The organism is Methylobacterium phyllosphaerae, from assembly GCF_001936175.1.
GTDB lineage: Bacteria > Pseudomonadota > Alphaproteobacteria > Rhizobiales > Beijerinckiaceae > Methylobacterium > Methylobacterium fujisawaense.
Map to the genome: position 1 here is coordinate 2,323,952 of NZ_CP015367.1, position 53,978 is coordinate 2,377,929.

Sequence of the window (53,978 nt, forward strand, 5' to 3'; positions counted from 1 at the left end):
ACTGCTTGGTGAAACGGCCGGTGGTGTTGTTGTCGGCGATGCCCATCTTGGCGCCGGCCAGGCCCTCGTCCTCGGGCGCCGCCTCGGCATCGTAGGAGGACGGCGCAGGCTGCGGCCGGTAGATCAGGCCGATATGGGTCTCGATCCCCTGCGGGGCCGCGTGCTGGGCCGGTTGCGCCGCCGCAGCCGGGGCTTGGTCCTCGGCCCATGCCGACGGCGGAGCCAGGGCCAGCGCGACGAGGGCAGCGCGCAGCCAAGCTGGGCGCGTCGGAGGCCGGAAGACGGTGTCGGGTGCAGGATGATGCATGTAGGCGGCCTCTATCAGCTTCCGCTCTGGCCGCTCAACCGCGGCGTGTCGTCCCGACGTTCACGTTGCCGTCGTGGGATAGGTGGACGCGGAAGTACATTGCCAAATTGTCCCTTCGCCCGACCTATGGCGGGAACGACGCCGCCGATACGGGCGGCCGAACGCCTCGAGAGGAAGCTCCCGCCGATGCGCCTGACGTCTCTCCGCGCCGCGATTGCCTGCAGTTTCGTGGCGCTCTCGGCCGCCCTGCCCGGCGCGGCCAGCGCCGCCGAGAAGGCGGCCGTGTTTCCGGTCGAACTCTTCGATCCCGGCGCCTCCTATGGAACCCGGACGCGGCCGGTCGATGCGCGGAAACTCACCCTCGTCACGGACGAATTGCGCAACGCCCTCCGTGACAGGGCCGGGCTGGAGATCGTCGATACCGCATCCAAGGCCGACGTCGTCGCCAAGGAGGGGCCGCTCTACAAATGCAACGGCTGCGCGGCGGACATCGCCAAGAGCCTGGGTGCGGACCTCGTCGTGACCGGTTATGTGGAGAAGGGGTCCGGTCAGATCTTCAACCTGAGCGTCACGATCGCCGAGGCCGATACCGGCAAGGCGGTGCGCGGCGGCCAGGTGACGATCCGCGCCGACACCGACGATACCTGGGCGCACGCGATGCGCTGGGTGGTGAAGAACCGCCTGCTCGCCGAGCCGCTGCCCGGGAAGTCCTGAGACGGTCCGTTCAAGTCCGAGTGTTTCGTGCCCACGTCTTCAACCCAGCAAGATCCTCTGCCCCGGCTCCTCGTCAGCGTCCGCGATCCGGCTGAGGCCGAGGCCGCTCGCCTTGCGGGTGCCGACCTGATCGATGCCAAGGATCCGGAGCGCGGGGCGCTCGGCGCCCTGGACGACGGGATCGTGCGGGAGATCGTCGCCCGCGTGTCCGGCGGCGCCGCGACGAGTGCGGTGGCCGATCCCGCGGTCCGATCCGTGGCCGCCCTGGCGCGGACCGGCGTCGACTGGGTGAAGGTGGGCCTCACGCCAGCCCTGCTCCGGGATCCGTCGGCCCTTGTTGACCTTGTCGCGGCGGCACCGCGGCGGCTCATCGCCGTGCTCTTCGCCGAGGACGGCACGACGGCCCCGCATGTGCCCGCACTCGCAGCCGCCGGCTTCGCGGGCGCCATGGTCGATACCGCAGGGAAGACCGGCGCCCGCCTGCCCGATCTCGCCGCTCCCGCGGATCTCTCGGCCTTCACCGCCGCCTGCCGGGGGCACGGCCTGATGAGTGGCCTCGCCGGGTCGCTTCGAGTGATCGACATCCCGGTTCTGTGCGCATACCGGCCGGATTATCTCGGCTTCCGCGGCGGCCTGTGCCGGGACTTCGACCGCCGCAACGGCATCGATCCCCTGCGCGTGGCCGAGGCGCTGCGCGCCCTCCGGCCGAGCCGGCAGGACGCGGCGTGACCACCGTCATCAAGATCGGCGGCAGCCTCGAAGCGGATCCGCATCGCCGCCGCGCCTTGCTGACGGCGATCGGCGACGGGGCGCACGGGCGCTGCATCGTGGTCCCGGGCGGCGGCGCCTTCGCCGACGCCGTCCGGGCCGCGCAGGCACGGGAGCGGTTCGGCGATGCCGAGGCCCATCGCCGGGCCCTCGATGCCATGAGCGACGCGGCCGGAATCTTCCGCGGGATCGAGCCGCGTCTGGCGCAGAGCCTGGAGCCCTGGGCGGAGACCGCGCCCGCCCGGATTCGGGTTTGGAATCCGCGCGGCCTGCGCGGCGGCCATCCGGACATTCCGGAAACCTGGGACGTGACCTCGGACAGCCTCGCCCTCTGGCTCGCGACGCGGATCCGGGCCGAGCGCTGCGTCCTGGTGAAATCCATCGATGTACCGCAGGGCCGGGATCCCGTCGCGCTGGCGCAGGAGGGGATCGTGGATGGCGCCTTCCCGGGCTTCGCAGCCAAGTTCGAGGGGGCGATCGAGATCTGGGGCCCGCAGTGCCGCGTTGCGGTCGAGACGAGGACCGCCGCGTGAGCACCCCCGAGCACATCGTCTTCGTCACCGGCCGTCTGGCCCGGGCGCGGCTCGAGAAGGTCGCGGCGGGGCTGCCGGAGAATCTGCACTGGAGCATCGCGGATGCCGGCGTGAAGGTCGCGGCGCTGATGACCGAGGAGATCATCCGCCGACGGATCGTCCTCCCCGAGGGCGCCACCCGGATCATCCTTCCGGGCCGGTGCCGGGCCAACCCGGAGCATCTCGCCGCCCATTTCGGTGTGCCCGTGGAGCGGGGACCCGACGAGGTGGTCGACCTGCCGGCCTGGCTCGGCCTGACCGCGCGCAAGGTCGATCTGTCCCGGCACGACCTCCGGATCTTCTCGGAGATCGTGGATGCGTCGAAGATGAGTGTCGCGCAGATCGTCGCCAAGGGCCTCGATCTCGCCCAGCGCGGCTCGGACGTCATCGATCTCGGCGGCTTGCCCGACACTCCGTTTCCGCATCTCGAGGAGTCCGTCCAGGCCCTCAAGGGCGCAGGCCTGAAGGTCAGCGTCGATTCCTTCTCCCGCGAGGAACTGGTCCGGGGCGCCGGGGCCGGCGCCGACTTCCTGCTGAGCCTGAACGAGGAGACTCTCGATCTCGCCTTCGAGACCGACGCGGTGCCGATCCTCGTGCCCCTGCGGCCGGACGACCTGCCCTCCCTGGATCGCGCGATCGAGCGCATGCTGAAGGCGGGACGCCCCTTCCTCGCCGATCCGATCCTGGAGCCGATCCATCACGGCTTCGTCGATTCGATCGCGCGCTACCGCGACACCCGCGCCCGCTGGCCCGAGATCGACATGATGATGGGCACCGGCAATCTCACCGAGCTGACCGAGGCCGATTCCCTTGGCGTCACCGCGCTGCTCGTCGGCATGTGCTCGGAACTGTCGATCGGCAATGTGCTGATCGTGCAGGTCTCCAACCACACCCGCCGCACCGTCGAGGAGCACGACGCCGCCCGACGGATCATGTACGCGGCCAAGGCCGATTCCGCGCTGCCCAAGGGATACGGTCGGGCGCTGCTTGCCCTCCACGACAAGCGCCCGTTCGTGCAGACGGCCGACGAGATCGCCCAGGCCGCCGCGGAGGTGCGCGACCCGAATTACCGGATCGTGACCGCCGCAGACGGGATCCACCTCTACAATCGCGACATCCACAGGGTCGGGACCGACGCGATGGCCTTCTTCCCCGAACTCGATGTGGCCAGCGACGGCGCCCACGCCTTCTATCTCGGCGCCGAACTGGCCAAGGCGGAGACGGCGTGGCGGCTTGGCAAGCGCTACGTCCAGGACGAGGCGCTCGACTGGGGCTGCGCCGCCGACGCCGACATCGAGGATGCCACCGCCTTCAAGAAGGCCGGCCATACCCGGCATTCGGGACCCGATGCGCCGCCACCTGGGACACGCGATGCCCGGCTGGCCGGGCCCGAGGCCGGCGCAACGCCGCCCGAGACCATTCCCGAAGCCCAGGTGCGGGCCGAGGCCGCGCCCGAGCGTCCGCAGGACCCGCCGACGAAGCTGGTCTGCGGGCGCCTCGTCCCCGCCGACAAGGCGTGAGGCCATGCCGCTGATCCTCGAGACCATCGTCACGACCCTGTCCCCGGCGGGCGAACTGCACCTCGTTCCGTTCGGACTGATCGGCGAGGATGACGGCTACGTCCTCGCGCCGTTCCGGCCGTCGCCGACCATCGCCAATCTGGAGGCCAACCCCTGCTTCGCAGCCTCGAGCCCCCGCGACATCCGGGTGATCGCCGGCGCGGTGACCGGCCGACGCGAATGGCCGACGCTGCCCTGCACGGCAATCGAGGGCCGCCGCCTCGCCGACAGTTTCGGCCACGCGGAGTTCGCCGTCGCCGCCGTCGAGGCCCACGAGACGCGGCCGCGCTTCCGCGGCCGCGTGGTCCACAGCGCCGCGCACGCGCCGTTCATCGGCTATAACCGCGCGCAGGCCGCCGTCCTCGAAGGCGCCATTCTTTCGACCCGGCTCCACATGCTGGAGCCCGATAAGGTGTTGACGGAGATGGCCTACCTCGCCATCGCCATCGGCAAGACCGCTGGGCCGCGCGAGCGCGAGGCCTGGGGTTGGATCGAGGACAAGGTCGCGGCGGCGCTCGGCCCCGAGGCGCGCGTTCTCGATCGCGACGACCGCTGAGGGCGGGAGGAGAAGGACAAGATGAAGAAAATCACCCTGGCCCTGGCGGCCACGGCCGCCCTAGTGGCGGCTACCGCGCAGGCCCACGGCCCAACCCGGCGCAAGATCACCGAGTCGATCGAGATCAACGCCCCCGCCGACAAGGTCTGGGCCGTGCTCGGCGATATGAAGAATTCCGACTGGATGCAGAACGTCACCAAGACGGAGCTCAACGGCGATCCGGCCGGCAAGTTCAAGCGTGTCCTGACCCTGAAGAACGGCGATCAGATCCAGGAGACCAGCAACAAGTACAAGCCCGATGACAAGCTGTTCTCCTATTACATCGACAAGGTCGACGTGAAGGATCTTCCGGCGAACGACTACTCGGCGACGATCACGGTCGAGCCCGAGGGCAACGACAAGTCGAAGGTCGAGTGGAAGGCGGCCTTCTATCGCGGCTACATGAACAACGATCCGCCGCCGGATCTGAACGACGAGGCTTCCGAGAAGGGCGTCGGCGACTGGATCAAGGCGAGCCTCGCCAACCTGAAGGCAAAGGTCGAGAAGGGCTCGTGAGCCTGTCTCGGGGCCGCGCGGCCCTCGCCGCCGGCCTCGTTCTCATCGCAACCGCCTCCCGAGCCGAACCGGCCCGGGAGGCCATCGTCACCGCGCAGCTCGGCGGCGCGGTCGAGATCGTCGATCTGGCCACCCGGACGGTGGTGCGCCGCATCCCCGTCGACGGGGCCCCGGCCGGGATCGCCCTGTCGCCCGATCGCCGGCGCGCCTACGTCACGCGTCCGGAGGGGCACGGTCTCGCGATCCTCGATCTCGATGCCGGCCGCGTCCTCGCCGAGGTGCCGCTGCCCGGCGGGCCGCTCGGCGTCGCGGCCGACCCGCGGGGCGGCACCGTCTACGTGGCCGACTGGTACGGGCACCGTCTGTTCGTGCTGACCGAGCGCGACGGTGCGCTGGTCCCGGACGGTGAGATCGCGGTCGGCGCCTCGCCCTCGGGGATCGCCGTCAGCCCCGATGGCGGGACGCTCTATGTCGCCAACCGCGAGGCCGACACGGTCTCGGTCGTGGATACGGCGACCCGGCGGGAGAGCTCCGTCATTCCCGTGGGGCAGCATCCGTTCGGCATCACCCTCGATGCCGCGGCCGGGCGCGCCTACACGGCCAATGTCACCGGGGACGACGTCTCGGTTCTGGACCTGAAGACCGGGCGCGAGATCGGCCGCGTGCCGACCGGCCGCCGGCCTTACGTGATCGCCCTCGCCGGCGGGCGCGGCTTCGTCACCGACCAATATGCCGGCAGCGTCACGGCGTTCGACCTCGCCACGCTGAAGCCGATCGCCGACGTCGATGTCGGCGATCATCCGGAAGGGATCGCCGCGGATTCGGACGGCCGCCTCTACGTGGCCAATTGGGGCGACAACACCCTGAGCGTCCTCGATTCCAAGACGCTCAAGGTGCTGGCGACCATCCCCACCGGCAACGGCCCGCGCTCGTTCGGTGCCTTCCTGCGCTGAGGCTCAGCCCGTGCGGCGGTGCGGCGCCCGGCGGTAGGCCGCCCGGGCCATCACCAGCGCGCCGCCGATTTGCAGGAGGCCGGTCTCGCCGAGATCCGAGGGCGCGAAATGCGCCTGGATCAGCAGCCGCGTCAGCGCATTCAGCGCGAGCAATGTCAGGCAGAAGGCTGCAGCGGCCAGCAGGCTGGCGACGAACTCGGGCATGATCGCGCTCCCGTGTCGAACGGGAGGAGATTAGCAAGCCCCGCGCCAGGGCCAAGCTGCCGGAACCGCCGATCTCAGCGCTTGCGGCCTGCGGGCGCGGATGCCGGCGTCCCCGCCTGCGCGGCCGGCGTGGGCCGGGGCGTCTCGACGGCGAGCCGCTTCACCGGCCAGCCGTCGCTCCAGCGCTCCATGTCGGCCAAGCGCGGATTGTTCTTCAGCGCCGTCGCATCCGACCCGGCGAAGGCCGCGGCGGCGGCGAGGTCGAAGGTCTTCCAGAAACCGAGATAGTCCAGGGCATCGACCCGGGCGAGATTGATCTGCGAGACCAGCGTCTGCTGCTCGCCGGTCAAGGCCATGTCGGCGGACCAGCGGAACGGCGGCGGCTTGGTCGACTCCTTCGGCGCATCCTTGGGCTCCGGCGCGGGCTTGATGTTGCCCCCGTCATAGGCGCTGTCGACGCCCGCAGGGGCGGCCAGCGTCGCCGTAAGGGCCGGGAAGCCATGATCGTCCGAAAGGACCCGCACGAACAACTTGCGGTCCAGCGGCACGCCGCTGGCCTCGCGCAGGAGACGCTTCGCCGCCAGATCGGCAGCCCGCGTGTCCTTGTCGCCGACCATGGCCACGAGGAGCGTGGATGGGTCGATCGCCGCCAGGTCGGTCAGCGCGATGCCTCTGGATTTCGGCCCGCTGGCGATACCGCCGGGCGTCGCCGCAAAGATCAGCTTCGGAACCGGCAGGCCCTGCGCCTTCGCGGCCGCTGCGAGATCCATGGCGAGCGGCGCGCCGGCGAGGTGGCCGATCATCGCGACACGGCCAAGATCGGGCTTGGCCTCGCTCTCCGTCGCAAGTTCCGCGAGCGCGGCCTTGACCAAGCCTTCCGCGATGGCCGGGGCATCGGCCGGTCGCGTCCGGTTGACCTCCTGAAACCGGGGGAACAGGACGAGCCAGCCCTGGCGGGCGAGATGGTCGATCCAGCCGCCATAGCTCTGCGGATTGACCGTCCCCCAGCCGTGCAGGACGATGGCGACGGGCCGTCCCGCCTCCGGCGCAGCGCCCGCTGCGTAGAACGCATAGGTGGAGGCCGTGCCGCGCCCGAGCAGCCGCTTGGTGATCGTGGCCTTGCGGTCACCCGCCCCCCCCGCCCCATCGGCAGGCTGGGCGGGCGGCGTCGCCGCTTGGACGGATACGAGGCCGGCCAAGGTCATGATCGCGGCGGCAGTCAGCGATCCGCGAAGAACTGTGAGACGCATCAGGGACTCGACTGAGAGACGCTTGGCGTCGGCAGGTCAGAATGCGCTGAATAGCAGATTCTCTCGCCTTGGCGACTCATCGCCTCAGTCTTCCGCCAAGCTTCGACGGTTGAGCCTCAGGACAGCATGCACCGCGTCATATCCGGACGGTCGAGCCGCCGCACGATCGCTGCCATCTCCGCCGGAATGTCGTGCTCCGCTGCGCCGTAGACGCTGAGCAGCCCCTCGCGAACCGTATCGAGAAGGACGGACTCGACCGTATCCCGGGCGCCGGGCCGGCGCAGGGAATCGGCGTGGTTGATTGCAACGATCTTCATGGCGGTGCCGCGGGTCAAGTGTACTGCGCACGTCCGGGGGCTGCTGCTCCGGAGTGGCGTACAACTGTGTGGCCGCCTCAGGTTTCCAGGCCGGTGGGGATTATTTTGCCGCCCGGTCCGATAACGGACGGTCCGGGCTCGGTGGACGGCCGGCCCGCGGCCTGTTCCACCCAGGCGAGGATGTCTTCGGCGCGCCAGGGCTTCGGGATGAACGTCGCCGAGACGCGCAGGTCGCTCGGCTGGTCGCCGGCATCGCCGGAGGTGAGGAGGACCCGCACGCGCGGCCAGGTCACGCCGATGATCCGCGCCAGTTCGAAACCGCCGATCGGCCCGGGGGTCCGGACGTCCGAGAAGACCACGCTGACCTCGTCCGCGCGATCATTGAGAATGGCCAGGGCGCGATCGGCGGTCTCGGCTTCGATGACCGTGAAGCCCGTATCCTCCAGCAGCGTGGCCGCGAGGAAGCGCTCGTCGGGCTGGTCTTCCACGACGAGGATCACGGGCTTCTGGCCAGGCTGTACCGATTCGCTCATGGGCCAGGACACTCTACAGGGGCTGAACGGCGGTCGCTTCGATCGGTTCAACGCCCGAACGCCGCGAAGGGCCACACCCGCGCGGGCACAGATCCTCCTTTGATCCTTGCACAATTGAGAAAGTGAGGCCGTGTCTTGGGCAACACAGCCAACGCAGAACGCGTTCGCTCGACCGTCGATGACGTCTTTTCAGCCGACACCGTGTGACTTCAGGAAAGCCAGAGCGCGTGTCCAGCCATCCTCGGCAGCCTCACGCCGGTAGCTCGGACGGTAATCCGCGTGGAAGCCGTGCGGCGCATCCGGATAAACCACGATCTCGACGCTCTTGCCCGCCGCCAGAGCACGATCGCGCGCCTCTTCCACGGCCTTTACCGGGATACCGGTATCGGCTCCCCCATACAGGCCGAGCAGCGGAGCGTGGATCTCGGCGGCCACGTCGCCGGCGGTGCGCGGCTGAATGTCGGTGCGTTCGCCGCCGACAGGCCCGTACCAAGCGACCGCCGCCTTCAGGTCGCGACGATGCGCCGCGTACAGCCACACGTCGCGTCCACCCCGGCACCAGCCCATGACGCCGAGCCGGTTCGGATCACCCTTCGCCGCCGAAGCCGCCCAGGCGGCCGCCGCATCGAGGTCGCCGATCCACTGCGCGTCCGGCGTCTTCGCGATGACGTCCCGGATGATCTGCTTGGGATCCGACATGGTCGAGAGATCGCCCAGGCGGGCGTAGAGTTCGGGCGCCACCGCGCAGTAGCCGGCCTTCGCGAGCCGGCGGCAGATGTCCTTGATATAATCGTGGACGCCGAAGATCTCCTCTATCACCAGAACGATCGGGAAGGGGCCGGTGCCCTCCGGAACCGCCCGATAGGCCGGCATCGGCCCGTCTGCGGCCGGGATCTTGACCTCGCCGGCCTCGATGCCGGTCGGGTCCGTGTGGATCACCTGAGCTTCCACGCGGGTGGTCGCGAGGGTCAAGCCACTCATCAGGCTCGTCATCACGAAGCCTCGCCGGGACAAGGGCGGCGTGATCAGCCCGTCGAGTCCAGCCCGGTCGTGATCCGCCATGATGCTCTCTCCCTTGCTTCAAGGATGAGGGCTATCCGCGTGCGGCGGCCCGGGTCAAATCTTCCGCCCGCCGCCGGACCGTCACGCCCCTGCAGCAACCAGGGCCCGCGCCGGCCGGCGCACGGTCACCCGGACCGGTTCGGGCGTCTCGCGTGGCGTCAGCATCTCACCCAGGCTGACGAAGGTGTCGGCGGCCGGTGCGACCACCGCGCGGATGCCGTAGCCCAGCGCGAAGGACCGGATCAGCTCGGCGTCGCGCGCAATACCGAAGCGGTCGAGGGCCGCCAGGAAGGCTTCCCGGAACAGGCTCGGCCGGCACCAGCGCTTCTCGGCCATCTGCAGCGGCCAGTCCCACAAGCCCTCGGCCCGGCGCATGGCCAGGGCGCCGCGCGCGATGAAATAGCCGGTCTCCCGGTGCTCGATCCCGTCCGTCTGGACCGACCAGTCGTCATTGCCGAACAGTTCGGCCGCGGCTGCGTTGCCCATCGGGTCCTCCGCCCTGAACCTGCCTTCCGGCGCACCGGAACATTGCCGGAACACTGGCGCGGAATTCGGCGGCGGTCAAGGCACTTGTTCCCGGTGCGTTCGCGGGCCGGGATGGACGTCAGCGGGCCTTGAACATGGCATGCTCGATCCGGTCGCCCGGCGCGATCCCGAGCTTCGCCGCGGTTCCCGCATTCAGTTCCAGAACCGCGAGGACGGGGCCGCCCGAAGCGATGATCGCGGTGGAGAGCGGCTCGGTATCGGCCGCGATCCGGCTGATCGTCCCGTCGGCGCGGATGAAGACCATGTCGAGGGGCAGATAGGTGTTCTTCATCCACATGGTGACGGGCTGGTCCTGCTCGAAATCGAACAGCATGCCGTGGTCCCCCGCCATGTGCCGACGGAACATCAGGCCCCGGGCGCGGGCGGCGTCGTCGCGCATCACCTCGACGTCGAAGCGCTTGGGCCCGGATTTCGTGATGATCGTCAGCGGCTCCGACTTGACCGCAGCGGCGCGCGCCGCAGCCTGTGCCCGGGCCGCCGGGGCCGGGCCGACCGCGCTCACGGCGAGACAGGCTAGTGCGGCCGCCGAGGCGGCGCGGAATATGGATCTCACAGGCTCAAGCCTCTCGAGGAATGGCGCGCGGGCCCGCGCGCCCGTCGCCGGTGTTAGACTAGGATGTGCGACAGGGGAATCCGGCGCCGGACTCCGCCGATTCGCCAAGCCTATGGCGCAGGCTTCGCGCCGCCGGGAGGGCGCAAACTAATGCGAGGCGGGCATCGCCCCGTCGATCAGCCGGACCTCGGCCGCCATGACGCCCTTCGAGCCGTCGCCATAGCGGACTAGGACGGACTCCCCGGGCTTCAGCTCGGCGATCCCGTAGCGCCGCAACGTCTCCATGTGCACGAAGATGTCAGGCGTTCCGTCGCCCCGCGTGAGGAAGCCGAACCCGCGCAGGCGGTTGAACCACTTCACGACGGCCGTTTCCAATCCGCTGGTCGGCGTCACGGTAACGTGGGTGCGCGGCATTGGCATCTCGGACGGATGCACCGCCGTGGCCTGATCGAGGGAGATCACCCGGAACGCCTGCCAGCCCCGTGGGCGCTCGACGGCTTCCACGACGATGCGTGCGCCCTCGCTCGCGGCCTGATAGCCGTCGCGACGCAGACAGGTCACGTGCAGCAGGATGTCCGGCGCGCCGTCGTCGGGCACGATGAAGCCGAAGCCCTTCGAGACGTCGAACCACTTGATGCGCCCCGCCACCTCGACGAGATCGAGAGCCTCGTCCTCGTACTGACCCTGTTCGCCGGTTCGGGCGACCGGCAACCGTTCGGGGTTCTCCGGCCCGGATCCGCGTTCGTCAGACATGGCCGAGCAACCTACACCGAATCACGCCGCGCGCTCTCCCGGCAAGATTAACGAAGTCCTGATGGCCGGGAAGCCCATTTGGCCGTCTGATGAGCCCCGCGAAGTTGCAATCTTGGCGCACGGAGGCGGGGCCGCAACAGTCGATCGGTCGCAGCTCCCGGGGAAAACGGGGTTTAAGGGCCGGGGCCGCCGAAGGGTTTTTCCGATCCCCCGCTGCGGACCGCCGCCGCGCATTCGTGTGCCCACCGCCTTCACGTTTCCGAGAGCCTTCGCGCCAGCGTCACGATGGGCCGAGGCGCCCCGAGCCGGTTCCGGTGGAAAGGGCGGCGCCGACATGGTTTGGGAGCACCATCATGTCCGTTGACGTCACCCTCGACCGCCCCGTCTCCGCATCACCGGCTGCGCAGCGCCGATGGCCGGTCATCGACGCCGCCCGGGCCGCAGCCCTGGCGGCGATGGCGAGCTACCACACGGTCTGGGATCTCGGCCATCTGCGGCTGACGGCGGAGAATTACGCGCTGACCCCGTTGGGCCGGCACGCCGCCGAGGCGATCGCCGGAAGCTTCCTGCTTCTGGTCGGCGTCGGGCTCGTGCTGATGAACGGCCGGGGCGTCCGGGTCCGGCCGACCCTGCTGCGGTTCGCGCGGATCGGCGGGGCGGCGCTGCTCGTGACCCTCGGCACCTGGGTCATGTTCCCGGACGCCTTCGTGTTCTTCGGCGTGCTCCACTGCATCGCCGTCTCGAGCCTGCTCGGGCTGCCGTTCCTGTTCCTGCCGGTGCCCGTCACGGCCGTTGCGGCCGCCGCTTTCCTCGCCGCACCGCATGTCGTGCACGCGCCCATCTTCGACGCCGCGGCCCTGTCCTTTCTCGGCCTGGGCTCGGTCGTGCCACGGACGAACGATTACGTGCCGCTCTTCCCCTGGTTCGGGCTGGTTCTGGCCGGGATCGTCCTGGGTCGTCTGGCGCTGCCGAAGCTTGCCCGTTCGCGCCTCGGGGCCTGGGCTCCACGCACGCGCCTGGCGCGCGCCGCCACCTTCGCGGGCCGCCACAGCCTCGCGATCTACCTCATCCACCAGCCCGTCCTGCTGGCCCTGCTGACCGGTGTCGTCACGGTGATCGGCGCCAATCCACGTGCCGGGCTGCAAGCGTTCCGCGCCGATTACGTGACGATCTGCACCCGCACGGGCGGCGAGCCGGCGCTCTGCCGCATCGCCGCGCGCTGCACGTCGGAGGCGCTGCTCCGCGAGGATCTGTTCCGGGAGGATGGACGCCCCTTCAGCGGGACGGAGCGCCTGCGCGCGCAGGGGCTCTCGCAGGCCTGCTACGCCACCCTGGACGCGGCCGCGCGGGCCGCGCATTGAGCCCGGCGCCGGACCGCCCGGGCCCGGCGACCGGCGAGGACCGGATCAGTCCTTGGCGCGCTCGACGTAGGAACCGTCGGCCGTCATGACGACGACGCGGGTGCCGGCCGCGATATGGGGCGGCACGGTCGTGCGCACGCCGTTCGACAGGGTCGCGGGCTTGTAGGACGAGGAGGCGGTCTGACCCTTGAGGACCGGCTCGGTCTCGGCGACTTCCAGGGTCACGCGCTGCGGCAGCTCGATCGTCAGCGGGACGCCGTTATGGACCGAGAGCATCACCGCCATGCCCTCCTGGAGATACGGGGCGGCATCGCCCACCACGTCCTCCGGCACGGCGATCTGCTCATAATTCTCGGGGTTCATGAAGTGGAACCCCTCTCCATCGCTGTACAGGAAGGTGTGCTCGCGATCCTCCACGAAGGCGCGCTCGACCTGCTCGGTCGTCCGGTAGCGCTCGGACACCTTCACGCCGTCCGTGATCCGGCGCATGTCGAGCTGGGTCACCGGCGTGCCCTTGCCGGGGTGGATGTTCTCGGCGAACAGGATCACGTAGAGCTTGCCATCCTTCTCGACGACATTGCCCTTACGGAGCGTTGAGGCGATCACCTTCACGGAATTGCGTCCTGCATTGACATGGGGGCCGGCACGCGCCAAGCGCGGGCGCTGCATCTCGGACCCCGCCACTATCGCATCTGCGCCGCGGTTGCCAGCGGGCGGGCGTGAACCGTCGATGGCACACAGCCTCGGCCGCGGCGCGTCTCCGCGGTCCGGAGCCAGTCAGGGCCGAGGATTGAGAGTGCTCCAGAACGCGACGCCGTACGGTCGGAGCCGGCCGGACTCGCTCCGTAGCGGACGCGGAGGCCGGTCGTGACGGGCGCGGCCTCCCCCTGGTGGTCAGCCGGCCGCCACGCCGACCGGCGCCCGGCGCTGCTCCTGCGCAACCGCATCCTCGCGGCGTTCCGCGCATGGTTCTCCGACCGCGACTTCATCGAGGCCGAGGCCGCCTGCCTCCAGGTCTCGCCCGGCAACGAAGCGCATCTGTCGGCCTTCGCCACGGAGGCGATCGGCGCCAGCGGTGCCCGCACGCCCCTCTACCTTCACACCTCACCGGAGTTTGCCTGCAAGAAGCTTCTGGCCGCGGGCGAGACGCGGCTGTTCAGCGTCGCCCGCGTGTTCCGCAACCGCGAGCGCGGGCCCCTGCACCATCCCGAGTTCACCATGCTCGAATGGTATCGGGCCGGCGCCTCGTACACGGCGCTGATGGCGGATTGCGCCGCGCTGCTCGCCTGCGCGGCCGAGACCTCGGGCGCCCGCCGTCTCGTCTTCCGCGGCCGGGAGACGGATCCCTTCGCGGAACCGGAGCGCCTGACCCTGGCGGAGGCCTTCGACCGCTTCGCCGGGATCGACCTCCTGGCCAGCGTCACGCCGAGCGGTGCGACCGATCGGGATGCCCTGGCCGCCGCCGTCGCCGGGGCCGGGCTCCGGGTCGTCCCGGACGACACCTGGGCCGACCTGTTCTCCCGCGTCCTCGTCGCGCGGATCGAGCCGCATCTCGGCCTCGGCCGCCCGACCATCCTGTGCGAATACCCCATCAGCGAGGCCGCCCTCGCCCGTCCGGCGCCGCACGATCCGCGCGTGGCCGAGCGCTTCGAGCTCTACGCCTGCGGCGTCGAACTCGCCAACGCCTTCGGCGAGCTGACCGACCCGGAGGAGCAGCGCCGCCGGTTCGAGGCGGAGATGGCCGAGAAGCAGCGCGTCTACGGCGAGCGCTACCCGATCGACGACGACTTCCTCGCGGCGCTCGCCGTCATGCCGGAGGCGTCCGGGATCGCCCTGGGCTTCGATCGCTTGGCGATGCTGGCCTGCGGGGCAACCCGGATCGAGGACGTGATCTGGACACCCGTGGCGGAGACGCGGCCATGAACCGGGCCCTGCGCAGCGCGGACGACCTTCTCTCCGCCGGCCTGATCTCCGGGGCGGAGGCCGAGGCCCTCGGCGCCGTCCTCGCGCGCTACGCCGTCTCGGTGACGCCCGACATGGCCGAACTGATCGACCCGCAGGATCCCGACGATCCGATCGGCCGCCAGTTCGTCCCCCGGGCCGAGGAGGCCGTGGCGACGCCGGAGGAGCGCGCCGACCCGATCGGCGACGCCGCCCACGCCCCCGTGACCGGGATCGTGCATCGCTATCCCGACCGCGTGCTGCTGAAGCCGCTCCATGTCTGCCCGGTCTATTGCCGCTTCTGCTTCCGCCGGGAGATGGTCGGACCCGATGGGCTCGGGACGCTCACCGACGCCGAGCTCGACACCGCCCTCGCCTACATCGCGCAGGATCCGCGGATCTGGGAGGTGGTGCTCACCGGCGGCGACCCGTTCGCGCTCTCGCCGCGCCGCCTCCGCGTCATCGCGGAGCGCCTCGCCGCCATCCCGCATGTCCGGGTGATGCGGGTCCATACCCGCGTGCCCGTGGTGAAACCCGATCTCGTCTCCGATGCGCTCGTCCAGGCGCTCCAGCGCTTCGGGCGGGCGGTCTTCGTCGCCATCCACGCCAACCATCCGCGGGAATTCACCGCCGCCGCCAGCGCCGCCTGCGCCCGGTTGGTCGATGCGGGCATCCCCCTGGTGAGCCAGTCGGTGCTCCTGCGCGGCGTCAACGACGAGGCCGCGACCCTCGAGGCGCTGATGCGAGTTCTCGTCGAGAACCGGATCAAGCCCTACTACCTCCATCATGGCGATCTGGCCCCCGGAACGGGCCATCTCCGCACGGGTGTACCCGAGGGGCAGGACCTGATGCGCGCCCTGCGCGGCCGCCTCTCGGGCCTCGCCCAGCCGACCTATGTGCTCGACATTCCCGGCGGGCACGGCAAGGTGCCGATCGGCCCCGGCTACCTTCGCGAGACCGGGGACGGGGTCCGCGTGACCGATCCGAACGGGCAGGATCATGCCTACCCGCCCAAGGTGTGACGGAGACTCTTCGACCATGCGCAGGCTTTGGGGCCGCCTCACCTCGGTTAACGTGCAGAAGGCCGTTTGGGGGCTCGACGAGGCCGGCCTGCCCTACGAGCGGGTCGCGGCCGGCGGCGCCCACGGGGTCGTCAACGATCCCGGCTACCGCACCTTGAACCCGAACGGTCTCGTCCCGACGCTGGAGGAGGACGGCTTTGTCCTCTGGGAATCCAACGCGATCCTGCGCTACCTCGCGGCGACCAGTCCGGCCCTGGCCTTGCCGGCGGATCCGCGGGCGCGCGCCCACGTGGAGCAATGGGTCGATTGGCAGGCCACGAGCTTCACGCCCGCCATGCGCGACGCGTTCTGGCAACTCTACCGGGCGGCCGCGCCCGACCGTGCCCTGATCGCCGCCTCGCTGGAGAAGAGCGAGGCCATGGCCGCGATCCTCGACCACCATCTCGCGGAGCGGACCTACATGGTCGGCGAGGGCTTCAGCATCGCCGACATCGCCCTCGGCTGCGCGGCGCATCGCTGGCTGAACCTGCCGGCCGAGCGGATCGAGCGCCCGGCGCTGCACCGCTGGTACGAGCGGGTGGCCGCCCGGCCCGGCGCCGCCCGCGCCCTGGGCGAGCCCATCGCCTGACGGCCCCCTCGGACTTGCCGGCGCGCCGGCGCGATCCACCTTTCCCGACCGCGCCGCCCGGACCGGGGCCGGCCTTTCACGGAGCCCCCGATGGCCATCGATCCGACCCTGCGCGATGCGCTCTCCGCCGTCACCCCGGCGAGCCTCGCCCGCGCCTTGACGCGGGCCGGCGTGAAGGCCTTCACCCCGCACGGCCTCTCGGCGCGCGGGAGCGGCGCCGTCGTCGGCCCCGCCTACACAATGCGGATGATTCCAGCCCGTGACGATGCCGCCGGCGACCTCGCCGCCGCCATCGACGCCGTGCCGGACGGCGCGGTCGTGGTGATCGATGCCGCCGCGTCCGGCGTCGCCCTGCCGTTCGGGGCGATATTGGCCGCGCGGCTCGCCCAGCGGGGCGCCGTCGGCCTCGTGACCGACGCGGCCCTGCCGGACGAGATCGGCATACCGGCCTGGAGCCGTCCGGCAGCCGCCGGGGGCACTCTCGCCCTGGTCGGCACGCAGGAGCGGGTGGCCTGCGGAGGGGCGGCGATCCATCCGGGCGACATTCTCGTGTGCGAATCCACCGGAATCGTCGCCGTGCCGGCCGCGATCGCCGAGCGCGTCGCCCTCGAAGCCGTGGAGCAGCAGCGTCTCGACCTCTGGATTCAGCGCGAGGTGGAGCGGGGTGCCACGCTCGCGAGCCTGCTTCCGCCGGATGCCGCCGCCCTGGCCCGGTTCGAATCCGAGACGAAGCCGGCTTGAGATCCGTGTTTTTCCCCGCCTCGAAGCTGATCTTCTTCCTGATCACGCCCTCCAATTTCTGCATCTTCGCCATCCTGGTCGGCCTCGGCCTGACGGCGATGACGCGGTGGCGCAGAACCGGGTTCGGATGCGCGCTCTTCGGCGCGCTGCTGCTCGCCGCAGGCGGCCTGTCGCCGGTGTCGGAAATGGTCCTGCTGCCCCTCGAGCAGCGGTTCCCGCCCTATCCGGCCGACGGTCCGGCGCCGGCGGGGATCATCGTGCTGGGAGGCGGGATCGAGGCCGGCCTCTCGGAAGCGCGGGATCAGATCGTCGTCAACGATGCCGGCGAGCGACCGATCTACCTCGCCGACCTCGCCCGCCGCTTTCCCGGGGCGCGGCTGGTCTTCTCCGGCGGCAGCGGCTTCATCGCCGGCGGCATCGCGGAGGCCGACATCGTCAGTCGGCAGGCGGATGTGATCGGCGTGCCGCGGACGCGCCTCATCCTGGAGAACCGCTCACGCAACACGCAGGAGAACGCCGCCTTCTCGGCCGCTCTGGTGCAGCCGAAGCCCGGCGAGCGCTGGCTGCTCGTCACCTCGGCCTGGCACATGCCGCGGGCGATCGGCTGCTTCCGCCAAGCGGGCTTCACGGTGGACGCCTTCCCGGTGGATTACCGGACCCGCGGCTGGGGTGACGTGACCCGTGTCCACGGCTTCGCCTCGGACGGGCTCCTCCAGTTCGACCTCGCGATCAAGGAGTGGATCGGCCTCGCCGTCTACCGCTGGTCCGGCTACACGCCCGACTGGCTTCCCGCGCCCGAGCCCGGCAACGACAGCCGGTAGACGCCCCGGAAATCGTCCGGATCGACGGCCTTTCCCTTTCGCAGGATCGCGATGCGCCCGGCATGGGCGAGCCGCACCGCGATCCGTCGCACGGGCTGCATCAGTGGCCCCCAGCCATCCGGATGCGGACCGCCGAGGGCGCGGGCGACTTCCGAGGGGCAGACGGTCTTGTCGGCGCCGCGCTCGGTCACGAGGCGCAGCATCGTCGTCTCGATGGCGTCGTCGTCGGGTCGTGCGTCGGTCATGTGCGTGCCTCCTCGGCGGGCGACAGGAGCGGCCCCTCGTGCGGTCCCTCCCCGGCTTCCAGAAGCGCCTTGCGGATCTCCGAGGCGAATTGGCGGCGCCACATGATGATCACCACGGCGGTCGTCGAGACGAACAGGATGTAGGGGCTGATGAACCAGCCCAGATAGGCGAGCGCGAAGAAGAACGCCCGCTGTCCGCGGGCGAAGTGACGCCCGGCGCTGACGTTCATGGCCGCGAGCCGCCGCACGGCCCGCAGCATCTCGGTGTCGCTCGCGCCGGATCCCTTCGGCGGCACGGCGCCGAGCAGGATGGCCGTGTAGTTGAACAGCCTGTAGGCCCAGGCGAACTTGAAGAAGGCGTAGACGAAGATCAGTGCGAGGCCGGCGACCTTCAACTCCCAGGTCAGGCGGTTGGCCACCGTCCCGAAGGGCAGCGTCGCGAACAGGTTCAGGACATCGTCCCCGGACCGCGACAGGGTGAGGACGGAGCCCAGGGCGATCAGTGACGTCGAGGCGAAGAAGGCCGTGCCGTTCTGCAGGGAGGCGTTGATCTGCGTATCGACCACCCGGTTGTCGCGGCCGATGACCTGGCGCGCCCAGTTGGCCCGGTGGCCGTTCATGATCTGGCTGAGGGAGACCATCCGTCCGCGCAGCCGGCCCACGGAGAGGCCGTAGGCGACCCAGGCGACGATGAAGTAGAGGAGCGCCCCAAGGTCGAGGTGCGAGAAGGCGGCGCTGCCGGCGGAGAAGTCGTTCATGGTCTCCGGATGGCGGATTCGCGAGGGGGCGATCCCGCATATCAGCCCGCGGGCGCGTACTGAACCCGCGCCGCCGAGGTCAGTCGCGCAGGATCCGGAATCCGCCGCCGGGCGGCACGTCGCCGCCGGCACGCACGGCCACGTCGGTCACGCGCGCACCGGCGGGACCCGACCGGCACAGGGCCTCCATCGCCGCCACGGCCTCCGGTGAGCCGCTGAACACCGCCTCGACCGTGCCGTCGTCGCGGTTGCGCACGGAGCCCGAGAGGCCCCGGGCGCGGGCTTCCGCCTGCGTCCAGGCCCGGTAGGAGACGCCCTGGACGCGACCCGTGACGATGACTGAAATCGTCCGGGTCTCGCTCATGCGGGTGCCGCTTCGTCTGACTGGGCCCGCGCCTGGCGACGCGGGCCGGGATGGCCTTACTCGGCCGCGATCGGGCGACGGACGCCGGCACCCAGGGCCGGGCTCCGCGTCGCACCGGTGCGGACATGGGTGGAGTAGAGCATCAGGCCCGTGAAGGCGATGCCGCCCACGATGTTTCCGATCAGCGTCGGGATCTCGTTCCAGAGCAGGTAGTCCATCACCGTCAGGTGGCCGCCCATGAGGATCGCCGACGGGAACAGGAACATGTTCACCACCGAGTGCTCGAAGGTCATGAAGAAGAACACCGTGATGGGCATCCACATCGCGATGACCTTGCCGGGCACCGAGGTCGACAGCATGGCGCCGATGACGCCGGTGGAGACCATCCAGTTGCACAGCATGGCGCGGACGAAGAGGGTCAGCATCCCGGCGGCGCCGTACTTCTCGTAGCCGAGGGTGCGCGCCTCGCCGATGCCGGCGATGAGCTTGCCCACGGCGTTCGGCTCGGTGGCGAAGCCGAAGGTGAAGACGATCGACATCAACACCGCGGTGGTGAGCGCGCCCGCGAAGTTGCCGAAGAAGACCAGCACCCAGTTGCGGGCGACGCCGGCGACGGTGACGCCCGGCCGCTTGTCGATCAGGGCGAGCGGGGTCAGCACGCAGACGCCGGTGAACAGGTCGTAGCCGAGCAGGTACAGCATCGAGAAGCCGACCGGGAACAGCAGCGCCGCGACCAGAGGCTGACCGGTCGCCTGGTTGACTGTCACCGCAAAGGCGGCGGCGAGCGCCAGGATCGCGCCGGCCATGTAGGCCCGGATGAAGGTATCCTTGGTCGCCATGAAGACCTTTGCCTCACCGGCATCGACGGCCTTCTTCACGAAATCGGCGGGCGCCAAATACGACATGTACAACTCTCCCTCGCAGGCGCACGCCAATCATCGTTGGCCGACGGGCGCGCTGCGCAATCATGGATGGCTGGCCAGGCGTGGTGCTGCCGTTCGCCCTCCAGCTCGATCGTGGGCAAGCATGTCGCGTACCAAGTGCGCGGCGCTCAGGCGGGAAGGCCGCGGGCCCAACTGCTGAGTTCCCGGAGATAGGCCGGCGGCAGCTGCGCCGCGCGCGCCGCCGCGACGACGGCGTCCAGATATCCGGGCCGCGGGCGGCCAGGCGCGGTCGAGCATCCGCGATAGATCAGAGCGCGCTTGACGCCCTCTCCCGTGCGGACCGGGAGCGCCGCCTTCGTGTAGAGCCCCCCGGCGACGCCCTCGTAGCGGTCGAGCGCCGGGATGTCGTCGACAGCCAATTCCCACAGGACGCCCCAGACGGTGCGTCGGGCATCGGGCACGACGGAGGCGTAGCCCTCACGCATGATGATGAAGCGGTAATTCGGCAGGTGCCCGCCGCCGATCAGCCGCGAAACCGGGCAGCGGAGCGCCATCGCGGCGGCATCCATGTTGGCGCCGTAGGCGAAATAGAGGGGCATGTGGCCGCGCTTGGTCGGCCGAGCGCCCGAATTACCGTCCGGGCTTGCGCTCGTCGCGCTGGACCGACCACTCGTTCGCCCGCATGGCCGCATAGGCGAGTGCCAGCGTGAAGGCGGGGATCACGAATGTCACGAAGATCTCCCCCGAACTCATGGTCTGATGCGCCGCAGCACGCGCCTCCCGATCCAATGTAAGCCCATCGCCGCGCAAGGCCAGATCGCCGCGAAGAAAGCGGTCGCCGGCCGCAGGACGGGCGCATTGGCGATCCCGAAGTTCATGGCGGTGATCGGCGTGACGCAGCCGATCACCGCGAAGCACCGGCGACGTTGTTCAGCGCCGTCGCCAGGAGCTTGGTCTGCGCGTCGTGAACCGCCGTCGCGACGGCGGATGCGACGCGCCTGCCGCGATCAGGCGAATTCCAGGATCACCGCGTCGACGGCGAGGCTGTCGCCCTCCTTGGCGTGGATCTTCGCCACCGTGGCGTCGCGCTCGGCGCGGAGCATGTTCTCCATCTTCATCGCCTCGACGACCGCAATCGGCTCACCGTTCTTTACCTCCTGGCCCTCGGTGACCAGGATCTGCTTCACGAGTCCGGGCATCGGGCAGAGCACCTGCTTGCCCGAGCCCGCCTGCTCCTTCACCGGCATCAGGGCGGCGAGCTCCGCCTCGCGGCGGGTATAGACCCGGCCCTCGGCGGCCGCGCCCGCATGCTGCAGGAACACGCCGTTGAGCAGGCTGCGCACCTGGATCGCCACGCGCTCGGAGCCGATCGTGCCGATCCAGACCGGCTCGCCCGGGCGCCACGCGCTCGCCACCGTGAGCGCCGTGCCGTCGTCCCGGGTCACGAGGATGTCCTCGCCCTCCGGCTCGACGGTCACGGGATAGGATTGGCCGGCCAGGATCACCACGCGCTCGCGCTCGAAGGCGAAGAGGCCCGGGGCGCGCATCTGTCCGGAGATGCCGCGCTTGCGCTGGTTGAGCTTGTGGTCGATCGCCGCCGCGGCGGCCATCATGCGGATGGCCACCGGCCCGGCCGGCTCCGGCGCCGTGAAGCCTTCGGGAAATTCCTCGGCGATGAAGCCTGTGGACAGCCGCCCCTCCTGCCAGCGCGGATGGGCCATCAGCGCCGAGAGGAACGGGATGTTGTGGCGGATGCCGTCGATGGCGAAGGCGTCGAGGGCCTCACCCTGCGCGGCGATCGCCTCGGCGCGCGTCGGCGCCCAGGTGACCAGCTTCGCGATCATCGGATCGTAGTGGATGGCGATCTCGCCGCCCTCCTCCACGCCGGTATCGTTGCGCACGATCGCCGTGCCCTGCCGGCCCTCCTCCGGCGGACGGTAGGTGGTCAGCCGGCCGATCGAGGGGAGGAAGTTGCGGGTCGGGTCCTCGGCATAGACGCGGCTCTCGACCGCCCAGCCGTTCAGCTTCACGTCGTCCTGGGTGATCGGCAGCTTCTCGCCGGCCGCGACCCGGATCATCAGCTCGACGAGGTCGAGGCCGGTGATCATCTCGGTGACCGGATGCTCGACCTGCAGACGGGTGTTCATCTCTAGGAAGTAGAAGGACTTGTCCTGCCCGGCGACGAACTCGACCGTTCCGGCCGAATCGTAGTTCACCGCCTTGGCCAGCGCGACCGCCTGCTCGCCCATCTTGCGGCGGGTCTTCTTGTCGAGGAGCGGCGACGGCGCCTCCTCGATCACCTTCTGGTTACGGCGCTGGATCGAGCACTCGCGCTCGCCGAGATAGACGACGTTGCCGTGCTTGTCGCCGATCAGCTGGATCTCGATGTGGCGCGGGTCGGTGATGAACTTCTCGATGAAGACGCGGTCGTCGCCGAAGGAGGAGGCCGCCTCCGACTTGGCGCGGGCGAAGCCCTCTGCCACCTCGTCGCCCGAATAGGCGATGCGCATGCCCTTGCCGCCGCCGCCCGCGGAGGCCTTGATCATCACCGGGTAGCCGATCTCGTCGGCGATCGTCTTGGCGTGCTCGGGTGATTCGATCACGCCGAGGAAGCCCGGAACGGTCGAGACCTCGGCGGCGGCCGCCGCCTTCTTCGACTCGATCTTGTCGCCCATGGCGGCGATGGCCCCCGGGTTGGGGCCGATGAACACGATGCCGGCGGCTTCGAGCGCCTTCGGGAAGGCCTCGCGCTCGGACAGGAAGCCGTAGCCGGGATGGACCGCCTGGGCGCCGGTCTTCTTGCAGGCCTCGACGATCTTCTCGATCACGAGATAGGATTCGGATGCGGCAGCGGGGCCGATATGGACCGCCTCGTCCGCCATGGCGACGTGCACGGCGTCGCGATCGGCATCCGAGTAGACCGCTACGGTCTTGATGCCCATCCTCCGGGCGGTCTTGATCACGCGACAGGCGATCTCGCCCCGGTTGGCAATCAGGATCTTTTCGAACATCGCTGGCGCACTGCTTTCGAGATCGCCGGATTGCGCACCGGCTTGACTGTCCCGATAGATCAGTTGCGCCGCGGACGGAAGCTGTGCGTTGCTCCGAGGCTCACGCCGCCAGGGCAAAGGTCATCCGCGGGGCCGAAACCGTGTCCCGGGCGCGGCGGTTGGCTTCGAGGGCGAAGGCCACCAGCGATTCTGCGCTGCTCTGCGCCTCACGGACGACTTCCATGGCGATCCGGGCGCCCACCGCGCTCGGGCCGTCGCGGCCGCTGAGCGAGGCGGCCAGCCAGGCGGCGACGTCGCGGTCGATGTAGCCCGTCGGGCGCGAGCCCCACACGGCGAAGTCGACGACCGAGGCCACCAGGAAGTCGGCGAAGGCGTCGGAGCCGATCACGGCCCGCTCGAGGGCGATCAGCAGGTCGGCGTCCTCGCGGTTCATGAGGCCTTCCGGAAGAACCTCGCGCTTCAGGACCAGCAGGTCCTCGTCGCTGATCGTGCCGGTCGAAACAGCATGGTTGCAGAACTGTTGAACGGAGATGGTGGTCATGATCGCCTGCTCCTCCGACCTTTGCTGCGGCCGGTGCTAGTCCCTGTGTGTCTTCAACTTACGGGACCGCTTCCCTTCCAGAGGTTAATGGCGAGATCTGAACGGAAGTTCAGGTAAACACCCCCCGAGCAAGCAGGCTTATTGGGACGTTGACCGGTTGCGTTACCGGACGATGACCGAGGCCCCGACGGGGACCCGGTTGTAGAGGTCGACCACGTCGATGTTGCGCATCCGGATGCACCCGGAGGAGACCGCCTGCCCGATCTTCTCGGGCTCGTTGGTGCCGTGGATCCGGTAGAGCGTGTCCCGGCCGTGATCCGACAGGTACAGGGCGCGGGCGCCAAGGGGATTCATCGGGCCGCCCTGCATGGCGTGGACGTGCGGCCAGCGCTTGATCATCTCGGCCGGGGGATTCCAGGCCGGCCATTCCGCCTTGCGGTCGATTCGGGCGGTGCCGGTCCAGCCATAGGCCTCGTCGCCCACCGACACGCCGTAGCGGATCGCCTTGCCGCCCGGCAACACGAGGTAGAGCTGCCGTTCCTTCGTCTCGACCACGATCGTGCCGGGCGATTCCCGGGTCGGATCGGCGACCTCATAGCGGGCGAAGTGCGGATCGAACTCGGCATCCGGGACGAGGGCCATGAATTCGGCATCGCGGGCCGAAAGGGCCGGATCGGGCACGCTCTTGAAGGTGCAGCCCGCCAGCAACAGCGCGCAGCCGATGACCGATGTGATGCGCATGGTCCTGCCCCGAAGATCCTCGGGGCCGTGGACGGAGCCTCGATGGATTGATGATCCGGGTCCGTCCCACGGAAGAATCGCGCAACCATAAGGGGGCAACGGCACCCCGCCGTAGTCCGCGCGTTGGGCCCGTGGCACATTGCCGGCTCCTGTTGCAGGTGCGCGACAGGAGAGCATCCGGGAGCGACCCTCGTGACCACCCTCTACGTGAGCCATCCCGCCAGCTTCGATCACGAGGTCCCGGAGGGACATCCGGAACGGCCGGCCCGGATGCGCGCCGTGGAGCGGGCCCTGGAGGATGAGCGCTTCGCCGGCCTCGTGCGGGCCTCTGCACCCAAGGCTGAGATCGAGGCGGTGACGCTCGCCCATCCGCGCGCCTACGTGGACGCGCTGGTGGCGGCGGTGCCCGAGCACGGCATGGTCGGCATCGATTCCGACACGATCCTGTCGGCGGGGAGCCTGGAGGCGACGCTGCGGGCGGTGGGCGGCGGAATGCACGCCGTCGATGCCGTCGTCGGCGGCGGGTGCCGCAACGCCTTCGTGGCCATGCGCCCGCCGGGCCACCATGCCGAGCGGACCCGGTCGATGGGCTTCTGCCTGTTCAACCATGCCGCCATCGCGGCCCGCCACGCCCGCCAGAAACACGGGGCCGAGCGGGTGGCCCTGGTGGATTGGGACGTCCATCACGGCAACGGCAGCCAGGACATCTTCTGGGACGACGCCACGGTGCTCTACTGCTCCACCCACCAGATGCCGCTCTACCCGGGGACCGGGGCATCGTCCGAGCGCGGCGAGAAGGACACGATCGTCAACGTGCCGCTGCGGCCCAACGACGACGGCGAGGTGTTTCGCGAAGCCTTCGAAACCGGCATCCTCCCGCGCCTGGAAAGGTTCCGGCCGGACGTGATCGTGATCTCCGCCGGCTTCGACGCCCATCGGCTCGATCCGTTGGCCAATCTGCGCCTCGAAGCGGAGGATTTCGGCTGGGCGACCCGCCGGCTCATGGACGTCGCGGACCGCTGCGCCGGCGGGCGGATCGTCTCGATCCTGGAAGGCGGCTACAGTCTCGAGGGGCTCGGCAAATCGGTGGCCGCCCATGTCGACGCGTTGATGGGGCGCTGACGGGGGCGCTGCATCCCGATTGCACCCGCTCCCGCGCGCGCCGTAATCTGCGCTTCGGGGAGACCGCCGCCATGCTGCCGCTGAGCCGGATGCCGTCGCTTGCGCGCCAGCGCGTCGACCGCACCGGCGCAGCCCGTCCGGGTTTCGGCCGATGACGCTCACGGGCTTCCTAACCTATGCGCTGGCCCTGGGCGTTGCCGCCGCTGTGCCGGGACCCGGCGTCGTCGCGCTTGTCGCGCGGGCCCTCAGCTCGGGCTTCGGCGCCGCGATGGCCTTCTCGGCCGGTCTGATCCTGGGCGATCTGACCTATCTCGCCGCCGCGATCTTCGGCCTGTCGCTGATCGCGGAGGCGTTCGGCGCGGTCTTCGCCGTCATCCGCTACGGCGCGGCGCTCTATCTCGCCTACCTGGCGTTCCGGCTCTGGCGCGCCGCCGGAACGGCTGTCCGGATCGCGGGCGAAGCCCGCGACCGGCCGCTGACCAGCTTCGTCGCCGGGCTGACCATCACCCTGGGCAATCCGAAGACAATCGTCTTCTATCTCGCGATCCTGCCCACGCTCGTCGATCTGCGGCGCGTGACGGCGGCCGATGTCGTCCCCCTCATCCTGCTCACGGCCGCGATCCTGCTGGCCGTGATGACGCCCTACGCGGCGCTGGCGGCCCGGGCGCGCGAGACCCTGCGACGGCCCGCCATCCGCGTGCGGCCGAACCGGAGCGCCGCCGCCATCATGGCCGGCGCCGCTGTCTGGACCGTCCTGCGCCGCGCCTGAAGAGGGTCAGCCCTCCAGGGGCTCGTCGCCCAAGAGCTCGATGCCGAAGCCCGAAAGGCCGACATAGGAGCGCGACGAGGTCGCGAGGTTGCGGATCGAGACCACGCCGAGATCGCGCAAAATCTGGGCGCCGAGCCCGATCTCGCGCCATTGCCGCGCCCGCAGGGCCTCCGTGCCCTCGTCGGTGACGGTCTTCACCGGCACGCCCGCAGTCCCGTCCCGGAGATAGACCAGCACGCCGCGCCCGGCGGCCGCGAAGCGCTTCAGCACGGCGTCGATCTGCTTTCCCCCGCCGATCACGTCGGCGGCGACGTTGGAGCGGTGCAGGCGCACCAGCACGTCCCGGCCGTCGCCGATGTCGCCCATCACGAAGGCGAATTGCTGGATCGATTCGAAGGGCGTCGAGAACACGTAGGCGTTCACGTCGCCGTGGTTCGAGCGGACCGTGAAGTGGCCGACCCGCTCCACCAGCCGGTCGCGCGCCTGCCGGTAGGCGATGAGATCGGCCACCGAGACCTGCTTGAGGCCGTGCGTCTCGGCGAAGGCCTCGATCTGCGGCCCCTTCATCACGGTGCCGTCGTCGTTGGCGAGCTCGCAGATCACACCCACGGGCGGCAGCTCGGCGAGGCGGCACAGGTCGACCGCGGCCTCGGTATGGCCCGAGCGCATGAGCACGCCGCCGTCCCGGGCGATGAGCGGGAAGACGTGGCCGGGCCGTACGAAGTCGCCCGCGCCCATGTTGCCGTTGGCCAGCGCCCGCACCGTGTTGCAGCGCTGCTCGGCCGAGATCCCCGTGGTCAGGCCGTGCTTGACGTCGACCGTGACGGTGAAGGCCGTACCCAGCGGCGCGTCGTTCGACGCCACCATGGGAGCGAGGTGCAGCCGCCGCGCCTCGCTCTGCGTGATCGGCGCGCAGACGATGCCGCAGGTGTTGCGGATGATGAACGCCATTTTCTCCGGCGTGCAGAGCGAGGCGGCGACGACGAGGTCGCCCTCGTTCTCGCGATCGTCATCGTCGGTGACGACCACGATCTCGCCGCGGGCGAAGGCCGCGATGGCCTCTGTGACGGAGCAGTGGGGCACGGGCATTCTCGAATCGTTGGGACGGACCCGGATCAGGGCTGCGATCCGACCTGTCCGCGATGGCGCAGATAGTGATCCGCCAGCACGCAGGCCATCATAGCCTCCGCAACCGGCACGGCGCGGATGCCGACACAGGGATCGTGCCGGCCCTTGGTGACGAGATCGACCTCGCTGCCGTCGCGGCTGACCGAACGGCGGGGCGTCAGGATCGAGGAGGTTGGCTTCACGGCGAAGCGCACCACGACCGGCTCGCCGTTGGAGATGCCGCCGAGGATGCCGCCGGCATGGTTCGCGAGGAAACGCGGCCGATCGCCGTTGCCGGCGCGCATCTCGTCGGCATTGTCTTCGCCCCGCAGGGCCGCCGACGCGAACCCGTCGCCGATCTCGACGCCCTTCACGGCGTTGATCGACATCATCGCCGCGGCGAGATCGGCGTCGAGCTTGCCGTAGACTGGCGCGCCGAGGCCAGGCGGCACGCCCTCGGCCACGACCTCGATGACGGCGCCGACCGACGAGCCGTCCTTCCGGATCTCGTCGAGGTAGGTCTCGTAGAAAGCGGCCGTCTCGGCATCGGGGCAGAAGAACGGGTTGTCGCCGACCGAGGACCAGTCCCAACGGGACCGGTCGATGGCGTGCGGTCCCATCTGCACCAGGGCTGCCCGGATGGTCACGCCCGGGATGACCTTGCGCGCCACGGCGCCGGCCGCGACCCGGGCGGCGGTCTCGCGCGCTGAGGACCGGCCGCCGCCGCGATAGTCGCGAATGCCGTACTTCACGTCGTAGGTGTAATCGGCATGGCCGGGGCGGAAGCTGTCGCGGATCTCCGAATAGTCCTTCGAGCGCTGGTCCGTGTTCTCGATCATCAGCGCGATCGGCGTGCCGGTGGTGAGCTGGCGGCCGCCGGTGCGGTCGTCCGCGAACACGCCGGACAGGATCTTCACCTGATCGGGCTCGCGGCGCTGCGTCGTGAACCGCGACTGGCCGGGCTTCCGGCGATCCAGCTCGGCCTGGATCTCCTCGGCCTCCAGGGGCAGGCCCGGCGGGCAGCCGTCGACGACGCAGCCGAGTGCGATCCCGTGGCTCTCGCCGAAGGTCGTGACGCGGAACAGGTGGCCGAAGGTGTTGTGCGACATGGCGCCGTTGCCTTAGCGCGGGAGCGCCGGGGGCACAAACGCGGTGCCTGCAAGGGGCCGGGCGGAGGGCTGGGTAGAGGGCTTGGCGGAGGGCTTGGCGGAGGGCTTGGCGGATGCGTTCGCTCGCTCGGTATCCCCGTCCCTGCGGGCGCAGCGCAGCGATCCCGGGCAGCGGAACAGCGGCGCTCCCGGATTGCGTCGCTGCGTCAGGACGGCCCTCGCGGCGGCCTGCGATCTCATGCCGTCCCATCCGAACGGGGCAGGTCGAGCCCGCCCCGCGCCTTCAGCGCCCGATACGCCGCGACCGCCACGGCGAGATCCCGGTGCAGCCGGCGCTCGTCGCCGAGATCGGGAAGGTCGTAGGTGAGGCCGAGGATGTGGGCGGCCTCGTAGCCTTCCGGCAATTCGCCCGCGCTGCCGAGGGCGATCGTCGCGTTCGGCAGCGCGTCGGCGAAGTCCGAGATCCGCGCCTTGAGCGCAGCGCCGCTGGCACGGAGATGGGCGCCGGCTGCCGCCGGACCGTGGTTCCGGATCGCCGCCACCGTTCCCTGCGCCAGCGACAGGTGCACCGCCTCGCGATGGGCCGGGAACAGGTAGACGAGGTAGTAGCCCCGCGTGGCGCTGGTGGTGATGGCGGGGTCGAACACGGCGAGCCAGGGGATCGCGGCCCAATGGCTTCCGCGCCCGGGACTGCCCTTGACCAGGAACGGCCCGTCGATCGGCGCCAGTGCGGCGCGCAGCTCCTCCGGCGCGCCCTTGCGGATGACGGAGGCCAGCGGATGGCCGGCCGGCGGGTCGAGCCGGGCGAGCGGGTATTCCTCGATGATCCGCCGGAGCGCGTGGCCGAGACTCACGGCCGCGTCAGGACCCCACCGGTGATCGCCTCGCGCACCCCGGTGGTCGACGGCAAGGTGATCGGCAGGCCCTTGAGCGAACGCACCGCCAGATACGCGAAGGCCTGCGCCTCCAGGTAGGCCGAGGACCAGCCGATGGCGTCCGCGGTCGTGATCTCCGCGCGCAGATGATAGTTGAGGAGCCGCACCAGCTCGCCGTTGCGCGCGCCGCCGCCGGCCACGATCCAGCGGGTCGGGATCTCGGGGGCGTGGTCGAGGGCGCGGGCCACCGCGCGCGCCGTGAAGGCCGTCAGGGTGGCGGCGCCGTCCTCGGTGGAGAGCTGGCCGGCGAGCTTGTGGGAGAACCAGTTCCGGTCGAGCGACTTCGGCGGCTTGCGGAAGAAGAACGGGTGCGTCAGCAGCCAGGCCAGCAGCTGCTCGTCGGGACGGCCCCGGGCCGCGGTGCGGCCGCCATCGTCGAGGTTCTTGCCCTCGCGCTCCTGCATCCATTCGTCGATCAGCGCATTGCCGGGACCGGTGTCGAAGGCGATGACGCCGCCCTTCGAGTCGATCAGCGTCGCGTTGGCGACGCCGCCGATGTTGAGGATGCCGAACGGCCCGTCGAAGCCCGAGGCCTCGGCGAGCGCCTTGTGGAAGACCGGCACCAGGGGCGCCCCCTGCCCGCCCGCCTCGATATCGGCCCGGCGCAGGTCCGAGACGACCGGGATGCCGAGTCGGGTCGCCAGCGCCTGCCCGTCGCCGATCTGGATCGAGATGCGCTGGTCCGGCCGGTGGATCACCGTCTGGCCGTGGAAACCGATCACGTCGATCTCGGACGCTGCCAGGCCGTGCTCCTCCAGGAAGCGCTCCACGGCCTCGGCATGGGCCAGGGTGACGAACGCTTCCGCCTCCGGCAGCCGCCCGGGCCGGTCGCCGGGATGGAGCACGGATTCGGCATCCTTGGTGGCCGCGCGCAGGAGCGCCTTCTCGTCGTCGGCATAGCCGCGGTAGCCGGTGGGGCCCAGCGGCTCCAGGAAGTTGTTGTGGCCCTTGACCACGTGGACCCGCTCGCCGTCGGTCTCGATCAGCGCGATGTCGACGCCGTCCAGCGAGGTGCCGCTCATCAGTCCGATCGCGCGCATCATCGCCATGCCGCCCTGCCCCGTGCCTTTCGGCCAACGCCCTGCTAAGAGCGCGCCGTATCCTGAACCCAGCGCGAGCTAGCATGCGGGGCCTCGGCCTGTCGCGCCAGCGCGCGACCCGAGATGGCAGCCATGACCGCCGAGAGCTTCGCGCCGAAATCCGACTTCCTGCGGATCCTGACCGAGCGCGGCTATATCCACCAGACCTCGGACCTGGCCGGCATCGACGCCGCGGCCCTGGAAGGGCGGCTGACCACCTATGTCGGCTACGATTGCACGGCGCCCTCGCTGCATGTCGGGCACCTGCTGTCGATCATGATGCTGCACTGGCTGCAGGCCACGGGGGGGCGGCCGATCGCCCTGATGGGCGGCGGCACCACCCGGGTCGGCGACCCGTCGGGCCGCGACGAGACCCGCAAGATCCTCACCGTCGAGCAGATCGACGCCAACAAGGCCGAGATCCGCAAGACCTTCGACCGGTTCCTCCGCTTCGGCGAAGGGGCCGGCGACGCCGTGATGGTCGACAACGCCGAGTGGCTGACCAAGCTCAACTACATCGAGATGCTGCGCGACATCGGCCGGCATTTCTCGGTGAACCGGATGCTGTCGATGGACAGCGTGCGCCTGCGCCTGGAGCGCGACCAGGAGCTGTCGTTCCTGGAGTTCAACTACATGATCCTCCAGTCCTACGACTTCGTCGAACTGAACCGTCGCTACGGCTGCGTCATGCAGATGGGCGGGTCGGATCAATGGGGCAACATCGTCAACGGCATCGATCTCGGCCGCCGCATGGGCACGCCGCAGCTCTACGCCCTGACCTGCCCGCTGCTGACGACATCCTCGGGCGCCAAGATGGGCAAGACCGCGGCCGGGGCCGTCTGGCTCAACCCGGAGATGCTGAAGCCGTACGATTACTGGCAGTTCTGGCGGAACACCGAGGACGCGGACGTGGCCCGCTTCCTCAAGCTGTTCACCCTGCTGCCGATGGAGGAGATCGCGCGTCTCGCCGCGCTCGCCGGCTCCGAGATCAACGCGGCCAAGACGGTGTTGGCCACCGAGGCCACCGCGCTGATGCACGGCCGCGAGGTCGCGGAGGCCGCCGCCGAGACCGCGCGCAAGACCTTCATGGAAGGAACGCTGGCCGCCGACCTGCCGAGCGTGACCGTGCCGTCGGCCACCCTGGAGGCCGGCCTCGGGGTCCTCACCGCCTTCGGCCCGGACGTCGCCAAGCTCGTGCCCTCCACCAGCGAGGCCCGCCGGCAGATCAAGGGCGGCGGCCTGCGGGTCAACGATGTACCGGTCACGGATGAGAAGGCGATGCTCGGCCAGGGCGACCTGACCCCGGACGGCGTGATCAAGCTGTCCTTCGGCAAGAAGCGGCACGTGCTGCTCCGGCCGGAATGAGCCGCCCGGCCGCCTGGATCCGCGACGGGAAACAGCCCGCGTGAGCCTTGCCCGGATCCTGGTGATCGACGACGAGCCGCCGATCCGCCGGCTGCTCCGCACCGGCCTCGGGACACAGGATTACGCGGTCGCCGAGGCCGCCGACGGGGCCGCGGCGCTCGCCGCCCTGGAGGCCGGGGGCGTGGATCTCGCGATCCTCGATCTCGGCCTGCCGGACATGCCCGGCCATGCCCTCCTTGCGGCGATCCGCGAGCGCTGGCCCGACCTGCCGGTCGTGATCCTGTCGAGTCGCGACGACGAGCGCGGCAAGGTCGAGGCCCTCGATCTCGGGGCCGACGATTACGTCACCAAACCCTTCGGCATGAACGAGCTGCTGGCGCGCATCCGCACGGCCCTGCGCCATCGCCTGGCCATGCAGGGGGAGCGGCCGGTCTTCCGGGTCGACGACCTCTCGGTCGATCTCGTCCGCCGCGTCGTCCGGGTCGGCGAGCGCGCGGTGAAGCTGTCGCCCCGGGAATACGAGTTCCTGCGCGTGCTGGTGCAGCATGCCGGCAAGGTGCTGACCCACGCGCAGCTCATGCGCCACGCGCCGGCCTCGTCGGATCCGCAATACCTGCGCGTCTATATCCGGCAGCTGCGCCAGAAGCTGGAGCCCGATCCGGAGCGCCCGCGCTACCTGCTCACCGAGACCGGAGTGGGCTACCGCCTGCGTGCGCCGGACTGAGCCCGGCGCGCCGCCTCACGGCTCCAGGCCTTCCGCCGCGCGCCGCGCCGCCCGCAGCTTCTCGACCCGCGCCACCGATAACACCGAGGCCTCGTACAGCAGCAGCATCGGGATCGCGAGGGAGAGCTGGGAGATCACGTCCGGCGGCGTCAGGATCGCGGCGGCGACGAAGACCAGCACGATGGCATAGCGCCGCTTCTCCCGCAGGAAGGCCGCGTCGATGATCCCGATCTGACCGAGCAGCGTCAGGATTACCGGCAGCTGGAACGCGATCCCGAACGCGAAGATCAGCGTCATGATCAGCGACAGGTACTCGTCGACCTTCGGAAGCAGCTTGATCGTCGGCTCCCCGGCCACGCCCACCTGCTGGAGCGACACCGAGAATTTGATCAGCAGCGGCATCGCCAGGAAGAACACCACCAGCGCGCCGAGCACGAAGAAGATCGGCGTGGCCACGAGGTAGGGCAGGAACGCCTTCCGCTCGTTGCGGTAGAGGCCCGGGGCCACGAAGGCGTAGATCTGCGTGGCGATCACCGGGAAGGCCAGGAAGGCCGCCCCGAAGACGCTGAGCTTGATGTTGGTGAACACCTGCTCGAGGAAGTGCGTGGCGATCAGCTCGGCGTTCTGCGCACCCACGATCGAGACATAGGGGTAGACCAGAACGTTGTAGATATCGCGCGAGAAGAAGAAGCAGGCGAAGAACATCAGCACGAATGCGATCAGCGACTTGATCAGCCGCGCCCGCAATTCGATCAGGTGTTCGAGCAGGGGCGCCCGCGACGCCTCGATCTCGGCCTCGTCCGCATCGCTGATCATCGGGCGGCCGTGCCGTTCTGGGACTCTTCGGTGGCGTGATGCGGGGCGGGCGGAGGCCCGAACGGATCGTCCACCGACCCGGGCACGGGCAGGGGTGCCTCCGCCATCTGCGGTGCAGGATCATGGGACGATTCGGCGGGCGGCGTCCCCGAGACCGGGGCCGGTGCTGCGGCGTCCTGCTCGGCCTTGAGCTGCGCCGTGGCATCGGCGAGGGATCGGGTCTCGACCGGCGGCTTCTCCGGGCCGAGCTTCTCCGGGCCGACCTTGGCCCGGCCCTCGACGGCGCCCTTCAACTCGTCGCGAATGGTCTGCACGGGATTGAAGGTCGAACTCGCATTCCGGACCGTGTTGCGGATCCCGTCGACCTCGCGCCGGACATCGTCGAGCTCCGCCTCGCGGATCGCCTCGTTGAACTGCATCTGAAATTCGCCGGCCATGCGGCGCAGCTTCGAGGTGATCTGCCCGACGGTGCGCAGCGCCTTCGGCAGATCCTTCGGCCCGATGACGATGAGGGCGACGCCGCCGATCAGCATCACCTCGCCCCAGCTCATGTCCAGCATGTCGTCGACGGTCCTGCTGCCCTGAGATCCGGCGCGGTGGCCGGACCCCGTCAGGCTCTACACGAGCGCGTGCGCTCTGCCAGTCCTACAGTCGCGCCCGCCGTCAGACCGGCTTGCGCTCGCCGCCGGGAAGATGGCTCGCCGGGATCGCCGTGCCGGGGCTCGTCTCGGTGGCGTGCGGGATGGTGCGGACCGGTTCGGCCGGCGGCGGCGCGGCCTGGCTGACCGGAGGGGTCTCATCCTCGGCCATGCCCTTCTTGAAGGCTTTGATGCCCTTCGCGACGTCGCCCATCAGATCGGACACCTTGCCGCGTCCGAAGAGCAGCATCACGATGACCGCGACGATGACCCAGTGCCAGATACTCATGCTGCCCATGGCAACCTCCTGCGGGCGCCCCGAAGAAGCGGGAGCGCGACGCCACGTCCGGTTGAGGATTTCGGGGCGAACCTAGGGATCGCGCCGCCCGAACACAAGCAGAGGCGATGCCACGGCCGGTGGAAGGCCGCGGTGGAAGGCCGCAAGGGGCCCAGGTCAGGCGGCGGCGAGGGCCGCGGCGAAGCGCTCCCGGGCTTCCGGAACGTCGAGTCCGTCGCCTGCGGGGTCGAGCTGCGCCAGCGCGGAGGCGGCGCGGCGCGCGGCCTCTCCGGTGAGCGCGGGCGCCGCCTCGGCCACGGCGCGCATTTCGTCCATGGCGCCGTTGCAGTGGAGCCCGATATCGATCCCCGCCGCGAAGGCGCGCTCCGTCCGGTCGCGGAACGAGCCGGTCAGCGCGTGCATGGAGAGATCGTCGGTCATCAGAAGCCCGTCGAAGCCGATCGCGCCGCGGATGATGTCGCGGATGACGATGGCGGACTGGGTGGCCGGCCGGTCGGGGTCGATGGCGGTGAAGACCACGTGGGCGCTCATCGCCATCGGCAGGTGAGCGAGCGCCCGGAAGGTCCGGAAATCCTGCTCCGCCAGATCCGCGCGCGTCGCATCCACCACCGGAAGGCCGTGGTGGCTGTCACAGGTGGCGCGCCCATGCCCCGGGATGTGCTTCATCACCGGCAGGACGCCCCCGGCCATCAGGCCCTCGGCGACCGCGCGGCCGATCTCGGCCACCCTGTCCGGGCTCGTCCCGTAGGCCCGGTCGCCGATGATGTCGTGCGAGCCCGGCGCCGGCACGTCGAGGACGGGGGCGCAGTCCACGTTGATGCCGACCTCCGCGAGGTCGTGCGCCATCAGGCGCGCGCCGAGGCGGGCGACGGCCGCGGCGCTGCCGTTCAGGCGTCCGTAGCGGCCGCCGGCCGGGTAGGCCGGCCAGTGGGGCGGACCCATGCGCTGGACCCGGCCCCCCTCCTGATCGATCAGGATCGGCGCGCGATCGGATCCGACGCAGTCCCGCAGCGCGCCGGTGAGGGCGCGGACCTCGTCCGGGGTTCCGATGTTGCGCTTGAACAGGATGAAGCCCCAGGGCTTCACGTCCCGGAAGAAGGACCGCTCCTCCGCCGAGAGCGACGAGCCGGTGCAACCGAGGATCAGGGCGCGGGAGGTCATCAGGAACGGCTCGGAAACTGCTCGGTGGCGGCGCGAAGACGGCGGCGGGATCGCCGGGCGGTTCGGCTCGATGGCGACAGAGTCGGGCGGGAACGGGGAGCCGGCAAGACCAAACCGCGGCTCCGGGCGGAGGCCGGAGCGATGCCGCCGCCGGTGTGGCCTGCAAGACTCGGTCGGCGGGGCGCCCGAGCGGATCACCGCGGGCGGGAGCGCTGCCCCGACCGCGGCTTTCCGTCAGAACCTTAGTTCTTGGCCACGAAGCACTGGCCGCCCTCGCCCTGCAGGGCGCTGCACAGGCTCGCGGCCTGAGCCTTCTCCAGGGGTCCGACGCGGACGCGATAGATCGTCTTGCCGTTCACCTCGGCCTGCCGGATCAGCTCGGGCTTGCCGGCGAGCTGTGTGTACTTGGCCTGCATCTGCCGGAACGCGGCCTTCGCCTCGGCGGCGGAGCTGCGCACCCCGAGCTGCACCGAGAAGCCGCTGACCGGGCCGGACTTCACGGCCTCGTCGTCGGTGGTGGTGCTGGCGGTGGTGTCGGGCGCGGCCGCTCCGGCCGGGGCGACGGCGGCGATCCGCTGGGCGGCCTTCGGCGGCGGCTTCACGGCCACCGGCTTGGGAGCCGGCGGCTCGACCGCGGCGTCCGGCTGCGCGTCGACGGGCGTGGCCGTGGTCGCCGGCATGGCGGCGGCCTGGCGCATCGGCTTCGACTTCGCGGGCGCTGCCGGCGGCGGCTCGTCGCCGGGCAGAACCATGGTGGGGATCGGGGCCGGCCCGGCGTCGACGGCCTGCTGCTCCCGCGGCGGCGGTGCGGGCGGCGCCTCGGGCTTGACCGCGACGGTGCGGACGCGGCGGGGCTCCCCGAACGCTTCGAACGGGCCGTTGCCCGGCGTCGTGCCGCCCTGGGCGCCGGTCGGCTGCGACGGGCCCTGGGCCGCGCGCGCGGCCTCGGCCACGTCGAGGGGCTGCTCCTCGCGGTTGACGATCTTGATCTGGCCGTCCTTCTTGCCCTTCGGATCGTAGATCTGCCGGTTCTGATCCGGGATCTCGACACCGTCGGCCACCTTCGGGGCGACCTTGAGCGGGGTGGAATCGGCCTGCACCACCGGCACGCCGCCATGGCCCGAATTGCTCATGCCCTTGTAGGTGAGCGCACCGGTGACCGCGAGCGCCACCACGGCGACGCCGGCGCCGACCGAGACGAGGCGCCGGCGCGGATTCGCGCGACGCAGGGCGTGGCTGTCCGCGTAGGCGTCGTCGCCGCTCGATACCGCGACGCCATCTGGCGCGTAGGCGCCGCCTTCGCGATGCGTGTCCTGCTCCACGGAGGCGAGGTACTGATCGAATGCGTCGGCCGGCGTCGCCTTGGCGGGCTCCGGCGCGAAGCTCGGCTCCACCCGGGCGTTCCAGCCGGCCTGCGGCTGGGTGTCGGGCGCGACGGCGCGCATCTCGTCGCGCGCGGCGAGCAGAGCCCGGAACGGATCGTCCTGGCCGACGATGCGGGCGAGTTCCGCCAGCGGATCCGCCTTGGCCGCCTGCGGCGCCTGACCCGTCTCCTGACGCAGATCGCGCGCGAAAGCGTCCAGATCGACCTGAGCGCGCGAAGCGTTCGTCATGGCAGCATCCTCACATCAACGCCGGTGACCGGCCCGATGCGCTCGGGCCTATCGCATCTCGTCCGGCGCGGTCACACCGAGAATCGCAAGGCCGGCCGCCAGCGTGCTCCGCAGAGCTTCGATGAGCGCCAGCCGGGCCCACGTCGACTTTCGGTCGGTTGCATTAACAAACCGTAATTGCGGCAAGTCTTTGCCCTTGTTCCAGAAACTATGTAGCGCCGAGGCCAGTTCATAGAGGTGGAATGCGATTCTGTGCGGTTCGTGCGCCAGGGCTGCGGATTCGAGAACCCGCGGGTACTGGGCGATGAGGCGCATCATCTCGATCTCGCCCGGATCGCTCAGCACCGCGAGGTCCGCCTCGCGTGCCAGCGCCGCGGCCGAGAGGTCGGCCTCGGGAAACGCCTCGCGCGCCTGCCGCTGCACCGAGCGGACGCGGGCATGGGCGTACTGAACGTAGAAGACCGGATTGTCCTTCGACTGCTCCACCACCTTGGCGAGGTCGAAATCCAGGGTCGCGTCGTTCTTCCGGTAGAGCATCATGAACCGGATGGCGTCGCGGCCGACCTCGTCGATCACGTCCCGCAGGGTCACGAATTCCCCGGCCCGCTTCGACATCTTGACCGGTTCGCCTGCGCGCAACAGCCGCACGAGCTGGCAGAGCTTGACGTCGAGCGTCGCCGCGCCGTCGCTCACCGCCTTCACGGCAGCCTGCATGCGCTTCACGTAGCCGCCGTGATCCGCTCCGAGGACGTCGATCAGCTCGGTCGCGCCCGCGAGATACTTCGCCCGGTGGTAGGCGATGTCGGAGGCGAAATACGTGTACGAGCCGTCCGACTTCAGCAGCGGCCTGTCGCTGTCGTCGCCGAATTCCTTGGTGCGGAACAGCGTCTGCTCGCGGTCCTCCCAATCCTCCGGCAGCTGGCCCTTGGGCGGCGGCAGGCGGCCCTCGTAGACGAGGCCCTTGGCGCGCAGCTCCGCGAGCAGCGTCTTCACGGCACCGCTCTCCTGGAGCGTGCGCTCGGAGAAGAACACGTCGTGGCGGATGCCGATCGCCTCCAGATCGGCCCGGATCATGGTCATCATCATGTCCAGCGCGGTCTCGCGCACCGTGGGAAGCCACGCGGCCTCTGGCTGGTCGAGGAGCGCGCGGCCATGGGTCTCCGCCAGCTTGGCGCCCACGGGCTTGAGGTAGTCGCCCGGATACAGGCCGTCCGGGATGGCGAAGGGCTCGCCCAGAGCCTCGCGGTAGCGCTGGAAGGCGGAGCGGGCCAGCACATCGACCTGAGCGCCGGCATCGTTGATGTAATATTCCCGCGTCACCTGCCTGCCGGCCGCGACGAGCAGATTGGAGAGGGCGTCACCGAACACCGCGCCGCGGCCATGGCCGACATGCATCGGCCCGGTGGGATTGGCCGACACGTATTCCACGTTGATCGGCCCGCCGGGCAGCTCCGCGCGGCCGAACGCATCCGGCGCGGAGAGCGCGTCGCGCACGACTGCGTGAAAGATCGCGGGATCGAGCCGCAGGTTGATGAAGCCCGGCCCGGCGACGCTCGCCTCCACGATCCGCGGATCGGCGCGGAGTTCCGCCGCCAGGGCTTCGCCCAGCGCCTTCGGGTTGGCCCGCGCCTCCTTGGCCAGGACCAGCGCCGCGTTCGTGGCGAGGTCGCCGTGCGCCGCGTCCCGGGGCGGCTCGACGACCACGCGGCCCAGGTCGAGGCCCTCGGGCAGATGGCCGGCGCGGGTCAGCGCCTCCACGGCCTCGCGCACGCGCGCCTCGAACAGGGCGAAGATGTTCATGGGTCTCGATCTCGCTTGCGCGGGGGTCTCGTCGCCCGGCCCGTCCGGCCTGTGCCCGCCCGGGCGGTCTAGCAAGGGGGCGGGAGGGTGTCACGGCGCCGAGCGGTTCGCCGGCCTGGAGGAGCCCACATTCCCGGCATCGGTCCGGTAACCAAGCGCGCGGCGCTCCCACGTTATCCCACGCGACGAATACGGATCGCGCAGTGTTCGGCTTGTTTTGGCCGGGACGACACTGTGTCATCGCCGACGATCGCGCGTGGGCCGATCGCGGAGTTACTGATGAAGACCTTGACGATTGCGGGTACGGCGCTCTGCGCCCTGATCCTGGCCGCGCCGGGTGCGGAGGCGGGCGGCTTCCACGGCGGCGGCTTCCACGGCGGCGTCCACGGTGGTTTCCGGGGCGGCTACGGCTACCGGGGCGGCTACGCGGCCCGCGGCTTCTACGGGCGCGGCTACGGCTACGGCTATCGCCGCGGCTACGGACGGGCCCTCGGCTACGGGCTGGCCGGTGCGGGGATCGGCCTCGGGCTCGGGCTCGCCGCCGGGAGCGTCTACGGCGGCTACGGATATGGTGGTTACGGGTACGGCGGCTACGGCTACAGCTACCCGGCCGCCTATGGCGGCTACGGATACGGCTACCCGGCGGCCTACGGCGGCTACGGCTACGGCTACGGCTACGGCGGTGGCTACGGCGGGTGTTACGGCAGCTTCACCTGCGGCTGCGGCTGCTGATCCCAACCCATCCCGCGCCGGGCCTTCAGGGCTCGGCGAGGGGCAGGCCCCGGCTGGGCAATTCCCAGTGCAGGTCCGGCGTCGTCGCGTAGAGCTTGCGATGCGCCAGGACCGCATAGGTGTCGGTCATTCCGGCGATGTAGTCGGCGACCCGGCGGGCGACCCGTGCATCGCTGGCCTCCTCGAGACCGGCGCTCCACTCCTCCAGCATCCGGGACGGCGCCGCGGTGAACGCGGCGAACAGGTCGTTGACGATGGCGTCGGCCTTCTTCCGCACCGCCACCACGCCGGGATGCCGGTACATGCGGTCCCACAGGAAGCGCATGATATCGGCATCGGCCGCCGCAATCTCCGGCGAGAAGACGATGACCGCCTGATCCGCATTCCGGATGTCCTCGACGCGGCGCGGATCCAGTTCGGCGATGCGGCGTCCGCCCTCGCGGATCACGTCCTCGACGAAGCGGGTGATCACCCGCCGGGCGAGTTCGTGGATCATGCGCGAGGGCTCCAGGCCCGGATGCAGCCGGTCGATCTCGTCGAGCAGCCCGGCCAGGAACGGGACCGCGCGCAGCTCCGGGATCTCGAACAGGCCGGCCCGCAGCCCGTCGTCGAGGTCGTGGGCGGCATAGGCGATGTCGTCGGCGAGGGAGGCCGCCTGGGCCTCGGGGCCGGCCTGGCTCCACAGGTCGAGGGGGTTCAGCGCATCGTATTCCAGGATCGCCGCCGGGATGCCGCGCGCGGCGTAGCGGGGCGTCGGCTGGCCGTCGGCCGTCAGCAGCGGGCCGTTGTGCTTGACGAGGCCCTCCAGGGTCTCCCAGGCGAGGTTCAGCCCGTCGAAGCCGGCGTAGCGCCGCTCCAGCCGCGTGACGATCCGCAGGGCCTGGGCGTTGTGGTCGAACCCGCCGTAGCGGGCCATGCAGGCGTCGAGGGCGTCCTCGCCGGTATGGCCGAAACAGGTGTGGCCGAGGTCGTGGCTGAGGGCCAGCGCCTCCGCAAGATCCTCGTCGAGCCCGAGGGCGCGGGCGAGCGCCCGGCCGATCTGGCTGACCTCGAGGGTGTGGGTGAGGCGGGTGCGGTAATGGTCGCCCTCGTGATGCACGAAGACCTGCGTCTTGTGCTTCAGCCGCCGGAACGCCGTCGAGTGGATGATCCGGTCCCGGTCCCGCTGGAAGTCGCTGCGGGTCGGCGAACCGGCCTCGGGGATCAGGCGTCCCCGGGTGCGGGCCGGATCGGTGGCGTAAGCCGCGCGCCAGCGCTCACCGTTGCGTCGCACGGCATCCGCTCGCAAACTCACGCACCCTGCTCATGACGGCTCCTCGCCCGGCGCGTTGCGGCGCGGGCTTGCGCCTCATATCTTGTGGGCCGGGACGCCCTCGGCAACAGGCGGGGTGCGCCGTCCACCGAACGATTGCGTGGCCAGAGACTGATGGCTGATATCACCCTGACCGCCCGCGCGGCCAAGCGCATCAACGAGATCATGGGGGCTGAGCCGGCCGGCTCGTCGCTGCGGATCAGCGTCAATGGCGGCGGCTGCTCGGGCTTCTCGTATGCCTTCGACATCGCCCGCACCCGTGAGGCGCAGGACGTCGCGATCGAGCGCGACGGCGCCACCGTCATCGTCGACCCCATCTCGATGGAGTACATGAACGGCTCCACGATCGACTTCGTGAACGATCTGATCGGCCAGTCCTTTAAGATCGAGAACCCGCTTGCCACCGCCTCCTGCGGCTGCGGCACCTCCTTCTCGTTGTAGCGACCCGCCCGGCGCATCCGCGCCGTTGCGTCCATACGACACCGGTGCCGGCACGGTCGCCCGGGCCGGCATGCCTGATTGCCTCGCCTCAAAAAACCCGGCACGGCTAGGGAATTCCCGCGCGAGCCCTGGTCCGGATGCAGCCATGAACCACCCGAAGGCCCGCCTCCGCCTCCGGTCGGCCTGGGCGACAACCGGTATCCTCGTCCTCCTCGGCCTCGCCCCCGCGCCACTCGCCGCGCAGGAGGGCGCCGCCGCCGTCCAGGACGTGACGGTCACCGACGTGGTCATCCCGCTCGGCGGCACGCTGCTGAAGGCCCCGAAGCTCACGGCGAGCGGCACGCGCCTCTCCAAGGAGGATCTCGCGGCGATCCTGCGGCCCGATTCCAACGTGCCCTGGGAGCAGCGGCTCGCCCGGCTCGATGCGGGCAGCCTCACCGTCCCGGTCCTGACCTCCGAGAATGCGGATCCCGGCGACAACCGGCAGACCGTCACCTACCGCGATGTGGTCGCCCGCGACATCCGCGCCGGCCGTGTCGGGGAACTGACGGCGGCCGGCGCCACGGTCAGCTCCGTCGCCGGGCCGAACCGCGGTTCCGGAACCTACGGGCAGGTGCGCGCCACAGATCTGGATCTGGCGGCCCTCAGCCGGCTGTACACGGTTCCGGGCGACGGCAAGGGACCGGTCCAACGGGTCTACGGCACCATCCAGGTCTCCGACGTGACCTATTCCGACGCGCGCGGCACGACCGTGAAGATCGCACGCCTCGACGGGCGTGATCTCGGCGGCCGGCAGATCCCCGACGGCTGGAGCGGCGCCTTCGCGATCGTGGCCGGCGGTTTCGATGGCTCCAGCGACCGGCGTCCCCTGGCCGCCGCGGCGGCTGATCTCATCGCCGCCACCGCCGTCGGCAGCCTGGAGATGCAGGGCCTCAGCGTCAGCGACTCCGATCCGAAGGGGCCGGTTCTGTTCGAGATCGGCCGGGCCGCCTACACCTCCGCCGGGTCGGAGGGCACCACCGTCCTGGACAACCTGGCGCTGTCGCGCGGCAGTCTGCGTGTCCATGTCGGTCGCCTCGCCGTTCTCGGGACTTCGCTGGTGCCGACCGTCGCGGCCCTCCAGGGGATCGCCGCCGAGCCGACGGCCGGGCCCGGCTTCTCCGATATCGAGATGCGCCGCCTGACGCCCAAGCTCGGCAACCTGACCCTGAGCGACCTGTCGATCGAGCTGCCGCCGGAGGGCGAACCCGAGCGGGCGCCGCCGCGTGATGGTCGGGCTCCGGCCCGCGGCGGCCTCTCCGATACTGGCCGGGCGGGGCCTGGCAGGCCGGCAGATCCGAGGACGGGCGACACCGCCGCCGACCCCCTCGCCCTGTCGGTATCGCCCCGGCCTGTCCGCCGGATCGCCCTGCGCGAGGCCACACTCGCTCTGGGTGCGCCGAATGACGGCGTGCCCAGCGCGACCCGCCTCAGTCTCTCCGGCCTCAGCCTGCCGGCGGATCTCGTGGCGGGCGCGCCGATCATCGGCATGCTGCCGGTTTACGGGTACCGGGATCTCGACCTCGACCTCGTGGCCGACGCCACTTTGGATGAGAAGGCCCGCGACCTCGCCCTGCGCGAGGTGACGGTGTCGGGTCGCGACATCGGCACCGTCCGGCTATCCGGCACGCTGGGCGGTATCGGGCCCGAGCTGTTCTCCGGCACCCTGCCGGCCGCGACCATGGTGATGTTTTCGGGAAGCGCCAAGGCCCTCGACCTGACGGTGGAGAACGCGGGCCTGTTCGAGCGCTTCCTGGCCGCGCAATCGAAGGATCTCAGCCTCAAGCCGGACGAGCTGCGCAAGGAGTACGTCACCGCCAGCCTGCTCGGCGTGCCGATCATCCTGGGCAACAGCGCGGCCGCCAAGGGCATCGGCGCCGCCATGGGCCAGTTCGTGATGAAGCCCGGCAAGCTCGTGGTCCACGCGAAGTCCAAAGAGCCCGCCGGGATCGGTTTCATCGATCTCGGCGCGGCGCGCTCGCCGGCGGCCGTGCTCGACCGGCTGGACGTCGAGGCGAAGGCGAACTGAGGCGACCGTGACCGGTCTCCGGGCTTTCGCAGCCGGAAGACCGGCCTGAGGAGGCCCCATGCGCGTCGTCCGTCTCGCGAAGGCTGCGCTCGCCGCCGCCCTGGCGCTGACCTGCATGCCGGTCGTGTATGGCAACGTCGCAGACGTTGCCGCCGCGCGATCTGGCCTTCGGCCGGTCGGGTAGATTCCCGTCTCGCCGATCGGGCTTGGCTCTCGAACTGGACCGAGCCGAGACAGCCCAAGGCTGAAAGCTGCCGCGCCGGCTGTCGGAGCGTTCGTCGTCGACCGCGGAACGGCCTGCGTTGAACGTCGCTGCTCAAGCGATCACGCAGGCCCGTTGCGGAGGTTACAGCGCGATGATCTCCGGATGCTGCGCTGCGAGGTTCGCCCGGGTCGCCTCGGCCCAGGCGCGGTCGCGTTCCCGGCGCGGTCGATCGAGGGACACGGCGGCGATGAGACCCGCCGGACGCCGGGAGACCAGCAGCAGACGGTCGGCGATCCCGATCGCCTCGGCGACGTTGTGGGTCACCATCAGGACGCTCATGCCGGACCGATCCACCGTATCCACCACGAGGCCGCGAAGCGCGGCGGCGGCGGCATCGTCGAGGGACACGAAGGGCTCGTCGAGGACCAGCACCCGCGGCCCGTCGGCCAGGGCCCGCGCCAGTGCCACGCGGCGTTGCATCCCCAGGGAGAGCGCCTTCGGATAGCTGGCCCGCCACGCTGTCAGGCCGAGCTGCGCGAACAAGCCGTCAAGGTCGAGCCCGCGCCGCGCCCGAGGGAGCCCGAGGCGGACATTGTGCTCGACGCTGCGCCAGGGGAGCAGCCGCGGCTCCTGGAAAACGATACCGGCCCGCTCCGCCCCGGAGACGCGTCCCTCGAACGCGGTATCGAGGCCGAGCAGGATCCGCAGCGTCGTGGTCTTTCCGGCGCCCGATGGCCCGATCAGGCAGACGATTTCCCCGGCTGCGACCTCGAATTCGAGGTTGCGAACCGCCTCGACCGGTTCGGCATCGCGCGGCCGATACCATTTCGACGCGATCGCGACCTGAAGAACGGGCTCAGCGCCAGCGACGGACATAGGCTTCGAGCCGCTGCAGCAGGAGGACGTCGATGCCGATCATCACGGCCATGAAGACGAGGCTGTAGCCGATGATGGCCGCCACGTCGGTGCTCTGGACGAAGTAATAGTTGATCGCGAAGCCGACTCCGTCGGGACGACCGAGCAGTTCCACCACCAGCACGATCTTCCAGGCGAGGGAGAGGCCGGACCGCGCCGCCGTGACGATGTAGGGCTGGAGCTGCGGGATCAGGAGGTCGCGGGCCCAGGTGAGCCGGTCGAGCCGATAGGCGCGGGCCATCTCGTCGAGGCCGGGATCGAGATTACGGGCCCCTTCCCGGACAATCACCGCGACATTCGGGAGCTTGTTGAGGACCACCGCCAGGATCGCCGCGGTCTCGGTGAGCCCGACCCAGACATAGGCCAGTACGGTGATCACCAGGGCCGGCGTGTTGAGGAGGACGAGAAGCGGCGTGTCGAGCGTGAGATCGGTGACCTTCGAGCGTCCGAGCGCGACGCCGAGGACGACGCCGAGAAGCATCGCCACCGTGAATGAGATCGCTACGCGGAGCAGCGTCATGCCGACATTGTGTGCGAGGTCGCCGCGCTCCGCCTCCTGAACGATGAAGCGCAGCACCGCCAGCGGCGCCGGCAGCAGGCGCGATCCCGCCTCGAGTGCAGCCAACTGCCAGGCTGCAAGGAGCACGACCAAAGACGCGATGCGGGTCAGCACGCCCAGGCGATCCCGAGTGTCTGGACCGCTGCAACGGTGGCCCGCTGGGCCGGCGCATCACCCATTGCGACCGGTGTAGTACAGGTCGGGAGGCAGTGCGTCGCCCTTTCCGACGAGGCGCGCTCCGCCGAGCCGCGCCATCACGGTGTAGAGTTTCTCGGCATCGGCGCGCTCCTCCGCCACGGGGCGCCGCGGGATGCCGGCGAGGAAGTTGCGCTTGAGCGCCTCGAAGGTTGCATCGTCCTCGGCCGCCATCAGCGGGCGCACGATCTGCCACGCGGTCGGATCCGAGGCCAGGATGTCCTTGGCCGCCCGCGACGCCCGCGCGAAGGCCGCCACGGCAGCGGGCTTCTCCTTCACGGTGGTGTCCTGGAACAGGTAGCCGATCAGCGCCACGTCACCGGGGACGCCGAGGGCGTGCATGATGTCCTCGGCACCGACCAGTTGGCGAAACCCCTTCGCCTGAAGGCGGGCGCAGTAGGTCCAGTAGGTGAGCGCTGCGTCGAGGGCGCCCTGCTCCAGCTTCAGCGTGATCAGCGGGGGCGCGCCGTAGGCGATCTCGGCTTCGCGCTCCAGGTCGATTCCGGCCGCGTCCTTCGCCTGCGCCCGGAGCAGCAGCCAGTTCTTGTCCAGGGGACCGCCGGCCACCCCGAGGCGCTTGCCGGCGAGATCCTTGAGGCTCTTCACCGCGCTCCCGGCCGGTACCATCACGCCGCCCTCGGAGGTCGAGTACGGGATGAAGCGCACCGCCTGCCCGTCATTGCCGAGGCGGGCGGCCCAGAGCAGGTCGCCGATGATCGTATCGACCTGTCCTCCGATGAAGCTGATGCGGGCCGCGTCGTTGCCGGCGAGCTTCACGGCATCGAGCTGAAAGCCGTTGTCGGTGTCGAGGCCGCGGGCCTTGATCACCGCAGCCTCCCAGGTCGACGTCCCGAAGGGCAGACTCCCGAGACGGATGGTCGGCACGTCCGCGCGCGCCGCCCGCAGGCCGAGGCCGCCCAGCAGGCCGCCGGCGAGCATCGCGCGCCGTGACAGCATCACGCCTTCTCCCATCGTATTTCGCAGTCTTCGACGGCGGTAGACTGACGTGCCGCATGAACGGGACGCCATTGGAAAAAGGTCATAGGGCTCACACCGGTTTCCGTCCACCGTGCGGAACACGCTTGCGCGCAACCGGCTGCGGCGGCACCCTCGACCGAGACGCCATCAGGGGAGACATGCGATCATGACCGAGCGACGCGAGGGAGTTCTGGACGAGGCGACCGTGGAGGCGCGGCTGAAGGCCGAACTGCCCGCCTGGCGCCTGGAGGATGGCTGGATCCGCCGCACCTACAAGACGGCCGGCTGGAAGGGCACGCTGATGGTGATCAACACCGTGGGTCACCTCGCCGAAGCAGCCTGGCATCATCCCGACATCACGGCGTCCTATGCCTGGGTCGAGGTCCGGCTGATGAACCACGCCGCCAAAGGCATCACCGAGAAGGACTTCGCCCTCGCCCGGAAAATCGAGGAGGTCGTGTCCTGGCAGCCGGCCCTGGAGGGACAGGGCCTCGAAGGGACGCCCACGGATCCGCGCTTCGCCTACATCAAGTACGACAAGTAGCCGCGCGGCGCGGGCGTCACTGCGGGTCCTTCACGCGGCGGCACTCGGTCTTGAGGTAGGCGGTCTTGCCGATCTCGTCGCGGCGCTCGGTGCGGGCGATGATCTCCTGCCAGCCGGTGGCGCATCCGAGCTCGTTGGCCACTCGGATCTTCCGGACCTCAAGGGCCTGGTCGTCCGTGCAGGCGTCCTGTGCGAGGCCGTTGGCGCAGACCAATACGACGGCGATGAAGGCGTTCATGGATGGGGCGGTCCTCGTTCTCGCCGCACCCTACGCGCCAAGCGACCGCAAGGTTTCCGATGACGGGCTACGGCCCGCGATCAAGCTTTCGTCACGGTCGGCCCGCCCTGAGGGGGCGGAGGGGCGGGCCGACCGTTTCTCGCAGCACCCGCGGGCGCTGCGATCGCGTGAGCCGGGCGATCAGCCGGCGTGGGCCGCCGGACGGGCGCCCGCATCCGGGCGGATGCGGTAGCAGCCGATGTAGAGGGCCGGCAGGAACAGGAGCGTGAGGAAAGTCGCCGCCAGGATCCCGCCGATCATGGCGAAAGCCATCGGGCCCCAGAAGACCTCCCGGGCGATCGGAATCAGGCCCAGACTCGCGGCGGCTGCCGTCAGCAGGATCGGCCGCATGCGGTGGTGGGTCGCCTCGAAGACCGCTTCCCAGGGGGCCATCCCCTCGGCCCGGAACTCCTCGATCTGGCTCACCAGGATGACCGCGTTGCGGATGATGATCCCGATCAGCGCCAGGATGCCCAGGATGGCGACGAAGCCCATCGGCTTGTCGAACAGGAGCAGGGCCGGCACGACGCCGATCAGACCGAGCGGCGCCACGGTGAAGACGAGGATCATCCGGCCGAAGCTCTGGAGCTGCATCATCAGCAGGAACGCCATGGCGAGCAGCATGACCGGGACGACGGCCGCGATCGGGCCCTGGCCCTTGGCGGATTCCTCAACGGCGCCGCCGGTCTGGACGGTGTAGCCCTCCGGCAGCGCCTTGATGAAGGCGTCGATGCCGGGCTGCAGAGCGGCCACGATGGTGGCCGGCTGGGTCGCGTCGTGGATCGTGGCGCGCACCGTCACGGTCGGCAGACGGTCGCGGCGCCAGACGATCGGCTGCTCGAGATCGTAGCCGATCCGTGCGAAGGCGAGCACGGGGACCACGGTGCCGTTCGCGAGACCGACCTGCAGCGATTGCAGGGTGTCCAGCGAAGACCGCTCCACCGCGCGGGCACGGCCGACGACGTTGACCAGATAGATCGAGTCCCGGACCTGCGTGATCGCCTGGCCGCCCTCGATCCCGTTGAGGATCCCGGCGACGTCCTGGCTGGTGACGCCGAGCTGACGCGCCTTGTCCTGAAGGATCTCGACCCGCAGCACCTTGCCGGGCTCGTTCCAGTCGAAGGTCGGCACGTCGAGCCGCTTGTCGCCGGCCACCACGTTGGCGAGGTCGAGCGAGAGGCGGCGCACCGTCTCCATGTTCGGGCCGCTGAGGCGGTACTGCACCGGTCGGCCTACGGGCGGTCCGAGGCTCAGGGGCTGCACCAGCACGTCGGTGCCGACGAAGTCGCGCAGGGCGATGGCCTGGAGACGCGCCATCACGCGGTCGCGCACCTCGAGCGACTTCGTGACGATGACGATCTGACCGAAGAAGGCGTTGGCGAGCTGCTGATCGAGGGGCAGGTAGAATCGGACCGCGCCCTGACCGACATAGGACGACCAGCTCGACACGTCCGGATCGCCCTTCAGGTTCGTCTCGAACCGGTCCATCTGCGCCCTGGTCTCGGCGATGGTGGCGTTCTGCGGGAGGGTGAGGTCGACCAGCACCTCGGAGCGGTCCGAGGACGGGAAGAACTGCTGCTGCACATGCCCCATCCCGACGATGGCGGCCGCCATCAGCGCGAGGCAGACCACCACCGTCGTCCAGTGCCAGCGCATGGCGACGCGCAGGGCCGCCATGAACAGGCGCGTGAAGATGCCGCGCTTCTCCGTGTGGTGCTTCATGGTCTTCGGCAGCAGCGTGACGCCGACGAGCGGGGCGAACAGAACCGCCACGACCCACGATACCAGCAGCGATGCGGCGATCACCACGAACAGCGAGTAGGTGTATTCGCCCGCGCCGGAGCCGTTGAAGCCGATCGGCAGGAAGCCCGCCACGGTCACCAGCGTTCCGGTCAGCATGGGGAACGCCGTCGACGTGTACGCGAAGGTGGCGGCCTTGCGCAGCGTGTCGCCCCGCTCCAGCCGCGCGACCATCATCTCGACGGTGATCATGGCGTCGTCGACCAGCAGGCCCAGCGCGATGATCAGCGCGCCGAGCGAGATGCGCTGCAGGGTCACGTCCATGATCTGCATGACCACGAAGACGATCGCCAGCACGAGGGGGATCGACACCGAGACGACGAGGCCGGCCCGGATGCCCAGGCTCACGAAGCTCACGGCCAGCACGATGACCACGGCCTCGACCAGCGCCTCGGTGAAGCCGCCGACCGCATGCTCGACCTGCTTGGGCTGATCCGAAACGAGGTGGACGCCGACGCCCACCGGCAGCGTCGCCTCGATCCGCCGCATGCGCTCCTTCAGCGCTTCACCGAAATGCAGCAGGTTGGCGCCCGGACGCATCGCGATGGCCAGCCCGATCGCGGGCTTGCCGTCCACCCGGAACAGGGGCGCGGGCGGATCCTCGTAGCCGCGGCTGATCTCGGCGATGTCGGCAAGACGGAAGAAGCGATCGTTCACCCGCAGATTGAAGTCCTGAAGCGAGGCTTCGGAGGCGAAGGAGCCGCTGACCCGCAGCGAAATGCGCTCCGGTCCGGCCTGAACGACCCCGGATGCCGAGACGGCGTTCTGCGCTTGAAGCGCCTTGATCAGGGCCTGGAGATCGATGCCGTAACCGGCGAGCTTCCGGGTCGAGAAATCGAGATAGATGGTCTCGTCCTGGGTGCCGAGCAGCTGCGTCTTGCCGATATCGGGCACGCGCAGCACATCGGTGCGGATGCTCTCCACGTAGTCGCGCAACTGCCGGTGGGTCAGGCCGTCGGCCGTGAAGGCGTAGACGTTGCCGTAGACGTCGCCGAACTCGTCGTTGAAGAACGGCCCCTGCACACCGTCCGGGAACTGGCTCTTGATATCCCCGAGACGTTTGCGGACCTGGTAGAAGGCGGGCTGGACCTCGCCCTTCTTCAGGGTGTCGCGGAAATTCACGAAGACTGTGGAGGATCCCGGGGTCGTGTAGCTGCGGACGTAGTCGAGGCCGTTGAGCTGCTGGAGTTCCTTCTCGACCCGGTCGGTGACCTGATCGAGGGTATCCTTGATGGTCGCGCCCGGCCAAGTCGTCTGCACGACCATCGTCTTGATGGTGAACGGAGGATCCTCCTCGCGGCCGAGGCGGCTATAGGCCATCACGCCCGCCACGAGCGAGACCAGCATCAGGAACCAGACGAACGAGCGGTGCTCGAGCGCCCAGTCGGAAAGGTTGAAATCCTTCACGCAAAAACCCCGTGCGGCCGGATCAGACGGCGCCGTTGGCCAGGCGCACGGCCTGGCCTTCCTTGAGGACATGGACGCCCGCGACCACGACGCGTTCGCCGGCCTTCAGCCCATCGACGACCGCGATGCGACCGTCCTCCGCGTTGTCCCGTGCCGCCGCTACGGTCACGTCGCGACGCGACACGGACTTCCCGTCGGCGGACACGACCCAGACCGAGCGGCGGCCGCCGTCCTCGAGCAGTGCCGATGCCGGCAGCAGCACGGTGGGCGAGACATTCCGCGTCAGCGACACGTTGATGGTCGCGCCGAGCCGGAAGGCCGGGCCGGGCTGGTCGAGGCTGATCCGGATGCGCTTGGAGCGCGTCCCCGATTCGGCGAGCGGCGCGATCTCGCGGACGCGCCCGCGCGCCGTGAGCTCCGGGGCGCTCTGGAGAGCGACGGTGAAGATGCCGTCCGCCGGCAGCGCTCCGACATAGACCTCGGGAATGTCGACCACGGCCTCGCGAACGTCCGGCCGTGCCACGGTCACGACACCCTGGCCGGCGGTGAGCACCTGGCCGACTTCGGCGAGGCGCTGGGTCACGACACCGTCGAACTCGGCCTTCAGCTCGGTGTAGCCCATCTGGTCGCGGGCCTTCTGCAGGCTGGACAAGGCCTGGTCCACCCGCGCCCGGGCCGTCTCGCGCTTGGCAACCGCTTGGTCGAGCGTGGCCTGGGCGACGCTGTTGCCCGACATCAGGCGCCGGGTCCGCGCCTCGGCGGCCTCGGCGTTCTCGGCCTGCGCCTTCGCATCGGCGAGGTCCGCCTCGGCACGGGTCAGGTCGAAGCGTGTCACGATGGTGTCCAGGGCCGCGAGGCGCTGGCCCCGGGTGACGAGGTCGCCGATCGTCACGTCCCGCGCCACCATGCGGCCGGGAATCTGGAAGCCGAGCTGCGCCTGATAGCGCGGCTCGATCGTGCCGGCGAAGGGCCCGAACATGACGGTGTCGCTCGGCACGACCACCTGCGTGAGCACCGGACGTATCGGGGCCGCTGCCGCAGCTTCGCCGCCCTCCTCGCCGTGCCCGTTGCAGGCCGCCAGCGCTGCCGCGACGAGGGTCAGGGCGAGATACGTGTGCGCCTTCACGGGCGAGCTCCGATCTCGGCGGCCGCGACGGTCTGACCGGGGCGCAGGAACTGGATGCCGGCGACGACCACGCGCTCGCCCGGCTCGACGCCGCGCTTCAGCGCGATGATGTCGGGCCCGAAGCGGTCGATCTCGACGGCGCGGACCGAGACTGTCCGCCGGTCGGGGTCGTAGATCCAGACGGACGGTTGCCCGTCGTAGCGGTACAGCGCCGACCAGGGCAGGATCACCGCTTCATGGGGCGCGAAGCGTCCGCGGCCGACCACGACGGCACCCAGCCCCATCGCGGCCGGAGTCGATTTGAGTCCGATCTTGACCCGCACCGTGCCGCTCGCCGCATCCACCGTCGGCGAGATCTCGCGCACGGTCCCGACCGCGGTGATCGCCGGATCCGACTGGAGCGCGACCGCAATGGTGTCGCCCGCCGGCGGCTGGGCCAGCAGCGATTCGTAGACATTGAAGACCGCATCCCGGGGGCCGTCCTGCGCAATCACGAGAACGGTCTGCCCCGATTGGACCACCTGGCCGACCTCGAAGCTCCGGCTGGTCACGACACCGGCCACGCCGGCGCGCAGTTCCGTATAGGAGAACTGCTCCTGCGCGGTTCCCAAAGCGGCCTTCGCCGAATCGACGGCCGCCTGTGTCGTGCGCAGCTCCTGCTCGGCATTGTCGTAGGTCGAGCGCGTGGTGAAGCCGCCGGCAAGAAGTTGCTTCTGGCGCTCGAAGGACATCTTGGCCTGGGTCAGGAGTGCCTCGGCCGAAGCGAGGGCGGCTTTCGCGTTGTCGAGATTCGCCTGCTGGGTCAGGGGCTCGAGAACGGCGAGGACCTGATTGGCGGTGACGTGATCCCCGACCTCGACCCGCCGCTCGGCCACCTTGCCGTTGGTCCGGAACGAGACGTTGACCTGCGCCTGGGCCTGGATGTCGCCGGTCACCACGACCTCGAGCGCCTGAGGCGTACGGCGTGCCTGCACCACCCGCACGCGCGCCATCGCGGGATCGAGCGCGGCGTCCGGTTCGGCCCGTGCGCACCCGATCGACGCGAGCGCGGTTAACACCAGTATAACGGATGGGGGTGGACGGAAGACGATGCGGCTCATGCGATCGACCGTGTCGGCGCGGCTCGTGCGAAATGCGTGGCGCGTTCCTACGCCATCCGTTACATACCGTCCAGACGGTTTTTAGTGCAGGTCAGCGATGCAGGTGAAGCGACAACGGCTGGCGGCCCGGCCCGAGATCATCCTTGAGGCCGCCGCCGCGGTGCTGCTCAAGGCGGGCGTGCGGGGGTTGACGATCGACGCGGTTGCCGCCGAGGCCGGACTAAGCAAAGGCGGGGTTCTGCACCATTTTGCGTCGAAGGATGCGTTGGTGGTGGCTCTGGTCGCCCGCAAGCTTGCGGATGTGCGCGAGGAAATCGCGGCATGCGCTGCGGCGATCCCCGCCGGCCCGTCTCAGTTCCCGAAGGCGATGGTGGCGCATGTGCGCGGGCATTATTGCGAGGACAACGAATCCGCGCGCGCACTCCTGCTGGCCTCGATGGAGTCGCCGGAGGCGCAGAAGGGGTTCCAGGCCTTCGTGGTGGATCAGCTGGATCAGCTCGGTCAGATCGACGGCGCCCGTCCGGGCGAGGGTTCCGTCCTGTTCTTCGCGATCCTCGGCCTGTTCATGAGTCGGGCCCTGGGCTTCCACCAGCTCGGCGAGGATTCGCTCGTGCCGATGCTCGACGCCCTCGATCGTATCGCGAGCCGGACCGACGGCTGAGATTGCGCGCTCAGACCTGAAAGGCGAGAACCGCCCGCGTGCCCGGAGATCCGGGAGCATACGACAATGCCGAGCGCAGGTTCGACGCCATCGCCCGCACGATCCGTGAGCCGAGCCCGGTGCCGCGGATCTCACCCTCTCCGGTCCAGCCGATTCCATCATCCTCGACGGCGAGCCGCACGGTGTCGGCGGCATCGCACTCGATCGCCACGCGGATCTCGCCCGACGTGCCGACCGGATAGGCGTACTTGTACGCGTTGGTGACGAGTTCGGTTACGACCACGCCCACCGAGACAGCCTTGTCCGTCGAGAGGCGCACGGGCGCCGCCCGGAGCCGGATGGCATGATCCCGCCCGCTCGCCCGCATGGCCGCCTGCAATTCCTCGACGAGGCTCTGCAGGTAGGCGTCGAGCTCCACGGACTCGACGTCGTCCGAGGTGTAGAGCCGCCGATGGATCCCGGCGATCGCCGAGATCCGGGCCTGCATCTCGTCGAGTGCAGCCTTGGCAGCCGAATCCGTGACGGCGTTGCGCTGCATATGCGCCAGGGCCGCGACGAGGGCCAGGGAATTGGCGACGCGATGGTTGACCTCGCGCAGAAGCAGTTCGGCGCGGTCGCGCGCCTCACGCACCTCCGCTTCGGCGCGTTCCTTGTCGCGCCGCAGGCTCTCCTGCCGCAGCGCCGTGGCGACGGCCTCGCCCAGCAGCTCCCGGAACTGCCCCTGAACGTCCTTCCAGACGTAGTCGACCGCGCCGGCCTTCAAGGCCGCGACGGCGACGCGGCTGTCCTCGGAGCCGGTCACGTAGATGACCGGGGGCGCCTCAGGCAGGGCACGGATTTCCGGCAGCAGATCGAGCCCGGT

The 53,978-nt window shown here is 70.0% G+C and carries 59 protein-coding genes (2 of these 59 running past the window's edge); 22 read left to right on the forward strand and 37 right to left on the reverse strand.

What is annotated here, in order from left to right:
• On the reverse strand, positions 1-307 hold the 5' portion of the coding sequence (locus MCBMB27_RS10375) for an ABC transporter substrate-binding protein (RefSeq protein ID WP_075380358.1). 965 nt of this gene lie to the left of the window's left edge; 307 of the gene's 1,272 nt are visible here — the first part of the coding sequence; its start codon is at positions 305-307; the stop codon falls past the left edge of the window.
• 186 nt (positions 308-493) lie between these two features.
• On the opposite strand from MCBMB27_RS10375, the gene MCBMB27_RS10380 reads away from it, so the two are divergent.
• The 7 genes from MCBMB27_RS10380 to MCBMB27_RS10410 are packed head-to-tail and all read left to right on the forward strand — an operon-like array spanning position 494 to position 5,984.
• Positions 494-1,021: a DUF3280 domain-containing protein gene (locus MCBMB27_RS10380; RefSeq protein ID WP_043380837.1), complete on the forward strand. Its 528-nt coding sequence runs from the start codon at positions 494-496 to the stop codon at positions 1,019-1,021.
• A gap of 27 nt (positions 1,022-1,048) precedes the next feature.
• Positions 1,049-1,750: a (5-formylfuran-3-yl)methyl phosphate synthase gene (locus tag MCBMB27_RS10385; RefSeq protein WP_075380359.1), complete on the forward strand. Its 702-nt coding sequence runs from the start codon at positions 1,049-1,051 to the stop codon at positions 1,748-1,750.
• On the forward strand, positions 1,747-2,322 hold the full coding sequence (locus MCBMB27_RS10390) for an amino acid kinase family protein (RefSeq protein ID WP_043355760.1): 576 nt from the start codon (positions 1,747-1,749) through the stop codon (positions 2,320-2,322). Before MCBMB27_RS10385 ends, MCBMB27_RS10390 begins: the two co-directional genes overlap by 4 nt.
• A complete protein-coding gene (locus tag MCBMB27_RS10395) occupies positions 2,319-3,881 on the forward strand; it encodes a DUF6513 domain-containing protein (RefSeq protein WP_075380360.1) in 1,563 nt (520 codons plus the stop codon). Before MCBMB27_RS10390 ends, MCBMB27_RS10395 begins: the two co-directional genes overlap by 4 nt.
• A gap of 4 nt (positions 3,882-3,885) precedes the next feature.
• A complete protein-coding gene (locus tag MCBMB27_RS10400; protein WP_043347043.1) occupies positions 3,886-4,476 on the forward strand; it encodes a DUF447 domain-containing protein in 591 nt (196 codons plus the stop codon).
• A 21-nt stretch (positions 4,477-4,497) separates the two neighbouring features.
• Positions 4,498-5,031, forward strand: coding sequence for an SRPBCC family protein (locus tag MCBMB27_RS10405; RefSeq protein ID WP_043347045.1), 534 nt, complete (start codon positions 4,498-4,500; stop codon positions 5,029-5,031).
• Positions 5,028-5,984 carry a YncE family protein gene (locus tag MCBMB27_RS10410; protein WP_075380361.1) on the forward strand — a complete coding sequence of 319 codons (957 nt, stop codon included), beginning with the start codon at positions 5,028-5,030 and terminating at the stop codon, positions 5,982-5,984. The genes MCBMB27_RS10405 and MCBMB27_RS10410 overlap by 4 nt, the downstream gene beginning before the upstream one ends.
• 3 nt (positions 5,985-5,987) lie before the next feature.
• Here MCBMB27_RS10410 and MCBMB27_RS10415 read toward each other — a convergent pair whose 3' ends face one another.
• The 8 genes from MCBMB27_RS10415 to MCBMB27_RS10450 form a co-directional block, all read right to left on the reverse strand.
• Positions 5,988-6,188 (reverse strand): hypothetical protein, encoded by a 201-nt coding sequence (locus tag MCBMB27_RS10415; protein ID WP_043347054.1) that lies wholly within the window; start codon positions 6,186-6,188, stop codon positions 5,988-5,990.
• Between the two features lie 74 nt (positions 6,189-6,262).
• A complete protein-coding gene (locus MCBMB27_RS10420; RefSeq protein ID WP_075380362.1) occupies positions 6,263-7,438 on the reverse strand; it encodes an alpha/beta hydrolase in 1,176 nt (391 codons plus the stop codon).
• 116 nt (positions 7,439-7,554) lie between these two features.
• Positions 7,555-7,755 (reverse strand): hypothetical protein, encoded by a 201-nt coding sequence (locus tag MCBMB27_RS10425; RefSeq protein WP_043347064.1) that lies wholly within the window; start codon positions 7,753-7,755, stop codon positions 7,555-7,557.
• 77 nt (positions 7,756-7,832) lie between these two features.
• A complete protein-coding gene (locus MCBMB27_RS10430; protein ID WP_043347066.1) occupies positions 7,833-8,288 on the reverse strand; it encodes a response regulator in 456 nt (151 codons plus the stop codon).
• A gap of 189 nt (positions 8,289-8,477) precedes the next feature.
• Positions 8,478-9,350: a dienelactone hydrolase family protein gene (locus MCBMB27_RS10435; protein WP_075380363.1), complete on the reverse strand. Its 873-nt coding sequence runs from the start codon at positions 9,348-9,350 to the stop codon at positions 8,478-8,480.
• An 81-nt stretch (positions 9,351-9,431) separates the two neighbouring features.
• Positions 9,432-9,836, reverse strand: a complete 405-nt coding sequence (locus MCBMB27_RS10440) for a hypothetical protein (RefSeq protein ID WP_075380364.1) — start codon at positions 9,834-9,836, stop codon at positions 9,432-9,434.
• Between the two features lie 118 nt (positions 9,837-9,954).
• A complete protein-coding gene (locus MCBMB27_RS29105; protein ID WP_075380365.1) occupies positions 9,955-10,449 on the reverse strand; it encodes a DUF192 domain-containing protein in 495 nt (164 codons plus the stop codon).
• Positions 10,450-10,596: 147 nt separating this feature from the next.
• The gene (locus tag MCBMB27_RS10450) at positions 10,597-11,202 is read right to left on the reverse strand and encodes a cold-shock protein (protein WP_043757891.1); all 606 of its coding nucleotides are present in this window, start codon (positions 11,200-11,202) and stop codon (positions 10,597-10,599) included.
• A gap of 353 nt (positions 11,203-11,555) precedes the next feature.
• On the opposite strand from MCBMB27_RS10450, the gene MCBMB27_RS10455 reads away from it, so the two are divergent.
• Positions 11,556-12,563, forward strand: coding sequence for a heparan-alpha-glucosaminide N-acetyltransferase (locus MCBMB27_RS10455; RefSeq protein WP_075380366.1), 1,008 nt, complete (start codon positions 11,556-11,558; stop codon positions 12,561-12,563).
• A 45-nt stretch (positions 12,564-12,608) separates the two neighbouring features.
• On the opposite strand, the gene efp is transcribed toward MCBMB27_RS10455, so the two are convergent.
• Positions 12,609-13,232, reverse strand: a complete 624-nt coding sequence (gene efp, locus MCBMB27_RS10460; protein ID WP_197739341.1) for an elongation factor P — start codon at positions 13,230-13,232, stop codon at positions 12,609-12,611.
• Between the two features lie 198 nt (positions 13,233-13,430).
• On the opposite strand from efp, the gene epmA reads away from it, so the two are divergent.
• From epmA to MCBMB27_RS10485, 5 genes are all read left to right on the forward strand, one after another.
• Complete coding sequence (gene epmA, locus MCBMB27_RS10465) at positions 13,431-14,486, forward strand: EF-P lysine aminoacylase EpmA (protein WP_075380367.1); 1,056 nt, start codon at positions 13,431-13,433, stop codon at positions 14,484-14,486.
• Positions 14,483-15,526 carry a lysine-2,3-aminomutase-like protein gene (locus MCBMB27_RS10470; protein WP_075380368.1) on the forward strand — a complete coding sequence of 348 codons (1,044 nt, stop codon included), beginning with the start codon at positions 14,483-14,485 and terminating at the stop codon, positions 15,524-15,526. Before epmA ends, MCBMB27_RS10470 begins: the two co-directional genes overlap by 4 nt.
• A 16-nt stretch (positions 15,527-15,542) precedes the next feature.
• On the forward strand, positions 15,543-16,154 hold the full coding sequence (locus MCBMB27_RS10475) for a glutathione S-transferase family protein (protein WP_043356988.1): 612 nt from the start codon (positions 15,543-15,545) through the stop codon (positions 16,152-16,154).
• 90 nt (positions 16,155-16,244) lie between these two features.
• Positions 16,245-16,895 carry an RraA family protein gene (locus tag MCBMB27_RS10480; protein WP_075380369.1) on the forward strand — a complete coding sequence of 217 codons (651 nt, stop codon included), beginning with the start codon at positions 16,245-16,247 and terminating at the stop codon, positions 16,893-16,895.
• A gap of 5 nt (positions 16,896-16,900) precedes the next feature.
• Positions 16,901-17,716 (forward strand): YdcF family protein, encoded by an 816-nt coding sequence (locus tag MCBMB27_RS10485; protein ID WP_043356991.1) that lies wholly within the window; start codon positions 16,901-16,903, stop codon positions 17,714-17,716.
• Here the strand turns inward: MCBMB27_RS10485 and MCBMB27_RS10490 are convergent.
• The 8 genes from MCBMB27_RS10490 to MCBMB27_RS10530 form a co-directional block, all read right to left on the reverse strand.
• Positions 17,665-17,961, reverse strand: a complete 297-nt coding sequence (locus MCBMB27_RS10490) for a DUF3253 domain-containing protein (protein ID WP_043356993.1) — start codon at positions 17,959-17,961, stop codon at positions 17,665-17,667. The two genes, MCBMB27_RS10485 and MCBMB27_RS10490, sit on opposite strands and share 52 nt — an antisense overlap.
• Positions 17,958-18,719, reverse strand: a complete 762-nt coding sequence (locus MCBMB27_RS10495) for a DUF599 domain-containing protein (RefSeq protein ID WP_075380370.1) — start codon at positions 18,717-18,719, stop codon at positions 17,958-17,960. Before MCBMB27_RS10495 ends, MCBMB27_RS10490 begins: the two co-directional genes overlap by 4 nt.
• A 79-nt stretch (positions 18,720-18,798) precedes the next feature.
• Positions 18,799-19,083, reverse strand: a complete 285-nt coding sequence (locus tag MCBMB27_RS10500) for an acylphosphatase (RefSeq protein ID WP_075380371.1) — start codon at positions 19,081-19,083, stop codon at positions 18,799-18,801.
• A 56-nt stretch (positions 19,084-19,139) separates the two neighbouring features.
• Positions 19,140-19,988 carry a formate/nitrite transporter family protein gene (locus MCBMB27_RS10505; protein ID WP_043357000.1) on the reverse strand — a complete coding sequence of 283 codons (849 nt, stop codon included), beginning with the start codon at positions 19,986-19,988 and terminating at the stop codon, positions 19,140-19,142.
• A 146-nt stretch (positions 19,989-20,134) separates the two neighbouring features.
• A complete protein-coding gene (locus tag MCBMB27_RS10510; RefSeq protein ID WP_053610689.1) occupies positions 20,135-20,566 on the reverse strand; it encodes a gamma-glutamylcyclotransferase family protein in 432 nt (143 codons plus the stop codon).
• 408 nt (positions 20,567-20,974) lie between these two features.
• Positions 20,975-22,978, reverse strand: a complete 2,004-nt coding sequence (locus tag MCBMB27_RS10520; RefSeq protein WP_043380765.1) for an acetyl-CoA carboxylase biotin carboxylase subunit — start codon at positions 22,976-22,978, stop codon at positions 20,975-20,977.
• 100 nt (positions 22,979-23,078) lie between these two features.
• Entirely contained in the window at positions 23,079-23,519 is a 441-nt protein-coding gene (locus MCBMB27_RS10525) for a hypothetical protein (RefSeq protein WP_043355628.1), read from the reverse strand.
• Positions 23,520-23,681: 162 nt separating this feature from the next.
• A complete protein-coding gene (locus tag MCBMB27_RS10530) occupies positions 23,682-24,260 on the reverse strand; it encodes a L,D-transpeptidase (RefSeq protein ID WP_043355629.1) in 579 nt (192 codons plus the stop codon).
• A gap of 192 nt (positions 24,261-24,452) precedes the next feature.
• On the opposite strand from MCBMB27_RS10530, the gene MCBMB27_RS10535 reads away from it, so the two are divergent.
• Both MCBMB27_RS10535 and MCBMB27_RS10540 read left to right on the forward strand, forming a co-directional pair.
• The gene (locus tag MCBMB27_RS10535) at positions 24,453-25,382 is read left to right on the forward strand and encodes a histone deacetylase family protein (RefSeq protein ID WP_075380372.1); all 930 of its coding nucleotides are present in this window, start codon (positions 24,453-24,455) and stop codon (positions 25,380-25,382) included.
• Positions 25,383-25,533: 151 nt separating this feature from the next.
• Positions 25,534-26,151, forward strand: a complete 618-nt coding sequence (locus MCBMB27_RS10540) for a LysE family translocator (protein ID WP_075380373.1) — start codon at positions 25,534-25,536, stop codon at positions 26,149-26,151.
• Between the two features lie 6 nt (positions 26,152-26,157).
• Here the strand turns inward: MCBMB27_RS10540 and ribB are convergent, their stop codons facing one another.
• The 4 genes from ribB to MCBMB27_RS10560 all read right to left on the reverse strand — a co-directional run bounded on the left by ribB (position 26,158) and on the right by MCBMB27_RS10560 (position 30,351).
• Positions 26,158-27,234 (reverse strand): 3,4-dihydroxy-2-butanone-4-phosphate synthase, encoded by a 1,077-nt coding sequence (ribB, locus tag MCBMB27_RS10545; protein ID WP_043380842.1) that lies wholly within the window; start codon positions 27,232-27,234, stop codon positions 26,158-26,160.
• Positions 27,235-27,266: 32 nt separating this feature from the next.
• Positions 27,267-28,367 carry a chorismate synthase gene (aroC, locus tag MCBMB27_RS10550; protein ID WP_075380374.1) on the reverse strand — a complete coding sequence of 367 codons (1,101 nt, stop codon included), beginning with the start codon at positions 28,365-28,367 and terminating at the stop codon, positions 27,267-27,269.
• 236 nt (positions 28,368-28,603) lie between these two features.
• A complete protein-coding gene (locus MCBMB27_RS10555) occupies positions 28,604-29,221 on the reverse strand; it encodes a DUF3578 domain-containing protein (protein ID WP_075380375.1) in 618 nt (205 codons plus the stop codon).
• Positions 29,218-30,351, reverse strand: coding sequence for an anhydro-N-acetylmuramic acid kinase (locus MCBMB27_RS10560; protein ID WP_083683468.1), 1,134 nt, complete (start codon positions 30,349-30,351; stop codon positions 29,218-29,220). The genes MCBMB27_RS10555 and MCBMB27_RS10560 overlap by 4 nt, the downstream gene beginning before the upstream one ends.
• Positions 30,352-30,474: 123 nt before the next feature.
• Between MCBMB27_RS10560 and tyrS the strand changes: the two genes are divergently transcribed.
• Together tyrS and MCBMB27_RS10570 are read left to right on the forward strand one after the other, a co-directional pair.
• Entirely contained in the window at positions 30,475-31,746 is a 1,272-nt protein-coding gene (gene tyrS, locus MCBMB27_RS10565; protein WP_075380376.1) for a tyrosine--tRNA ligase, read from the forward strand.
• Positions 31,747-31,786: 40 nt separating this feature from the next.
• Positions 31,787-32,470 (forward strand): response regulator, encoded by a 684-nt coding sequence (locus MCBMB27_RS10570; protein WP_043355638.1) that lies wholly within the window; start codon positions 31,787-31,789, stop codon positions 32,468-32,470.
• A 15-nt stretch (positions 32,471-32,485) separates the two neighbouring features.
• Here MCBMB27_RS10570 and tatC read toward each other — a convergent pair whose 3' ends face one another.
• The 6 genes from tatC to argS all read right to left on the reverse strand — a co-directional run bounded on the left by tatC (position 32,486) and on the right by argS (position 38,796).
• On the reverse strand, positions 32,486-33,286 hold the full coding sequence (gene tatC, locus MCBMB27_RS10575; protein WP_075380377.1) for a twin-arginine translocase subunit TatC: 801 nt from the start codon (positions 33,284-33,286) through the stop codon (positions 32,486-32,488).
• Positions 33,283-33,846, reverse strand: coding sequence for a Sec-independent protein translocase protein TatB (gene tatB / locus MCBMB27_RS10580; protein ID WP_043355641.1), 564 nt, complete (start codon positions 33,844-33,846; stop codon positions 33,283-33,285). Before tatB ends, tatC begins: the two co-directional genes overlap by 4 nt.
• Positions 33,847-33,949: 103 nt before the next feature.
• Positions 33,950-34,222 carry a twin-arginine translocase TatA/TatE family subunit gene (locus MCBMB27_RS10585; RefSeq protein WP_043355642.1) on the reverse strand — a complete coding sequence of 91 codons (273 nt, stop codon included), beginning with the start codon at positions 34,220-34,222 and terminating at the stop codon, positions 33,950-33,952.
• 156 nt (positions 34,223-34,378) lie between these two features.
• Entirely contained in the window at positions 34,379-35,383 is a 1,005-nt protein-coding gene (gene nagZ / locus MCBMB27_RS10590; protein ID WP_043380778.1) for a beta-N-acetylhexosaminidase, read from the reverse strand.
• A gap of 242 nt (positions 35,384-35,625) precedes the next feature.
• Positions 35,626-36,996 (reverse strand): SPOR domain-containing protein, encoded by a 1,371-nt coding sequence (locus MCBMB27_RS10595; protein ID WP_043380780.1) that lies wholly within the window; start codon positions 36,994-36,996, stop codon positions 35,626-35,628.
• Positions 36,997-37,044: 48 nt separating this feature from the next.
• Positions 37,045-38,796: an arginine--tRNA ligase gene (gene argS / locus MCBMB27_RS10600; protein ID WP_075380378.1), complete on the reverse strand. Its 1,752-nt coding sequence runs from the start codon at positions 38,794-38,796 to the stop codon at positions 37,045-37,047.
• 279 nt (positions 38,797-39,075) lie between these two features.
• Here argS and MCBMB27_RS10605 point away from each other — a divergent pair, with 279 nt between their 5' ends.
• Positions 39,076-39,528 carry a hypothetical protein gene (locus MCBMB27_RS10605; protein ID WP_075380379.1) on the forward strand — a complete coding sequence of 151 codons (453 nt, stop codon included), beginning with the start codon at positions 39,076-39,078 and terminating at the stop codon, positions 39,526-39,528.
• Between the two features lie 25 nt (positions 39,529-39,553).
• Here the strand turns inward: MCBMB27_RS10605 and MCBMB27_RS10610 are convergent, their stop codons facing one another.
• Entirely contained in the window at positions 39,554-40,801 is a 1,248-nt protein-coding gene (locus tag MCBMB27_RS10610) for a deoxyguanosinetriphosphate triphosphohydrolase (protein ID WP_075380380.1), read from the reverse strand.
• Between the two features lie 153 nt (positions 40,802-40,954).
• Here MCBMB27_RS10610 and MCBMB27_RS10615 point away from each other — a divergent pair, with 153 nt between their 5' ends.
• Positions 40,955-41,281, forward strand: coding sequence for a HesB/IscA family protein (locus tag MCBMB27_RS10615; protein ID WP_043349135.1), 327 nt, complete (start codon positions 40,955-40,957; stop codon positions 41,279-41,281).
• A 145-nt stretch (positions 41,282-41,426) separates the two neighbouring features.
• Complete coding sequence (locus tag MCBMB27_RS10620) at positions 41,427-43,349, forward strand: hypothetical protein (protein WP_075380381.1); 1,923 nt, start codon at positions 41,427-41,429, stop codon at positions 43,347-43,349.
• Between the two features lie 346 nt (positions 43,350-43,695).
• Here the strand turns inward: MCBMB27_RS10620 and MCBMB27_RS10625 are convergent, their stop codons facing one another.
• Genes MCBMB27_RS10625 through MCBMB27_RS10635 form a run of 3 tightly spaced genes read right to left on the reverse strand, consistent with a single transcriptional unit; the run spans position 43,696 to position 46,180 of the window.
• Complete coding sequence (locus MCBMB27_RS10625) at positions 43,696-44,430, reverse strand: ABC transporter ATP-binding protein (RefSeq protein WP_075380382.1); 735 nt, start codon at positions 44,428-44,430, stop codon at positions 43,696-43,698.
• The gene (locus MCBMB27_RS10630; RefSeq protein ID WP_043349142.1) at positions 44,411-45,148 is read right to left on the reverse strand and encodes an ABC transporter permease; all 738 of its coding nucleotides are present in this window, start codon (positions 45,146-45,148) and stop codon (positions 44,411-44,413) included. Before MCBMB27_RS10630 ends, MCBMB27_RS10625 begins: the two co-directional genes overlap by 20 nt.
• Before the next feature lie 51 nt (positions 45,149-45,199).
• Positions 45,200-46,180 carry an ABC transporter substrate-binding protein gene (locus MCBMB27_RS10635; RefSeq protein WP_043349145.1) on the reverse strand — a complete coding sequence of 327 codons (981 nt, stop codon included), beginning with the start codon at positions 46,178-46,180 and terminating at the stop codon, positions 45,200-45,202.
• Between the two features lie 187 nt (positions 46,181-46,367).
• On the opposite strand from MCBMB27_RS10635, the gene MCBMB27_RS10640 reads away from it, so the two are divergent.
• Positions 46,368-46,745: a 4a-hydroxytetrahydrobiopterin dehydratase gene (locus MCBMB27_RS10640; RefSeq protein ID WP_043349148.1), complete on the forward strand. Its 378-nt coding sequence runs from the start codon at positions 46,368-46,370 to the stop codon at positions 46,743-46,745.
• A 16-nt stretch (positions 46,746-46,761) separates the two neighbouring features.
• Here the strand turns inward: MCBMB27_RS10640 and MCBMB27_RS10645 are convergent, their stop codons facing one another.
• From MCBMB27_RS10645 to MCBMB27_RS10660, 4 genes are all read right to left on the reverse strand, one after another.
• Positions 46,762-46,983, reverse strand: coding sequence for a hypothetical protein (locus tag MCBMB27_RS10645; RefSeq protein WP_075380383.1), 222 nt, complete (start codon positions 46,981-46,983; stop codon positions 46,762-46,764).
• A gap of 180 nt (positions 46,984-47,163) precedes the next feature.
• Positions 47,164-50,229, reverse strand: coding sequence for an efflux RND transporter permease subunit (locus tag MCBMB27_RS10650; RefSeq protein ID WP_075380384.1), 3,066 nt, complete (start codon positions 50,227-50,229; stop codon positions 47,164-47,166).
• Positions 50,230-50,251: 22 nt separating this feature from the next.
• Positions 50,252-51,355 (reverse strand): efflux RND transporter periplasmic adaptor subunit, encoded by a 1,104-nt coding sequence (locus tag MCBMB27_RS10655; protein ID WP_075380385.1) that lies wholly within the window; start codon positions 51,353-51,355, stop codon positions 50,252-50,254.
• Positions 51,352-52,455, reverse strand: a complete 1,104-nt coding sequence (locus tag MCBMB27_RS10660) for an efflux RND transporter periplasmic adaptor subunit (RefSeq protein ID WP_091955060.1) — start codon at positions 52,453-52,455, stop codon at positions 51,352-51,354. Before MCBMB27_RS10660 ends, MCBMB27_RS10655 begins: the two co-directional genes overlap by 4 nt.
• Positions 52,456-52,552: 97 nt before the next feature.
• Between MCBMB27_RS10660 and MCBMB27_RS10665 the strand changes: the two genes are divergently transcribed.
• The gene (locus MCBMB27_RS10665; RefSeq protein WP_043351415.1) at positions 52,553-53,116 is read left to right on the forward strand and encodes a TetR/AcrR family transcriptional regulator; all 564 of its coding nucleotides are present in this window, start codon (positions 52,553-52,555) and stop codon (positions 53,114-53,116) included.
• A gap of 10 nt (positions 53,117-53,126) precedes the next feature.
• On the opposite strand, the gene MCBMB27_RS10670 is transcribed toward MCBMB27_RS10665, so the two are convergent.
• Positions 53,127-53,978, reverse strand: the 3' portion of a protein-coding gene (locus MCBMB27_RS10670; RefSeq protein WP_051975973.1) for a sensor histidine kinase. The gene runs 213 nt beyond the window's last position; 852 of the gene's 1,065 nt are visible here — the last part of the coding sequence; its start codon lies beyond the right edge, outside the window — the gene reads right to left on this strand; it ends in the stop codon at positions 53,127-53,129.

What these genes read in the sequence shown, in the direction of transcription:
- MCBMB27_RS10540 (WP_075380373.1), top strand. Translation starts at nt 25,534, where the DNA reads ATGACGCTCACGGGCTTCCTAACCTATGCGCTGGCCCTGGGCGTTGCC.
- MCBMB27_RS10470 (WP_075380368.1), top strand. Translation starts at nt 14,483, where the DNA reads ATGAACCGGGCCCTGCGCAGCGCGGACGACCTTCTCTCCGCCGGCCTG.
- MCBMB27_RS10490 (WP_043356993.1), bottom strand. Translation starts at nt 17,961, where the DNA reads ATGACCGACGCACGACCCGACGACGACGCCATCGAGACGACGATGCTG.
- MCBMB27_RS10615 (WP_043349135.1), top strand. Translation starts at nt 40,955, where the DNA reads ATGGCTGATATCACCCTGACCGCCCGCGCGGCCAAGCGCATCAACGAG.
- MCBMB27_RS10440 (WP_075380364.1), bottom strand. Translation starts at nt 9,836, where the DNA reads ATGGGCAACGCAGCCGCGGCCGAACTGTTCGGCAATGACGACTGGTCG.
- MCBMB27_RS10660 (WP_091955060.1), bottom strand. Translation starts at nt 52,455, where the DNA reads ATGAGCCGCATCGTCTTCCGTCCACCCCCATCCGTTATACTGGTGTTA.
- MCBMB27_RS10400 (WP_043347043.1), top strand. Translation starts at nt 3,886, where the DNA reads ATGCCGCTGATCCTCGAGACCATCGTCACGACCCTGTCCCCGGCGGGC.
- tatC (WP_075380377.1), bottom strand. Translation starts at nt 33,286, where the DNA reads ATGATCAGCGATGCGGACGAGGCCGAGATCGAGGCGTCGCGGGCGCCC.
- MCBMB27_RS10605 (WP_075380379.1), top strand. Translation starts at nt 39,076, where the DNA reads ATGAAGACCTTGACGATTGCGGGTACGGCGCTCTGCGCCCTGATCCTG.
- MCBMB27_RS10510 (WP_053610689.1), bottom strand. Translation starts at nt 20,566, where the DNA reads ATGCCCCTCTATTTCGCCTACGGCGCCAACATGGATGCCGCCGCGATG.
- MCBMB27_RS10520 (WP_043380765.1), bottom strand. Translation starts at nt 22,978, where the DNA reads ATGTTCGAAAAGATCCTGATTGCCAACCGGGGCGAGATCGCCTGTCGC.
- MCBMB27_RS10380 (WP_043380837.1), top strand. Translation starts at nt 494, where the DNA reads ATGCGCCTGACGTCTCTCCGCGCCGCGATTGCCTGCAGTTTCGTGGCG.
- MCBMB27_RS10585 (WP_043355642.1), bottom strand. Translation starts at nt 34,222, where the DNA reads ATGGGCAGCATGAGTATCTGGCACTGGGTCATCGTCGCGGTCATCGTG.
- MCBMB27_RS10450 (WP_043757891.1), bottom strand. Translation starts at nt 11,202, where the DNA reads ATGTCTGACGAACGCGGATCCGGGCCGGAGAACCCCGAACGGTTGCCG.
- MCBMB27_RS10665 (WP_043351415.1), top strand. Translation starts at nt 52,553, where the DNA reads ATGCAGGTGAAGCGACAACGGCTGGCGGCCCGGCCCGAGATCATCCTT.
- MCBMB27_RS10645 (WP_075380383.1), bottom strand. Translation starts at nt 46,983, where the DNA reads ATGAACGCCTTCATCGCCGTCGTATTGGTCTGCGCCAACGGCCTCGCA.
- MCBMB27_RS10505 (WP_043357000.1), bottom strand. Translation starts at nt 19,988, where the DNA reads ATGTCGTATTTGGCGCCCGCCGATTTCGTGAAGAAGGCCGTCGATGCC.
- argS (WP_075380378.1), bottom strand. Translation starts at nt 38,796, where the DNA reads ATGAACATCTTCGCCCTGTTCGAGGCGCGCGTGCGCGAGGCCGTGGAG.
- aroC (WP_075380374.1), bottom strand. Translation starts at nt 28,367, where the DNA reads ATGTCGCACAACACCTTCGGCCACCTGTTCCGCGTCACGACCTTCGGC.
- MCBMB27_RS10420 (WP_075380362.1), bottom strand. Translation starts at nt 7,438, where the DNA reads ATGCGTCTCACAGTTCTTCGCGGATCGCTGACTGCCGCCGCGATCATG.
- MCBMB27_RS10640 (WP_043349148.1), top strand. Translation starts at nt 46,368, where the DNA reads ATGACCGAGCGACGCGAGGGAGTTCTGGACGAGGCGACCGTGGAGGCG.
- MCBMB27_RS10530 (WP_043355629.1), bottom strand. Translation starts at nt 24,260, where the DNA reads ATGCGCATCACATCGGTCATCGGCTGCGCGCTGTTGCTGGCGGGCTGC.
- MCBMB27_RS10595 (WP_043380780.1), bottom strand. Translation starts at nt 36,996, where the DNA reads ATGACGAACGCTTCGCGCGCTCAGGTCGATCTGGACGCTTTCGCGCGC.
- MCBMB27_RS10430 (WP_043347066.1), bottom strand. Translation starts at nt 8,288, where the DNA reads ATGAGCGAATCGGTACAGCCTGGCCAGAAGCCCGTGATCCTCGTCGTG.
- MCBMB27_RS10495 (WP_075380370.1), bottom strand. Translation starts at nt 18,719, where the DNA reads ATGAACGACTTCTCCGCCGGCAGCGCCGCCTTCTCGCACCTCGACCTT.
- MCBMB27_RS10620 (WP_075380381.1), top strand. Translation starts at nt 41,427, where the DNA reads ATGAACCACCCGAAGGCCCGCCTCCGCCTCCGGTCGGCCTGGGCGACA.
- efp (WP_197739341.1), bottom strand. Translation starts at nt 13,232, where the DNA reads ATGCAGCGCCCGCGCTTGGCGCGTGCCGGCCCCCATGTCAATGCAGGA.
- MCBMB27_RS10635 (WP_043349145.1), bottom strand. Translation starts at nt 46,180, where the DNA reads ATGCTGTCACGGCGCGCGATGCTCGCCGGCGGCCTGCTGGGCGGCCTC.
- MCBMB27_RS10415 (WP_043347054.1), bottom strand. Translation starts at nt 6,188, where the DNA reads ATGCCCGAGTTCGTCGCCAGCCTGCTGGCCGCTGCAGCCTTCTGCCTG.
- MCBMB27_RS10425 (WP_043347064.1), bottom strand. Translation starts at nt 7,755, where the DNA reads ATGAAGATCGTTGCAATCAACCACGCCGATTCCCTGCGCCGGCCCGGC.
- MCBMB27_RS10435 (WP_075380363.1), bottom strand. Translation starts at nt 9,350, where the DNA reads ATGGCGGATCACGACCGGGCTGGACTCGACGGGCTGATCACGCCGCCC.
- MCBMB27_RS10405 (WP_043347045.1), top strand. Translation starts at nt 4,498, where the DNA reads ATGAAGAAAATCACCCTGGCCCTGGCGGCCACGGCCGCCCTAGTGGCG.
- MCBMB27_RS10625 (WP_075380382.1), bottom strand. Translation starts at nt 44,430, where the DNA reads ATGTCCGTCGCTGGCGCTGAGCCCGTTCTTCAGGTCGCGATCGCGTCG.
- tyrS (WP_075380376.1), top strand. Translation starts at nt 30,475, where the DNA reads ATGACCGCCGAGAGCTTCGCGCCGAAATCCGACTTCCTGCGGATCCTG.
- MCBMB27_RS10480 (WP_075380369.1), top strand. Translation starts at nt 16,245, where the DNA reads ATGGCCATCGATCCGACCCTGCGCGATGCGCTCTCCGCCGTCACCCCG.
- tatB (WP_043355641.1), bottom strand. Translation starts at nt 33,846, where the DNA reads ATGCTGGACATGAGCTGGGGCGAGGTGATGCTGATCGGCGGCGTCGCC.
- nagZ (WP_043380778.1), bottom strand. Translation starts at nt 35,383, where the DNA reads ATGACCTCCCGCGCCCTGATCCTCGGTTGCACCGGCTCGTCGCTCTCG.
- MCBMB27_RS10475 (WP_043356988.1), top strand. Translation starts at nt 15,543, where the DNA reads ATGCGCAGGCTTTGGGGCCGCCTCACCTCGGTTAACGTGCAGAAGGCC.
- MCBMB27_RS10455 (WP_075380366.1), top strand. Translation starts at nt 11,556, where the DNA reads ATGTCCGTTGACGTCACCCTCGACCGCCCCGTCTCCGCATCACCGGCT.
- MCBMB27_RS10525 (WP_043355628.1), bottom strand. Translation starts at nt 23,519, where the DNA reads ATGACCACCATCTCCGTTCAACAGTTCTGCAACCATGCTGTTTCGACC.
- MCBMB27_RS10560 (WP_083683468.1), bottom strand. Translation starts at nt 30,351, where the DNA reads ATGGCGATGATGCGCGCGATCGGACTGATGAGCGGCACCTCGCTGGAC.
- MCBMB27_RS10500 (WP_075380371.1), bottom strand. Translation starts at nt 19,083, where the DNA reads ATGAGCGAGACCCGGACGATTTCAGTCATCGTCACGGGTCGCGTCCAG.